This is a genomic window from Ruegeria arenilitoris (genome assembly GCF_013035315.1).
GTDB lineage: Bacteria > Pseudomonadota > Alphaproteobacteria > Rhodobacterales > Rhodobacteraceae > Ruegeria > Ruegeria arenilitoris_D.
Window position 1 is genome coordinate 1 of record NZ_WQHP01000015.1, and the last position, 43,260, is coordinate 43,260.

A 43,260-nucleotide genomic window follows, 5' to 3' on the forward strand; every position below is an offset into this window, starting at 1 on the left:
CAGCGCCGGTGAAGGGGGTTCTAAGTATTACAACAAACCTCCGCAACCGAAAAATTCGCTAAATTTGAAAAAAACGAAAAAAACATGAATTTACAAATTAAAACAATGATTTACATTATTCTCACATTAGCCGAAGCACGCTGAACTCAAGTAAGCAGGACCGAATCTAACGTTTTGCACAAGGTTACCCACAGACTCGCTTCCGAGTCAGGCGGAATCGGCGGAACGGAACCGAGTCAGCAGGCCGGAAACCGGAACCCGCAGTAACAGCAGGCCAATGATCAGTGACAGATAGACGAGCGGTTCAATCTGAAACCCCTTGGCAAGCATGACATAGTGTAGGCCACCCAGAACGGCGGCCGGGAAGACCAGTCGCTGCAAGCTGCGCCAGCGAGAACCCAATTTGCGTACGGACAGATTGTTTGATGTGATCGCCAAAGGGATCATCAGCAGAAATGCCGCCATCCCGACTGTAATATAGGGCCGCTTGACGATGTCAGCCCAAATCTGGCTGGGCACCTGAACATCCAGAACCAGCCACACCAGAAGATGCAAGGCGACATAGGTGAAGGTCAGCACGCCCAGCGCGCGGCGAAACTTTATCAGGTTCAATCCCGTAAAGTTCCGCAATGGTGAGATCGCCAGCACGACGATCAAAAGCTGCAGTGCCAGTTCGCCATATCGGTGCTCAAGCGCCTCAATCGGATCAATACCCAGACCACCGGTCAAACCCTGGTAGAACAGCCAGGGGGCGGGAAGCGCTCCCAGCAAGTACACTAGCCAGACAGGAATGCGGCGAAGGATCTGGTTCAGCTTTTGCATGACGTCAGTAGAACTTCGACAGGTCCATACCTTCGTAAAGCCCCGCAACCTCTTCTTCGTACCCGTTGAACATCAGCGTAGGGATGCGCTTGGCGAACAAGCCGCCCCCGATCTGCCGTTCCGAGGCCTGAGACCAACGCGGGTGATCCACGTTAGGGTTCACATTACTGTAAAAGCCATATTCGCGCGGGGCCGACATGTTCCAGCTGGTCGGCGGCTCGACATCGGTCAGCGTGATACGGACAATCGACTTGATCGATTTGAAACCGTACTTCCACGGCACCACCAAACGCAACGGTGCCCCGTTCTGGTTTGGGATCGGACGGTCATAGATACCCGTCGCCATAATGGTCAACGGGTGCATCGCCTCATCCAGACGCAGACCCTCACGGTACGGCCAATCCAGGATCGGGTACTGAACGCCCGGCATCTCATCAGGGCGATAGGCGGTTTGGAAGGCCACGTACTTCGCGCCCTCTTGTACTCCGGCCATATTCAGCAGATCGGCCAGTTCGAACCCGTTCCAGGGAATAACCATCGACCAGGCTTCGACGCAGCGAAAACGGTAAATGCGTTCTTCTACCGTCATTTCGGACATGATGTCCTTGAAGTCATACTCGCCAGGCTTGTCGACCATGCCGTCGATGGTCACACTCCAAGGTTCTGTAACCAGTGTATGCGCGTATTTCGCGGGATCATCCTTACGCGTGCCAAACTCGTAGAAATTATTGTACGAGGTGATCTCTTCCCAGGTGTTGGGTTCAAGAGCTTCTTGCGCCGCTGCTGGTCTGGCCAGTCCCGCCAATCCGACACCTGCCAGGCCAGCCATCACCTGCCGCCGGTTCAGAAACGCCGCACGTGGCGTGACGTCGGCATGTGTCAGTGTATTGGTCCAGCGATGCGCCATGAAAGTCTCCTTGGTAAGATCCGCCTAGGTTTCAGTTAATCCGCTGATAGCACAGCGCCAAGGCAACATGCGTCACGTTTGGGAGAAGAGACTGTAACGATTCCCAAAGCCCGCCGCTGCAGGGCCATCTTTGCGCAGACATGCGGACGCGGAGATGCGGGCAGGCGCGCACCGGAGGCGGCGAAGCAAACGCCTGACCCAACGTCACCTAAATCATTGATTTTGATCAAAGAAGCCACGATGCCCACAAGGCATTCTACGCGCAAAGGGCTAAAGAAACTGGGCCACTCGGGTCGCGCCCTGCATTTCGGAAACTTTGATCGGAAAGGACGACACATGAAACTGAAACTTGTCGCTGGGATCTCTCTGATCCTCATTGTTGCAGCATGCGGCCAGAAACAGACCTACCCTATTTCAGGTTGCGACGCGAACGCGACCTACCCGGTGACCTGCAAAGAGCTTGGTGAAGAAAACAAGCTGACCAAGTCGACCGCGCAAGACTTGAACGCTCTGCCCAGCGGCGCGTGATCTGACTGATTCAGATCTGTACAGAGCCCGCCCTTCGGTGGGCTCGTATCCTTTGGGGATGTCCGGACCGCCCTACAGAATGTCACGCCTTGTTGATTGCCGATGACCTGCTGAGGGTCGCTCATCCAGTCCACCAGCCGTTACAAGTGCTTCCCCCCACTTGCAGTCTGGCCCACAGGACCCAACGGCTGGCCCTTGGGTCCATCGCAAACCCGATTGCCGGGCCAGACTGAAGGGAGAAGACGAATGTGTGACATCTGTGTGATGAACGCGGTCAAAGACCGGATGCTGTCGAGACGAGGGTTCTTCAAAGCTGCTGCAGCCTCGGGCGTTGCTGTTGCGGCAACCGGGGCCAGCGCGCCGGTCGCTCTGGCCGCCGGACACGGCAAGGTCGAAGATATGACCCATACAATCAGCCCAGATTTCCCAACCTATTTCGGCGAGCCGGGATACGCATCGGAGCAGGTGTTCAACTTTGGCGAACACGGCTTCAACCTGCAGCGCATGACCGTGAATGAACACACGGGCACCCATATCGACGCGCCTTTGCACTTTTCTGCGGATGGCGCATCGGTTGACGAAATCCCGGTCTCAGACCTGGTCGCCCCGCTATGCGTGGTCGACATTGCCGCCCGCGCCGGTGAAGACGCCGATACATTGCTGACACCGGATGACCTCAAGACCTGGATGTCCACCCATGGCGACATCCCGGACGGCGCATGCGTCGCCTTGTACTCCGGCTGGGCCGCCAAGGCTGACAGCGATGCATTTCGCGGGTTTGATGGCGAAGCCCAGCATTACCCTGGATTCCACCCCGAGGCGGCGATGATGTTGATCGAAGAGACCGGCGCACGCTCGATTGCGTCTGATACGCTCTCGTTGGACCACGGCATCTCGACCGACTTCGCAACCCACTACGCGTGGCTGCCGACCGGCCGGTTCGGGATCGAAAACATCGCAGGGCTGGACCGCGTACCTGCAGCAGGGGCTACTCTTGTGATCGGCGCGCCAAAACATGCGGGCGGAACCGGCGGGCCTTCACGCATCTTTGCGATGGTTTGAGCCATGAAAAACCCGCCAAGCTGGCGGGTTTTTTACTTGGTTTGCCTTAGTGCACCACGGCGTCATCCGGGCGCGGCCGTTCTGACGTGCCCAACCGGTCGCCGATGATCAGGCCATCGGAACCAGCGGTCACTGGGACGGTCTCACCATCCTTGATCTCACCGGCCAGCAAGGCTTCGGCCAGAGGGTTCTGCAAGGCACGCTGGATCACGCGTTTTAGCGGACGGGCCCCGAAGACCGGGTCATAGCCTTCGTTCGCCAACCATTCCTTGGCTCCATCGTCCAAAGCCAGCTCGATCTTGCGGGCTGCCAGACGTTTCTGCAGGCGTGCCATCTGGATATCGACGATGCCATCCATATCGGCTCGCTTGAGGCGGTCAAAGATGATCGTTTCGTCCAGACGGTTCAGGAACTCGGGTCGGAAATGCGCCCGTACTGCATCCATCACGTCACGCTTGGCCTGTGCACTGTCCGCGCCTTCGGGCAGTTGGCTGAGCGCTTGCGACCCGAGGTTCGACGTCAGGATGATCAGCGTCTGCTTGAAGTCCACGGTTCGGCCCTGACCATCGGTCAGCACGCCGTCGTCCAGAACCTGCAACAGCACGTTGAACACATCTGGGTGTGCCTTTTCGACCTCGTCAAACAACACGACCTGATAGGGCCTGCGCCGAACGGCTTCGGTCAGCACACCACCTTCGTCATAGCCGACATAGCCCGGAGGAGCACCGATCAGACGGGCGACCGCGTGTTTTTCCATGAACTCGGACATGTCGATACGCACCATCGCGTTGTCGTCGTCGAACAGGAAGTTCGCTACGGCCTTGGTCAGCTCGGTCTTACCCACGCCGGTCGGACCGAGGAACAGGAACGAACCCAGCGGGCGACCTTCGTCATTCAGGCCCGCACGCGCACGGCGCACGGCATTGGCGACAGCGGTCACCGCCGCATCCTGACCGATCACGCGGGAATGCAGATCGTCTTCCATCCGCAGCAGCTTCTCGCGTTCACCTTCCAGCATCTTCGAGGTCGGGATGCCCGTCCAGCGTTCAACCACTGAAGCAATCTGTTCCGGACGCACCGTTTCCTCGGCCATCATGGCGTTGCTTTCGGCGTTTTCGGCCTCAGTCAGCTTTTTCTCAAGCTCGGGGATGACGCCGTAAGACAGCTCACCGGCTTTCGCCAGATTACCCTCACGCTTGGCGATCTCCAGATCAGCCCGCGCTTTGTCGAGCTGTTCTTTCAGATCACGGGCACCCGCGAGCTTATCGCGTTCAGCCTGCCACTGCGCCGTCATCTCAGCGGATTTCTCCTGCAGGTCGGCCAGATCCTTTTGCAAGGTTTCCAGACGATCCTTGGAGGCCGCGTCGTCTTCCAGCTTCAGCGCCTCTTCTTCGATCTGCATCTGCAGGATTTGGCGGTCCAGCTGGTCGAGTTCTTCCGGTTTGGAATCCACCTCCATCCGCAACCGCGACGCCGCCTCATCGACCAAATCGATGGCTTTGTCGGGCAGGAAACGGTCGGTGATGTAGCGATGCGACAGGGTCGCCGCCGAGACCAACGCCGAGTCCGAGATGCGCACACCGTGGTGCAGCTCGTACTTTTCCTTGATGCCGCGCAGGATGCTGATTGTGTCTTCGACGGTGGGTTCCGTGACCATCACAGGCTGGAACCGGCGCGCAAGGGCCGCGTCTTTTTCGACGTATTTGCGGTACTCATCCAGCGTGGTCGCGCCAATACAATGCAGTTCACCCCGGGCAAGCGCAGGCTTGATCAGGTTGGCGGCATCCATCGCGCCGTCGGACTTACCGGCACCGACCAGCGTGTGCATCTCGTCGATGAACAGGATGATCTCACCAGCGGCCTCGGTCACCTCGGTCAGAACGGCCTTGAGACGTTCTTCGAACTCACCTCGGTACTTAGCACCGGCAATCAGCGCACCCATGTCGAGCGCAAGCAGCTTCTTGTCCTTCAGCGATTCCGGCACGTCGCCGTTGACGATGCGCAGGGCCATACCTTCGGCAATCGCTGTTTTACCGACGCCCGGTTCCCCGATCAGAACCGGGTTGTTCTTGGTGCGGCGCGACAGAACCTGCATCGAGCGGCGAATTTCCTCATCCCGCCCGATGATCGGGTCAATCTTGCCCTCGGCGGCTGCCTCGGTCAGGTCGCGTGCGTATTTCTTGAGCGCGTCATAGCCCTCTTCCGCAGACGCACTGTCAGCTGTGCGGCCTTTGCGGATATCGTTGATCGCTTCGTTCAGCTTCTGGGCGGATACGGCACCGGCTTCCAAGGCCTCTTTGGCTTTGGATTTTACCATGCACAAAGCCATCAGAACCCGCTCGACCGGCACAAAGCTGTCACCCGCTTTGGTGGCAATCTTTGCGGCCTCGTCCAGAACCTTGGCGGTCTGGCCGTCCATGTAGATCTGGCTTGCGTCACCGCTGACTTTTGGGATCTTTCCCATCGAAGCGTCCAATGCCTCGACCACGCGACCGGGCGCACCGCCCGCGCGTGTAATCAGGTTGCTTGCCAGCCCCTGATCATCATCCATCAATGCTTTCAGAATATGTTCGGGCAACAACCGCTGGTGCCCCTCGCGCAGCGCAATCGTCTGCGCCGCCTGCACGAAACCCCGTGCCCGCTCGGTGAACTTGTTCAAGTCCATGTTATTCTCCTTTTCTCAAGCGCCCTGAATGTGATGCGCCCGCTGGCGGCACGCTTCGGTCTGGGCCTCACATTCAATTTGGGAAATAACTTCGCCCGTTCAAGGGGCTGGCCCTGTGTTTTCGGCCTATCGTCGAGGCACGGTATAGACAGTGTAACCACCAGTCCGGGCGACCTCGCGCGCGGCATACATCGCCACCAGAGACTGCGCCGCATCACTGCCGGTCGGACAGGAGACGAGGTCCGCCGCGTCATCCAGAAAATTAACCGTAAATGCGGTTTCTCCTGTCAGCTGACAGTCGTCGTCGGTGGACCGATATCCGCGAACAAGCCGAAGGTCATCATTCGTCGGCGAAACCACCGTCACATCTGCGGCCTCACTTTCAAGCGGCATGTCCTGACACGCGGACAGAACCAGAATGCCCAAACCAACCCAGTGTTTCATTGTCCCGCCTTTCGCAAATGCTTTGATGAATGGTCGGCACCATATCACAGCCTGTCCCAAGATGTTTGATCTTGATCACCCACCTGTCCCGCATGGACATGTGGCCCTTAACCCGCTAGGACGCGGACGTTTGCCAAAAAGCGGAGCGCGCACCATGTCCGATGATCGCCTGATCGTAGCCCTTGATGTCCCCAACGCCCTGCAGGGGCTGGCCATGGCCGAGCGGCTGGGCGACAGCGTTTCCTTTTACAAGATCGGGTTGGGCATGCTGACCGGTGGCGGCCTGGCGCTGGCCAATGAGCTAAAGCAGGACCACGGCAAACGCATCTTTCTGGACATGAAGCTGTTCGACATTGGCAACACGGTCGAAAACGCGGTACGCGGCCTGGCCCAGTTCGATCTGGATTTTCTGACCGTGCACGGAGACCCGCATGTGGTGCACGCCGCAAAAGAAGGTGCCGCGGGCAAAGACCTCAAGATTTTGGCGGTGACCATCCTGACCTCGCTGAACCGCGACGATCTAGACGCCAGCCTTCTAAAAGAAGGCAATGTGCAGGATCTGGTTGTCGAACGTGCAGCCCGCGCGCTTGAGGCCGGTGCGGACGGCGTCATCGCAAGCCCGCAAGAAGCCGCCCTGATCCGCGCTCTGCCACAAGCCGAGGGCCGCTTGATCGTCACCCCCGGCGTTCGCCCGGCAGGTGCAGAATTGGGCGACCAGAAACGCGTCGCGACGCCTGCCAATGCGGTTGCGGACGGTGTGGACCATATCGTTGTGGGCCGGCCAATCTATCAAGCCGAGAACCCAAAGGCCGCCGCCGAAGCAATCCTTGCCGAACTGGCATCGCCACAAGCAAAAACGCCCAACAGGGGTTAAACCCCTGCTTTGGGCAGATTTGATTTTTTGAGAAAAGAGCTGGGCAAGCGTGCCCGCGCGGGCAGATTTTAGGGTTGCCCGCGATCCAAGCGGTTGACCTTACGTCACTTTTCATCCGATCCGCGCCAAATCGTCCCTGTGCCCGAAAACACACATGAAACATGCGAGTTTTCGTTGTGTGACCTCGATCCTATCTAATTCGTGGAATTTGAGCGATTCTGGGACCGTGATACTCCCCGCGGACCATCTCTTCCTGAGGTCCGTCACCTCCCCCCGCCAATCGCGGGGGGTCTTCTTCAGAAAAGTCTAAACGTCGAATAGTGGTCTGGCTTCTGCCAGGTAATGACGAAGGCGGATCGCAAAGTTGGGCACAGCCAGCGGATTGTCTAGATAGGCTATCGGCGACATCAAACTCCACCCCTGCCCCTCGTCGCCAAAACGTTTCCGACTGGTGTCACTGTGCGGTCTGTGGGCCACGAAAAACCAGTTTTGCTCATATTGACGGGACCAAACGAAATCAGCATCGCCCAGACGTAATCCGACCTCTTCAAAGGTTTCTCGGGTGACACATTGCAAAAGCGTCTCGGCCCCTGCGCGACCGCCGCCGGGAAAATCGAAATGGTTCGGAAACGGAATATCCTTCTTGTCGTCTCTCTGGATCACCAGCAAATCCGACCCGAGAAACAACGCGACCTTTGCCCCGGTGAATTGCATGAACCGCTTTCTCTTTGTGTCTCGACAAGATAGTTTTAGCCAACACGCCAAAGCGCATAAACTGAGAAATACAACTGATGCCCGCTTTATGCCGCGACTGCTATTCAACATTTGAACATGAGGCGCGCTGCCCCTCTTGCGGCAGTCCGCGGATCAAGACACACGCGGAACTGTTCGACCTGTCCATTGCGCATATGGATTGCGACGCGTTCTACGCCTCGGTCGAAAAGCGGGACAATCCAGAGCTGGCAGACAAGCCGGTGATCATCGGGGGCGGCAAGCGAGGTGTGGTCTCGACCGCATGCTATGTAGCGCGCATTCGCGGGGTGCGCTCGGCCATGCCAATGTTCAAGGCGCTGCAACTGTGCCCGGACGCAGTGGTCATCAAGCCACGCATGTCGGTCTATGCCGAGGTCTCACGCGAGATCCGCAAGATGATGGACGAATTGACCCCCGTGATCGAACCCCTGTCACTGGACGAGGCCTTTATGGACTTGTCCGGCACGCAACGCCTGCATGGTGCCCCACCTGCGGTCATGTTGGCGCGGCTGGTGAGGCGGATGAAGGATGAGCTGGGCGTGACCGGCTCCATCGGCCTGTCGCACAACAAGTTTCTGGCCAAGGTCGCCTCGGACCTGGATAAGCCGCGCGGCTTTTCGGTGATCGGAAAGGCGGAAACGGCTGCGTTTCTGCACGACAAGCCGGTGCGTTTGATCTGGGGGATCGGTCCGGCTGCACAGGAGTCATTAGATCGCGCGGGCATTCGAACCTTTTCGGATCTGCTGCGCTGGGATCAGGAGGCGCTCAGCGCACGCTTTGGCTCGATGGGGTATCGGCTGTGGCATCTTGCGCGCGGACAGGACAAGCGGCGCGTGTCGTCGCATGAGCCGATGAAATCCATCAGCAACGAAACCACGTTTTTCGAAGACACGGCCAGTCTGGATATTCTGGACGGCCATCTGTGGCGCATGTCCGAAAAGGTCGCAGACCGGGCCAAGGCCAAAGGGTTGGCGGGCCGGGTTGTGACGCTGAAACTGAAGCAGGCAAACCACAAGATCATCACACGGCGTGTATCGCTGAGGGATGCCACACAGATCGCAGATCGCATCTATCGTACCGCGCGCGGGTTGTTCGATCAGGTCGGCGATAAGGGGCCCTATCGTCTGTTGGGTTGCGGAATTTCCGATCTGTGTCCCGAGGATCAGGCGGACATCTCAGGCGACCTTCTGGACCCCGGCGCGGCGCGACGGTCACAGGCCGAACGTGCCACGGACGAAATCCGACGCCGGTTTGGAACAGATGCAATTGTGAAGGGCCGTGCGCTGCGCTGATCCTACTCGGCCGCCAGACGCAACGGGTCACTGCCAATGCGCGAGATGTCCCGGATGACCGTCCGCAACAAGTCCTGAAACGCCGTGAAATTGTCGTTAGGCGCGATCTTGACCTCATCCATATAGAGAGAGCGATCGATCTCAATCTGGATGGCGTGCTGGTTTCGGCCAGGCCGACCATAGGTCTGCGTTACGTAGGCCCCTGCAAACGGTGCGTTGCGCGCAACTACCAGACCGGCCGAGGCAAAGGCCTCTTCAATCCGGTCCACGATCCCAGCCGAAGCGGATGCCCCGAATCTGTCGCCCAAAACGATCTGCGGCCGCTGAGACTTGGCCGTACTGACCATCGAAACCGCCTCGTGCGGCATCGAGTGGCAATCAATCAGAATCGCCTGACCAAAGGTTTCGTGGGATTCGGAGAGAAGGGATTTCAACCGCGCATGATACGGCCGCCAGCAGGTATCAATCCGCAGCCGGGCCTCATCCATCGTGAGTTTCCCCCGGTAGATCGCGCGCCCATTGGCGACGACCCTGGGAATCACTCCCAGCCCGGACGCGACACGCGGGTTATGTCCGTGACGGCGTGCGCCCTGAATCAACGCCGGGTCCAGTTCTTCGGCGCTGCGGTTCAGATCAAGATACGCCCGCGGCTTGGTCGCAGCGATCAATGGCGCACCATAATCAATGGCCGATGCAAACAACTGATCCACAAAAGCGTCTTCTGATGAACGAATCACCTTTTGGTTCAGAACCGTACGGTTCAGCATCGCAGCGGGGTAGTTCCGGCCACTATGCGGAGAGGAAAACACCACGCAAGACGTGCGCTTGGCGGGCATATCCAATACGTAAGCAGCGTTCTTCATGGCGACTCCTTGTTCGCATTGAACATAGACCGGAAAATAGTTCTACCAAACCCCTTGAACCCCTCTGCGACTCCTTTTATAGACCCCGCTACCGGCGCGGGGTTCCGCGCCCCATTTCGTTATGGGGCTGGGCACGCAAAGGTAAAGTGGGCGGTTAGCTCAGCGGTAGAGCACTTCGTTGACATCGAAGGGGTCACAAGTTCGATCCTTGTACCGCCCACCATCGTTTCACTGTTCCGGAACTCCGGGGCACCCGCTAACCCAGGCGCTGGCCACGTCTTTGATGAAGGCGCCGCAGATTGGAGACAGACCCATGAAGGTCAAGAACTCGCTCCGCTCGCTCAAGAACCGGCACCGCGACTGCCGGATTGTGCGTCGCAAAGGCCGCGTCTACGTGATCAACAAGACGCAGCGCAAGTTCAAAGCTCGCCAGGGCTAAGAACTGCACAAACCGAATAGAAAAAACCGCGCTTTTCAGCGCGGTTTTTTTTGGTCCAAAGCCTCTAGTGCGCGAACATGTGATCCGGCTCGTGTTCCGGGTCCGCCACGGGATCAAGGACCAGCAACAGACGCGTTTCACCGGTTCCTTCGATCGGCGGAGAACGGTGCAAAAGCCCCGATTTCGGATTTTCCGGCCACAGTGTTCCACGCAAAACAACTGGAGAACCCGTGGGCACGGTGAACACGCGGCTAGGATCCGTGCCGTCGGTCGAGATCCCGTACCGAGTCCCCGTCCCGCGGTAAGTGCAGACCAGGCGCGACGTCACCGCATCAATGTGGAACCTGCGGCAGGCATTTGTCGCCACAACGTCCAAACGCAGCCGCAACCATTTTGATCGCATCAAATCCGTAAAAAATCGCGGCCAACGCGGCCACGTCATCCACCAGCCGGTCACGCTCCAGTCCTGCCGGAATACCGGAAGCCTCGCACAGCTCGACAACGGCGTCGCGTACAGCCTCGGGCCGCAGGATGACCCGCGCCTTGGGCAGTTGTTCGGGACGCAAACCGTCAATCCAAGACTGAAAGCTGGCCAAGGGGTCGCGACGCCAGATTGCCGCGGCGCAACCTGGGTTGTGAATGACCGACAAGCCTTCGGGCGTTTCGGCGACACCGACGCCAATGGCCGCGTCTTTGACGATCTCACGGACCAGGGTCATGCGGCGGCCTCCGTCCGGCGCCAGACGGGGAAGGGATCAGGAAGATCGGGCAAGTCTTCGGGACGGCCTGCGACGACCGCGGGCAGCAGCGCCGCATCAAGACGAGCTTTGAGCGCCGGCCAATCAATGCCGCTGCCGATAAACACGATCTCTTGCCGCCGGTCGCCCCAGGGTTCTTGCCAATGGGCTTGGATATACGCCTGCGCGCTTTCGTGATCCGGCCGGCGCTCTTCCGGGACCGTGGCCCACCATATGCCCAGCGGTTTGACCGAGGACAGCGCCCCGGCAAGCGAAAACTCGGCCACCCAGTCGGGGCGCGTCGCGATCCAGAAATGCCCTTTTGCGCGAATGACCCCCGGCAAATCGCCGTTCAGTATCGTCAGGATCCTTTCGGGCACAAAGGGCTGCCGCGCCCGGTAGACATAGCTGGTGACACCGTATTCTTCTGTTTCCGGGACGTGATCGGCAAACCCGTAAAGCTCTTTGGCCCACATCGGATGTTCATGCGCCTTTTCGAAATCGAAAAGGCCGGTATCAAGAATCTCTTCCGCCGCAACGTCCAAATGGTTCGTCTCGATAATCCGTGCGTCTGCGTTCAGGCTGCGAATGATCTTGCGCGCGGCATCGACACGCTCGGGTCCGGCGTCCGCGACCTTGTTGAGGATCACCACATCCGCGAACTCGATCTGATCGGTCAGCAGATGGACAAGCGTGCGCTCATCCTCTTCACCAAGCGTTTCTCCACGGTCTGCCAGGAAGTCGTGGCTAGAGAAATCTGCCAACAGATTCACCGCGTCGACCACGGTTACCATCGTATCCAGACGCGAGATGTCCGACAGGCTGTCGCCCAACTCGTCACGGAAATCAAAGGTGGCCGCAACGGGCAGAGGCTCTGAGATCCCGGTCGATTCGATCAGCAGGTAGTCGAACCGCCCCTCGCCTGCCAGTCGCCGCACTTCGTCCAATAGGTCATCGCGCAGCGTGCAGCAGATGCAGCCGTTGGACATCTCGACCAGCGTTTCGTCGGTTCGCGACAGTTCGGTATCGGCGCGCACCAGATCGGCGTCGATGTTGACCTCGGACATATCATTGACGATCACGGCAACCCGGCGTCCGTCACGATTGTTGAGAGCGCGGTTCAGCAGGGTCGTCTTGCCCGCCCCAAGAAAGCCGGACAGGACAGTGACGGGAAGGCGGGTATCAGTCATTGAGCATTACCTATTTGATGTATGGGACACTGGATTTCAGTTATCGTAATGTTATTACATACCGTCAAGCGACTAATCCGGCGACCTGCGCTCTAACTTGGTTTGGAAATTGGCCGGAAATTCGGATCAAGGTCAGCCTTGGATTGGTCGAATTGCAGCGGGGGCGAAATCCGAAGTGTTTTTCGCCCTCTTTGGCGCTTGCAACCGCAGCGACGTTTTGACCGACAAATTTTGTCGGAATTTCTTGCTTCTCCCTGAGAATCGTTTAATTGACAATTTCAGTCGGATTATGAACCGCCACATCTTTCATTACTGGGAACCACGATGCTGAAATCCTCGACCTGCGTTGCCGCTGCTCTGACAGCCTTGATCGCTACTTCTGCCGCTGCCGAGGGGGAATTGAACCTCTATTCCTCGCGCCATTACGACACCGACGAAAACCTCTATACCGATTTCGAAAAGGCCACCGGCATCACCATCAACCGCATCGAAGGCAAAGCCGACGAACTGATCGCGCGAATGGAAGCCGAAGGTGCGAACTCGCCCGCCGACATTCTGCTGACCGTCGACACCTCGCGCCTGGAACGCGCCAAGGATGCAGGCATCCTGCAATCCGTTGACAGCGCCGTTCTGGAAGAGCGTATTCCCGCGAACCTGCAAGACAGCGACGATCAGTGGTTCGGCTTCTCGCAGCGTGGCCGCATCATCTTCTTCGACAAGGAAAACGTCGCCAACCCACCGACCACATACGCCGATCTGGCCAAGCCGGAATACAAGGGTCAGATCTGTATCCGCTCGTCCAGCAACACCTATAACCAGACCCTGTTGGCATCGATCATCACCCATGAAGGCCCCGAGGCCGCAAAAGCATGGGCCCAAGGCATCGTTGACAATATGGCCCGCGAACCGCAAGGCGGCGACACTGACCAGCTGCGTGGCATCGTCTCGGGCGAGTGCGACATTGCCGTGTCGAACACCTATTACTTTGCGCGCGCGATCCGCAAAGACGTCAAAGGCGTTTCGGCTGATATCGAGTCGATCGGATGGGTCTTCCCGAACCAGGACGGCTATGGCGCACATATGAACCTGTCGGGTGCAGGTGTTGCAGCCAACGCTCCGAACAAAGAGAACGCCGTACTGTTCCTGGAGTATCTAGCAAGCGACAGCGCGCAACAGTACTTCTCGGCCGGTAACGACGAATTCCCGGCTGTTGCAGGTGTAGAACTGGCCGAGTCGGTCCAAGCTCTGGGCGACTTCAAAGCAGACGAAATCAGCCTGTCCGATGTCGCCAAGAACCTGCCTGAGGCCCAAAAGATCTTCAACGAAGTCGGTTGGAAGTAATTCCCAAAACAATCAGAGCAGTGTTAAGGGCGCGGAGTTTCTGCGCCCTTTTCCTATCGGGCTTAGAACCGGATACCAAACCCGACGGAAAAGCCTGAAAATGAATCCGCCACGATGCCGTTCAGCATAATGCGCCCCGCCTGAACCGCAGGAAGACCAATCCTTGTCGTATCAACCTCGATCCCGACCCCGGCTGTAGCAAGCCAATCAGTATCCAGAACCATCGCGCTGTCACCATGGTACAGCACTACTCCGCCATCCAGAACCAGTTTGGACGGCCGACCCAGCAGCTTCACGTTATCAAGTGGATAGCGATGGCGCGAAAATAGCGTGGTTTGGTTGGAATTGGCGCGGGCGTCATCCGCCTGCGGTTCGTTGATCGGATAAAACTCCAGAAACGATTGCCGCAACCGGAACTCGGATTCCCAGCGGCCAAACCGGGCCTCGCGAAAGATACTCAGCGATCCGCCGGCACCGAAAGCATACAGGTTTCCGTCTACAACGCTGGTATCCCCGGCACGCCCGGGAAACAGCGGAAAATTGGAAAACACCGCGTCGGTGGTAACATGCCCAAGCGACAAGTGCACCGCCGGGCGAATATACCAGTCATTGCCAATCAACTGCTCCCACCCGACGCCCACGGTTGCAGCAAGGCTGGACCACGTCACATCCACTTCTGAATCCGACGCGATCTCGGGGAAAATCAAAACCGGGTTATAGTTCTGATACGCAACAAGACCTTCCAGATAGAGACCGTTGTCCAAGGGTTTGAACCCACCGCGCAACTGTGTGTAGCGCAGGTTCGTTGCGTTGCCCGATGCGCTTAGAAAAGACAGCGATGACAAGGTTTCGTTTGGGGTGGCCGCAACGCTGAGGACGGCCAGGGCTGCTCGAGCGGCAGCTTCTGACGCATCCGGGTCAAGGTCCTGTGCCTGGGACACCGAAGCGAAACCACAAACCAACACCGATGTGTATGCAATAAGTCTTTTCACTTCGTGGATTCGCCTGTCGAAGATGCCCGGCCTCAACACGCACAGTTTTGATGTACGCATTCGCTTTTGAAAAAATGCTAGCGCAGTCTAGGTTTTCAAAAAACTAAAACCACAGCGCCGGGGCCACGAATCCCAAAGCGGGGTATTTTTGGAACACTCTGGTCTTTGAAGGTTTTCTGCAATGATACCGGAATGTGATTTGGCAAGCGCCGTCAAAGACGGTTCAATCGCATCAGGAGGTCCGTCATGAAATCTCAGGAAAGGTTCGAGAAATTCTATTTTGCCAAGGTCGGAATGGGCGAAGCCTGCGGCTGCGCCGAGCGGGTCATTGACGTGTTCGAGTTCAACCGAAAAGGCGGCGTGCCTGAGAAGCATGCGGTGAAAGCGCAAAAGCCTCGGCGGCGGTCGTTTCGGTCCTGGGCCATGAAATACGGATTGCTCAGCCGCAAACAGCGGCCTTGAAGCAACAGCTGCTAAGGCGCGGTCAGGTGCTCTCGGAACAGTTTCAGAGGCATCATTGTTCTGTATTCGCGCGGGAAGTACAGGAAGATCCCCGGTGTCTTCCCCAGATGCTTTTCCAATAGCGGGCTGAGTGCGCCTGTGGCGATGTCATCGACGAGATAATCCCGGAAGGTGTACATCAAACCCAAACCATTTTTGGCCAGATCGACGGAGGCCGGAAGAGTGTTGGTAATCAGATTGCCCTGAACGTCGACCGAATAGGCGCCGTCTTTGCCCTGAAATTCCCACGGCGCGATGCGACCTGCGGATTGGAATCGGTAGCGGATGCAACTGTGATCCAACAGATCACGCGGCTGGTCTGGAGATCCATGGGTCGCCAGATAGTCCGGGCTGGCCACAACAGCCAGTTGTAAGGGCGGCGTTACGCGAACGGCGACCATATCATGTGCGATGCGGTCCCCCAGCCGGAAACCGGCATGTAATTCCTCGCCCAGAATGTCGGACAGTGCATCCGTCAGCGACAGCTCCAGCTCGATCTCGGGATAGGCCGCACAAAAACTCTGTAACCTTGGGGCCACGAACAGGTGATAAGCGAATTCGGGCATGGCCAGCTTCAAGGTCCCACGTGCGGCGTGCCCGGTGCTGCGCGCACTCTCGACGGCCTCGGTCAGTTGCTCAAAGGCAGGGCCTGCCCCGCGGATCAGCGCACGCCCGGCTTCGGTTAGGCTGATTGATCGGGTGGTGCGGATGAACAGAGCTGTGCCCAGCTGATCTTCCAGCGTTTTAAGCTGATGGCTGACAGTTGACGGCTTGATGCCCAGCGCCTCGGCCGCGGCGCGCAACGATCCGTGCCGGGCAATGGCAGCAAAGATTTCAAGCGTGGCAAGGGGCAGGCGCACGGCAACTCCTTCTGTACCTATTGTTCGATACCATACATGAAAGAAGTGAAAAACCGGGGAATTATCGCAAAACCGTTCAGCGCCTAGATTTGTTCCATCGCAGCACAGACTGACCAAGAGGATGAACGCGCTATGACCCAATCGACCCGCATCTCTCTGCAAAATACACCTACACGCAAAGGCGTTGCCGAACGCGCCGTGTCCTTCGATAGCAACGGCAATACCCTGAAAGGTACGTTGTATACGCCCGAAAACGCCTCGGCGGCTTTGCCCGCCGTTATCGTGACCGGGGCCTGGACCACCGTAAAAGAACAGATGCCCGGCACCTATGCCCGTGAACTGGCAGCCCGCGGCTTTGCCGCTCTGGCCTTTGATTTCACGGGCTGGGGTGAAAGCGATGGAACTCCACGTTTTGTGGAGGACCCGTCCGTCAAGACGGCGGAAATTCGCACAGCCGCAGCCTTTCTGATCTCACTGGACGAGGTCGACAGTAGCCGTATCTCAGGTTTGGGGGTGTGTGCATCCTCCGGTTACATGGCCGCCGCTGTGGCCGATGACGCGAACCAGCAAAAAGTCGCACTGGTGGCCCCATGGATGCATGATCCCGCGATGGCCGAGGGTATTTATGGCGGTCCCGAGATGGCCGCCAGCCTGATCGCCGCCTCTGAGGCTGACGGCGCCGCAGACACCGTTCTGCTTGGGGCCAGCACCACTGACGAAAACGCCGTTATGTATCAGGCCCCGTATTATACCGAAGAAGATCGCGGCCTGATCCCGGCCTATGACAACAAGTTCTCGGTCGCGTCGTGGAAGCCCTGGCTGACCTATGACGCCCAAGCCAGCGCGGACCGGTTGACCAAGCCGATGCTGATGGTTGGTTCACCCTCGATCGCCCTGCCTGCAGGTGCCACCGCCTATGAAGCCCGTACCAAAGCGCCTTTGGAAAAGCTGTGGTTGGGCGAGGACGTAACCCAGTTCGATTTCTACGACCGCAAAGACGCCGTGACCGCAGCCTCGGACGCTGTGGCCGACTTCCTGAACGCCTGAAAGGACCCAAGATGAAAACCCTGACCAAAGCCGCGGCCCTTACCGCCGCAATCATGTCCGGAGATATCGCCATGGCCGCATCCCCCGAAGACAACATCAAAGTCGTGCAGGACTTCTTTGCCGCTTATGGCGCGAACGATCTGGATGGCATCGCCGCAGTGATGGACGAAAACGTCAAATGGCACATTCCCGGTCGTCACCCCCTGTCCGGCACCAAGACTGGTCGTGACGAAGTGCTGGCATTTTTCGCCCAGCTGGGGGCCGCCAATTTCAAAGCCGATCCGATCTATTTCGGTGCGGATGAGACCCACGTGGTCGATATCCACCGCGGCTGGTCCAAAGCCGAAGGCAAGCCAAATGTCGATACGACCTGGGCGCTGGTCTACCGGATCGAGGACGGCAAAATCGTTGAGGCCACGAACCTGTCAGCCGATCAGGACGCGGCAAACACGTTCTTCTGGTCGCAATACGATCTGGCCCCGGTGCCCGAGCGCCTGGCCAAGTAACCCACACAACTCACTCTGACCTGACGGAGACTGACCGATGAAATCTCTTCTGACAGCTGTACTTGCGCTCGCGGGGGCCTCCACCGCCGCACTGGCTGAAATCTCTGATGAACAACAGGTTCTGAACGCGATCAACAATGTTGGGTACTACGCGGATCAGGGCGACTGGGACAAGGTAGCCGCGCAATTCCACCCCGACGGCGCGGTGCTGGACTACACCTCATACGCGAATGCCTCGGCTGGTACGTCGGCTGACCTTCCAACCCTGCTGCCCGTCGAGATCGTCGCAGCCTGGCAAACGGTTCTGCCCGGTTATGACCGCACCCACCACCTGATGGGAACGGAAAGCGTCAGCGTCAACGGCGACACGGCCACCACCACCTCGAACATCTACGCCACGCATATCCTTGAGAATGAAGGCGAGAATACATGGGTGTTCATTGGCGACTACCAGCATGAACTGGCAAAAACTGATGATGGCTGGAAGATCACCTTCATGCGCGCAAATCTGCGGGCGCAGCTGGGTAATGAAAACCTGCCCGCGCTTGCAGCCGAACGCGTGAAAGCCGCGAGCCAGTAAGCCAGAGGTTTCATTCCAATGAGCAACGAATCCCAAATCCGCGCCTTTATCGCGGACTGGTTTGCCCGGTTCGACCGCCTGGATTCGATCGAGGCGTTCCTGCCAGACCTGCACCCGGATTTGGACTGGGACATGCCCGATACCGACCACTCCCTGTTGGGGCATGACCGGGTGCGCGCATGGTACGCTGGTGTGTTGAGCACCTTGCAAAGACCGACCGAACACCATGTCAGCAATATTCAAGTCACGCCCGGCGCGGCACAGTTCGAAGTTCTGTTCCGCGCCAGAACGACCACCGGCGAAACCATCGAAGCGCGCGTGCAGGAAAACTGGCGCTTTGACACTCGGCCCGATGGTCGCCCGCTAATCACCGCATACTCCGCGAAACTTCTGCAAGAGACAGACACATGAAGACCCTTGTTCTTACAGCGCATCCCAACCTGAACACATCGCGCATCAACCGAGCGTGGTTCGACGCGCTCTCTGACGCGGCCGATGTCACCACCCGCGATCTGACCGCAATCGGCGGCCCCGAGATGCGTTTTGATATCGAGGCTGAACAGGCCCTATTGCTGGCCCATGACCGCATCGTGTTCCAGTTTCCGTTCTACTGGTATTCGGCTCCGCCTGTCATGAAATCCTGGATGGATCAGGTGCTGAGCTATGGCTTTGCCTACGGCCCCGGCGGCGACCAGTTGAAAGGGCGGGAATTCCTGATCCTTGTGTCGACCGGTGGCCCGGAACACAGCTATCACGCAGGAGGCTACAACAACTACTCGATGGCCGAGTTTCTGAAACCGTTCCAGCAAACCGCCAATCTGGCGGGCATGACCTATCTGCGCCCGTTCGTTTCCCACGGGATGGCGCTGGCCACTGCGGACCAGATCGAGGCCACCGTACCGGATATGCTGGCCCATTTGACCGACCCCGACCTGGACCCCAAGGTCAAACAGGTACGGCTGCTGAAACAGCTTGAGGAAGACCCGACCAAGGCAGCGGCCGTCAGCTAAAACCACCCGAACCCGCGTTCAGCGCGGGTTCTTTCGGAGCGAATGATATGTAGAATGAAGCTCCGTCCACCAAAGCGAGAACGCCCGTGTCCGAGATAGATGACCTGAACCGCTGGTTGATTTCCGAAGGGCGTTTGCTGGGCGACGAAACCGCGATCGTCAAAGGATACTGCGAGGGTCTGGTGCAGCTGGGCGTTCCACTTGCACGGGCGCGGATCGCCCAGAATTACTCGAACCCGCTGCTCAGCGCCTGGGGGATCATCTGGACCCCGGACGAAACCCGCCGCTATACGGTGGCAACGACAGTCCTGTCGACAAGCGCCTGGCATGGCAGCCCGTTTGAATACATCGTCACCAATCGCCGTCCGCTGCGCAACCGGTTGATCGGGTTGGACTTTACGACCGAGCATTCCGTCTATGCGGAACTGGCCGAAGCAGGAGCTACCGATTTTCTGGCTATCCCGCTGGAGCATGGTAACGGCTCGGTTCAGGGCACCAGCTATACCTCGAACGCAGAAGCAGGGTTTTCCGACAGGGATATTCGCTATCTGGAAGACTCGCGCTTTGCACTGGCGGCGGCGCTGGAACCCATCGCGATGCGCCATTCGCAAAAAAGCCTGTTGCAGACCTATCTGGGTCATGGCCCCGCAGAAGAGATCGGCCAGGGGCATATCAAACGTGGCGAGCATAAATCCGTATCCGCCGCCATCCTGTTTGCCGACCTTCGCGGCTTTACCGCCAAGTCCGAGGCCTGGCCCGAGACGCAGTTGCTGGACATGATGGGCGACTATTTTGAGATGGTCGTGACCCCCATTCAACAGGCCGGCGGCGATGTCCTGAAATTCATGGGCGATGGAATTCTGGCAATTTTTGAAAACGAAGGAAGTGCTGAAATCTCGTGCCGGGCCGCTGTAGCCGCTGCACAACAATCCCTCGCCAACCTTGATGACTACAACCAAGCGGGCGCCGAAACCGGGCGTGAACCGATTGAGTTTGTGATCGGCATAGATTTTGGTCACGTCACCTTCGGCAATATCGGCAGTCCCGACCGGTTGGATTTCACTGTGGTCGGCCAAGCCGTGAACGTCGCAAGCCGTGTGCAAGGCCTGTGCAAAGAACTGGGCGAAACCACCCTGATCACCGCGAATGTCGCAGAACATCTGGGGGCAGCGGTCCAATCCGTCGGCCATCATTCCCTGCGCGGTCTGCCACAAGAGATCGAGGTGTTCAGCCCGACAAGGACACCCGCCTAGAACATCATGCAGTCCGCGCCCGGCGGCGGCGGAGGAGTCCCCTCGGGCAAGGTAGGCGTGTAGTCAAAGGTCACGATCTTTGCGCCCCCATCGAATGCCACGAAAAGTTGGTTCGACCCGGGCCGAATGGCAATTCCTTCAGGGTCTGTGCCGAACTCCAGCAGGCTTTGCTGGGCAAGCAACTGGCCATCCGCCGTGAACTCATACAAGCTGTTGGTTCCTTCCCAGTCATCGACGATCAGCATGTGACCTGTACGCGGGTCAATCGCGATACCCTGCGCCTCACTCAGGGGTGGGGACAACTGCATCGTATTAAGGCGGGTGGTCAGGTTGCCGTCGGCATCGAACCACGACAACCGTTCAGGGTCATCCTCGACTGTAACGATCTCACCCCTAGCGTTGATGGCGATGCCTTCGGTATCTGCAAACCCGCCTTCCAACGTGAACGGCACCCCCAACGGTGTCCCGTCCTTGGTGACCCGCTGCAGGCTGCCCAACCCGTCGCCCACCAGCAGGTGATCCCCTTCGATAGCGATCGCCTTGATCCGGTACAGGTCGCTGGAGATCCGGCGCAACTCGTCCCCCTGCAATGTGACAAGCACGGCCTCTGGCCCTTCGTTCGCGATCCATAAGCCGCAGAACGTTGGATCGTAGTCCAGACTGGCTGGCCGGTTTAACTCATAGCGACCGGTTTCCCGCAGCTCTAGGGCGGCGGCCGGACTGCACAGCACACACATCGCGACCAGACTGGCTTTTAAAGGCATTTCTGATACCCCCATGGCCCGATAAAATGGGTCGGGTTCACTTGTGGTCAACTCAGGACCCGCACAACGGCCGATCCAAGGGGTAAGCGTTGGTAGCGAATTTCCCCAGTTGTCTGCAGATATGGAACGACGGCTTTCGCGGATTCTATTCGGCATAGCCAGAGTTCGATGCTAGCGTATGCATAATTTCATTCATCTACTTGCAATTGACTACTCGCTGATTTGGAGGATTTGTCATGCCAGACGTAACTCGCCGCACCTTGCTTCGCCTTTTTTCCGGTGCCTCATCATCGGCTCTGCTTATTCCTTCCAAAGCTGTTTGGGCAGGAACTACAAATCTTCAAGACATAACCGGGGGGTCCTTTGCGCTGCCGGAGATCACCGTTTTCCCCGCCCGTGCGATCATTACGATGGACCCCGATACCCCACGCGCCGAGGCCGTTGCGGTTGTAGGGGACCGGATTGCAGCAGTGGGCAGCCGGGCTGAAATTGATGCGCTTGTCGGTGACCAGCCATTTCGCGTCGTTGAGGCCTTTGCCGACAAGGTGATCCTGCCCGGGTTTGTCGAGCAACACGTTCATCCCGTTCTGGCGGCGCTGACCATGACAACCCACGTCATATCCATCGAACCCTGGGACGCCGAAGAAGGTTTCTCTGCACAAGTCCGAGACCCCGACGGGTATCGCGAACGTCTGCTAGCGGCCCTTGCAGCACACGACGATGCCAACGAGACGTTCGTGACCTGGGGCTATCACCACTACATGCATGGCGACATGAGCCGCGCGATCCTGGACGAGCTTGCACCCGATTTTCCGGCAATTGTCTGGCATCGCTCGTGCCACGAGTTCTTTTTGAACACTAAAGTCATGGAACTCTACGGAGTTGATGAGGCGTGGTTTTCCACTCTCTCACCCAGCGCTGCGGCGCAAGGAAATCTGGAGAACGGGCATTTCTATGAACAAGGCGGAATGGCGCTGCTCGACCTGATCGCGCCAGCGATTGCGACGCCCGAGCGGATGAAGGCCGGGCTGGAATATTCGATCGACTATTACCACAAAAGTGGCGTGACGACGGCCTGCGAACCAGGCGGGTTCTTTTCGAAGGCCCTGCAAGATGCGGTGAATGCGGTGTATTCATCAGACGCAACCCCGTTCAATCACTACTTCATCGGCGATGGCAAATCCTTTGTTTTGCCCAATATGGACGATCCCGCGGCGGTGATTAAAATGGCCGAGTCGGTCTATGATTGGGGCACCGGCCGAACCCGATACCTGCAGAAGCAGATCAAACTGTTTACTGATGGTGCCATCTATAGCCAGCTTATGCAGATGCGAGATGGATATACTGACGGGCATGAAGGCGCGTGGATCATCGACCCGGATGTATTCACCTATGCGTTTCAGACCTTCTGGGATGCCGGATGGCAAATCCATATTCACAACAATGGTGACGCCGGTATGGACGTGCTGCTCGACAACCTCGAGACGGCATTGCGTCGTAACCCGCGTTATGACCATCGCACGGTTCTTGTTCACTTTGGATTCGCGGCCCCGGATCAGATCGAGCGCGCGGCCCGGTTGGGTGCAATGGTCAGCGCCAATCCATACTATGTAACCGCACTTGCGGGACGTTATGGAGACATCGGTATCGGACCCGAACGCAATGCGCGGATGGTACCGCTGGGCGAAGTCGAAGCTCTTGGCGTCCCGATGTCCTTCCATTCCGACATGCCGATGGCCCCCGCCAAACCTCTGCAGCTGGCGTCCTCGGCGCTGAACAGAAGAACGCTGGAGGGTGACGTTGTCGGGCCGGATCAAAGAGTAAGCGTCGATACGGCGCTTAAGGCGATCACCATCGACTCGGCCTATACAATTCAGTTGGAGGATGAGATCGGATCGATAACACCGGGCAAACTGGCCAACTTTACGATCCTTGAGGAAGACCCATACGAAGTGGCCGTGGAACAGTTCGACAAGATTCCAATCTGGGGAACGGTCCTTGAGGGCAGGCTGCAACCCGTCGAAACGGCCGACGGCACAACAATCGCGAACCCGGCTGCCGAATTTTGTATCGAGCAAGGCGGGCGTTATGAAATTCGTAAAGATGCAAGCGGTGCTACGCAGGGCATCTGCATCTTGAAGGGCGGCACTGAAATCGACGCGTGGGAATACCTGCGTCGAGAACGCGCCAAACTGGCACCAACCTCTGCTCCGGGCCGTATCGCGCAGTCCTTACAAGAGGGTTTGGACCAACGCGCTCGGATGCGTCTCATGATGTCTCGTGCGTATTCCGATCTGGGACTGTGCACCACGGACGCTGCAATGCGGGACAAGCTTTGCCAGGCGGTTTCGAATGCGCTCGGCTGACATAGCTTCGGAGCCGTATCGCAAGTTCGGTCGGTCCACCAAGGGAATTCTTTAGGGCGAGGGCGCATAGCGCCAGTAGGCCTACATTGGCTTGCACTCTTGAAAATCTGCGTGGCGTTGGGTCAAGCTAGGTGCAAAGGCCAGTTTGATGAACCGAACACAGGACCCTGAATGCGGCTGATCCGAAGTTTCCTTATTGTGGCGGCAGTTATTGCACTTGCCGTGGTCGGGTTAAGGTGGACGTTTCCACTCCCCCAGCAAAATTTCTCTGCAGAAGTAACAAAACAAGAGGCCGATTGGTCCGGCCCCTTGGGGGCGACAATCAAAAACGCGCTTGAGCGAAACCCCGGACTGGACGGCGTACGACCATTGGGCAATGGCCGCGCAGCTTTTGCGGCGCGTGCCATCCTTGCGAAAGAAGCGACATCATCAATCGACGCTCAGTACTACATCTGGCAGGACGATGTGACGGGGCTGATGCTTCTTGACGAGTTGAGGGCCGCCGCAGAACGCGGCGTGCGGGTCAGGCTGCTGGTCGACGACAACGGTATCTCGGGAATGGATCAGTTGCTTGCCGAGCTCGATGCCCTGCCGAACGCGCATGTGCGTATTTTCAACCCGTTTACACTTAGGAACCCCAAACTCCTGTCCTATGCTTTCGATTTCAGCCGTCTGAACAGGCGCATGCATAACAAGTCGATGACAGTGGATGGAGTGGCGACGGTTGTCGGCGGTCGTAACATCGGTGACATCTACTTCGACTACGGGGCCGGGACGCACTACCTCGACGTGGACGCGATCGCCATCGGCCCGATTGTGGATGAGGTTTCGCAGTCCTTCGACGCATATTGGAACAGCGCTTCATCCTATGACGCTGATCTCTTTTTGGACCCGCCAATCGAACAAAGCCTGAAAGCCAAAGCCGAGGCCGCGCGCCAAACCGCCGTTGGCGCAGGCTATCAGCAAGCGATCCGTGACAATGAACTGGCCGACCGAATAGCTGCGCGCGAGCTGAAATTCGATTGGAGCGAGGTCACCCTTTTTGTCGACGACCCGGCAAAGGGTTTGGGTGAAGTTCAACGTGAAGACCTGATCGTCGAACAACTGATCGAGTTCGCCCAAGGTTCAAAAACTTCACTGGACCTGGTCTCGGCTTACTTCATACCCGGCGAGCGTGGCGCAGAAGTTCTTGAAGGGCTCGCCAAGTCCGGAGTGAAGGTTCGTGTCCTGACCAACTCGCTGGATGCCACGGATGTTATGCCGGTTCACGCAGCGTATATGCGGTATCGGGACGGCCTGCTGAACAGCGGCGTAGAACTGTTGGAGCTTCGCGCCTTGCGACAGGAACACAGCGAAAGAAGCCTGCCCGAGATGCTGGCGGGGTCGGCGTCGGGTCTTCACGCAAAGGTCTTTGGGTCCGACGGTGAGCGGATATTCATAGGGTCTTACAACCTTGACCCACGATCCGCACGGCTCAATACCGAGATGGGCCTTTTGATCGAAAGCCCAGCGATTGCGGCATCCCTTGCCTCTCAACTGAGTAAACCGGAATTTTCCTATCGCGTAGAACTCGACGATGATGGTCAGATGATCTGGCTGCAGGAAGAAGCAGACGGAACCGTCACCGTGCATTCGGCGGATCCTGAAACCAGCGGCTTCCAGCGCGCCCTCACGGCGGTCGTCAGGTGGCTGCCGGTTGAGTGGATGCTTTGACCGGTTTGGCATTGGTCATAAAGGGCAACTACTGAATGCGATGGCCCAAGTCCGGGATTTGACGCCGCGCACCCAAATCTTGGATGCGCGGCTGGGGCGTTTACTCGCTGCGCACGATTTCCGTGTAAGCGCCATTCAGGTTGAGTGTGACGGTAACCGCCTCATCATCCCTGTTGCGCCAGAACCAACCGTGCTCTCCCGCGAAGGGCGCGACCATTTCGCCGGCACCCTCAGTGGCACCGCGGCCTTTTTCATAGGTATGCGACTGCCCGCCGCCATGCGCGTGTAGATCAAAGTTGATGCGTCCGCCGTCCGCGATCCACTCAAACTGCGTTTGCGCACCTTCATCCATCACCAGCTTCACCTCGGTGAATTCATCCGGCTCAAGCGTGAAAGTGATCGTATCTTGCCAAGCCTGCTGAGCATATGCGGTACCGACGAACAGGCCCAACAGGTCGTTCAACAGGCCCGAAGACTGATCAGACCCATGAAGCTGTTGGTCCTGCTCTACTTCGTCTGCCAGTTCCTGCTTGATCTCACCCATTTCGGTTAGTCCGAGAACACCGCCAGCTCCGGTCGGGTCGATCCCGTATTCCGCAGGCAAAACGACGGCGACAAGAATTGCCACTGCGCTAACAGCGGCAATGATCGTGGACCGAAGAAGCTGGGCCGAGCTTGGCAATTCTTCGAGGCTTGGTTTTTTTGCATTAAACATCTGTGGTTATCCTTATGCGGCCACGAAATAGCCGGTGATTTGGTATCCCATCAGCACGAAACCGATGGTCATCATGACGACGTTGACGGTGTAGGCCTGCTGGAAGAACTTGGCACTTTTCCTCCAGTACCCCATGACGATGAGGATGGCGGCGAGGGCCAGAAGCTGCCCAATCTCGACGCCGACGTTGAACGCCAGGAGGTTGGGCAAAAGCCCGTCTGGCGCGATCTGGTAGTCCAGGATCTTTGTGGCCAAGCCGGTGCCGTGGAACAGCCCAAAGATGAACGTCGCCGCCTTGGTGTTTGGCTGAATGCCGAACCACCGCTGATAGGCACCAAGATTATCGAGCGCCTTGTAGACGACGGACAGGCCAATAATGGCGTCGACGATGTATGAGCTGATACCCCAGCCAAACCAGACGCCCGCGAGCATCGTTATTGAATGGCCCACGGCAAAAAGACTTACGTAGACCGCAACGTCTTTCGACCGATAGAGGAAAAAGACAACGCCCAGCAGGAACAGGATGTGGTCATAGCCCGTGACCATGTGCTTGGCCCCGAGATACATGAAGGGGATTATGTGCACCCCCCATATTTCCTGGATGTAGCCAGCGTCGCCGGGCGTCACGTCATGCGCCAGGGCTGTGCTGGTGGACATCAGCAGCATGGATAGAATGAAGAACGCAAGACGCTTAGAACAGCGCCTAACGCCCTCGATGAGGGTTTTCATAGGGAAACTCCGCTTTGAATTTGGATTGATCAGTGATGCGCACGAAATGCGCGGTGCCGATCAAGCGCGAGGAGGTCTCTCTATTCTGAACTGACGGGTGGGGCCGCGGACTGAGCTTGGCATCAACCGAGCCTCGCCCATGTGTACGTCGGGCGCAGAACCGGGGCCATTTGAAAGAAACGCCTGGTTGTGGTCGTGATCCGCCACATCGTGGCTGTGGCCATGCATCGCCCAATACAGGTCTTCTTCAAACCCATGCGAATGACCGTGATCCTCAACCATTTCAAGATGGTCCTGAATCGTCTCAAAAACGGCTGGCGCATGAGAAAACGACGGCGTCACGGACCACACAACCATAGACAGGCAGAGCACAGCCAAACCAGCTCTCAACATGTACGCGTACGCCTGTTTCATCACATATGTCTGCCCGTTGGTCGCGGCATCTACACCGCCGTAGCGGTTCTAATTTCTACTACAGCCGTCTGTTGGCGCGTTTAGAACGCTACGTTCCTGCTATCGATTTTGCTCCTAAATTTCAAGTGTGCTTGCCCCCCAAACTCGGTGTCGGATTACATCCTTCCGAAATCTTCTTTGAGTTCTGCGACTTGTTCTGCATCCAACATCCGGGCTGGCAGACCCCGCAGCGCCGCGAGAAGCTTGGCTGTTTCTTCCAACTCTTCAGCTGCACAGACCGCTGAGAAGAGGTCCTTTCCCGAGACGACGGGACCGTGATTGGCCAACAGAACCGCACGATACTTGCCGCCCAGTTCGCGGATCAAATCACCAGACTTCGGGTCGCCCGGCTTGACATATGGAACCAGTTTGACGGTGCCTACGCGCATGACCACGTATGGTGTAAGCGGTGGAATACAGTCATTGGGATCGGTGTCTTCCAGACACGACAGAGCGGTGGCCCAGGTCGAATGCAAATGCACCACAGCGCCAGCTTCTGGCCGCGTCTCATAGAAGGCTTGGTGCAGAAAGACTTCCTTGGTCGGCTTGTCGCCGGAGACGTGGTTGCCATCCAAATCAATCTTGGCAATTCGCTCAGGGTCAACATTGCCCAAAGTCGAGTTGGTGGGCGTCATAAGGATGCCATCATGCAGACGGGCAGAAACATTGCCAGCAGTGCCTACGGAGAAGCCACGCGCAAAAAGCGAGGCGCACAGATCCGACATCTGCCGTCGCAGCGCCAGTTCTTCAGAACTCATCTGCCTGACTCCATCATTCTCAGCGCTTTTGCGAAAAAGTCAGGAGCGCCAAAGTTTCCAGATTTTAGGGCCAGCGCAACGGGTTCAGGTTTTCCCACGCTCAGGACAGGCACGCCCGGGTCGATCTCTGGCCCAATTGACATGGCCGGTGACCCCAGTGCCTCAGATACGGCCTGGGCAACAGCTCCCGATGTCTCTCCTCCTGCCACCACAAGACGCCTGTACCCTGTCTTGGCAAGTTGTCGTGCTATATCTGCAAAGAGATTGTCCAACCTGTCCGCAACTGCTTCCTGACCAAATTGATTTTGGATCGCTCGTACATCCTCCGGGCTTCCCGATGAGTATGCGAGCGGTGCCTGATCGGGATGCGCTTCGAAGAAATCCAGAAGCGTTTGCGTGGTCACATCCCCGGACATGACACTTGGCACATCAATGGCGAAGGACGGATGGGATTGCGAATGAACATCAATCTGCCCACGTGTTGCACCCGAGCACGACCCGGCAAGGATAGCGGCGGGCCCAGTGACACCTGTAAACACACTGCCACCTCTTTTGGACGAAGCTTTTCTGACGAAGTTTCTGGGTAAACCCAATGCTATCCCCGACCCGCCAGTAACGAGCTTGGCGTCCTTCAGAGCCTCACCCCAGGCCAGCAAATCCTCGTCCGAAATCGCATCGCCGATCACAAAGCGTTCGTCGGCGTTCTGCAAAGCAGCAAAAATCGCCTCCGGTCCTTGCTTTACGGTGTCAACTGACACCAACCCGACCGTTTCTTCGGTCTGATGCTGCAACCATCGCCGGATGTTGGCATCCGTCATCGGAGTGAGAGGGTGGTTTTCCATCCCGGATTCATGCAACAGCTTACCGAGTACAAAGAGATGACCGTAATAGACAGTGCGCCCCGTTGTCGGAAAGGCCGGACAGAAAACCACCTTTTGCGCACCCAGGTCGTTGGCCAGTGCTTCCGCAACGGGGCCGATATTTCCTTCCGTCGTGGAGTCAAAGGTCGAGCAATATTTGAAGATGAACTGCTGGCAACCTTGGTCCGCGAGCCACCGCAAGGCACTCAGACTGTCTGCGACAGCTTCCTCGACAGGTGCAGTGCGGCTCTTGAGCGAGACTACGCCTGCTTCGATCTCCTCGTCGGCTGGGGTTGTTGGAATACCCGGGAACTGTGCCGTTCGTAACCCACCTTCTGGCTGTACACCCTTCGCCAAGGTGTTCGCGATATCACTCGCACCGGTAAAGTCGTCCGCTATGACGCCGATTTTCATAATTTGATGTCCCTGATTGGCCCGGGATCCAGCCTATGGATATGCGGTGCCGCTCCGACGGGAAAAACCTCACGCACAAGTGGATCATGGCCTGGCACGATAAGTCGAGGGTGCGAGGCCAACTTTTCGAGCGTCTCAAAACCATCCATCATGTCTTGCAGGTCGACGACGATGGGAAAGGCTTTGCGAGCCATGAAATTCTCGTAATAATGCGAGGCATCAGAGGCGAGTACCATCCACCCGGCCGCCGTTCTTACGCGCGCGCATTGCAACCCGCGCGAATGCCCACCGATGCAGTGCACCGTGATCCCATCTGCAATCTCGGCTTCTCCGTCGTAGAACACGACTTTGCCCGAATAGAGACGCTTTACGACCTCGCAGACATGTCCAGCCGTGAAAGGCGCACGCAGGTGATCATGGCACATGCAGGGACCTGTAGCGAAGGCCATTTCCGCGGATTGCATATGCAACTTTGCGTTGGGGAACATATGCAGCCCCCCCGCGTGGTCATAATGAAGATGGGTCACTATAACCTCGGTCACCGCTTCCGGCGAAATGCCTAAGGGCCGCAGAGCCTCGCGAGGATCCATCGCAATGGGACGACCACGGGCAGCTGCCTCATCGGAGTCGTAGCCAGTATCGACCAGAATGACTTTGTTGCCGCGTTTGAGCACCCAAACGAAATAATCCATCGCATGAGGCGCGTCGTGATTATCATCGATGATGAAACTATCAGCGCGCGTCCGGGCATTTCGATCCGCGTATTTCACCGCGTGGATTTCCCAATCGTTCATCGGATGACCTCGGAATACTGGTGAACCACCTTGGTGGCGATCATATCAGCCACTGCCGTCTCGAAGGACTGAAAATGCGCGCTTTCGAGGTGGGCAGAGAACGCCGCGCTGTCATCATAAACCTCATAGAGAAAAACTGTCTCGGGATCGTCGCCGAGACAAACGTCAAACTGGCGGCATCCGATTTCTTCACGCAAGGAGGTTGAAGCGTTTTCGACCATAAGCGGCAAGAAGATATCTCTGTTACCGTGCTTAAGAGTGAAGGTGACAGTAACCACAAACATCAGACAGAAAGTCCTTTCAGACGTGAGAAAGCGCGCTTCGCAACGGGCAGTTGGCTGAGGATTAGACCAATGTTGAGCACCAGCAGAGTGGCCGCACCGGGTCGGGAAAAGAAGACCGAAAGATCCCCGTCCGACAAGAACAGCGACCGCCGAAAGGTTTCGTCAAACAGGCTGCCCAGAATAACCCCGATCACCAACGGCGCGATTGGGTACTTCATTAGGTTCATGAAATAGGCAACAGCACCGACGCCAAGCATCAGGTAGAGATCATTGATGCCACCACCGACGCTGAAAGACCCAATTGTTGTCAGAACCATAACGACGGGCAAGAAGATGGTCTGCGGGATGGCAAGGATTTTGATAAATACCCGAGCGGTGAAAAGCCCCATAAGAAACATTGTCAGGGATGCTAGAACCAAGATCGCAACCACGCGCAGAATGATCTCGGGATCAATCGTCGGCCCCGGGATCACATTGTTGATCTTGAAAGCCCCCATCAAAGCGGCGGCTGGTGGTGAGCCAGGAATGCCCAACACCAAAAGTGGGATTAGCGCGCCGCCAATACAGGCGTTATTTGCTGTTTCGGAGCACAGCAGACCTTCCAATGACCCTTTTCCAAACTTGTCGCCCTCGGCAGAAACGGTCTTGCCAACACCGTAGCTGACCCAACCGGCGACATCTTCGCCGACGCCAGGAAGCGCTCCTACCCCAGTTCCAATCACTCCTGACCGGCCAATGGTGGGCAGGTAGCGTCGGATGGAACGTAGGTTCGGAAGAATGCGGCCTTTCAGGGCCAGAACTTTCCCGGCCTCAACGTGCCTCAAACCGTCAATGATTTGGGGAATGGCAAAGGCCCCCATCAAAACTGGCACAACCTGAAACCCGCTCATCAGGTAAGACCAACCGAAAGTATAGCGCGGCTCAGACAACAGAGGGTCGAGGCCCACCATGGACATCGCAAGCCCAATCAGACCGGCGATCCATCCCTTAATCACCAGGTCTTCGCTCATCAAAGTGCCAGAAAGCAAAATGCCGAACAGGGCCAGCAATGCTTTCTCCGGGCTTGCGATGTTCTTTGAAACCAAAAGCAGAGCCCACACGAAAATCAAAAGAGTGATGGTCCCGATAACTGTGCCAATGAAGCTGGCCGTCGTGGTCAGCCCTAGTGCTTCGCCCCCTCGACCCGCTTTGGCCAGAGGGAAGCCATCCATGGCCGTCGCCGCGCTGGCTGCCGTGCCCGGAATGTTCAGCAAAATAGACGGGTAAGAGCCGCCGTAGATCGCGCCGACATAGGCCCCGAGCAAAGCGACGAGCGAATAGTCGAGCGGGATTTTGTTGCCGAAGAAGCCCGTCAGGATCGTCACGGCCAGGGTTGCCGTAAGGCCGGGCAATGCGCCGAACGTGATGCCCAGGAACACGGATGCAATCAAATACAGATAGGTCAGCGGGTCCACTGCCAGACCCGCGAGCGCAGAGCCAAATCCAGCCAGTTGCGAAAGGATAAATTCCATCCGGTCAGTCTTTCCATAACGGACGAAGCGTCACGTAGTAGTGGTATTCGATTTGCTTGAAGATCAGCCCGCCGCGCGCGGGCACGTTCTGCCGGAAAACAAACGCCATCGCGCAAACAAGGATCAGCGGGGCCAATATCGCGATTAGTGGCACGAACCGCAGAACGGGTTCAGAGGCCGCTTTGGTCAGCAGAAAAAGCGTCAACGCGACCCAAACGGCCAATGTGAACCAATCATCACTGTGTGCATTCCAGTCCGCCTGCGTAGGAAACACGACGAACGCGTACAATCCGGCGGCGGCGACGGCGATGCAGGCCACCAACGCACGCCGAGCATGGCCGCCGTAGTACCCGTAGGTCAAAGCTGTAATCAGCAAACCAGAGCACAGAATGAAGTCCACTCTGGGAACGAGCCCCACGACATATGCAAAAAGGATCAGGCCTATTGTTGAAGCTCGATAGGCTTCCGACTGGTCCCATCCAATCCCCAAAGCCGTAAGTGCGTTTTGTGCTCCACCTGAACGGATCGAAATAGCCAGCAAGACGAGGGACAAAACAAGTAATCCACCGAAGATGAACAGCGGTACAATTGCAGCCGAGTTGTACCAATCAGATCCACTTACACCTGCGCGGTTTTCACCCCAAAGCGGGATGTCCGACGTCTTCCAAAGGAAAAAGGTGGAAATTGCTATCAGACCAATCGATGCCCAGAAATCGCGCGCCCGCATGATCAGTGTATCGTCAGGTTTGTCCATTGCTTGCCTCTTGTCGGAAAGGGCGCGATCAGGCGCGCCCTTTCAAAAGTGATCGGATTATGGCTTCTCGATACCCAGCGACGCCGGATCGACGGTCGCTGCGCCCAGATCTTGCAAGGTATAGGCAAAGGTAGCTTCGAGGTTCGCAAACAGCTCTTGAGCTTCTTCGCCGTGTTGACCACCGACATCATAATTGTTTGCAGAGGCCCATTCAGCCACGGTGTCGGAGGCAATCGCTTGCTCGAAGGCATCACCAAGCGCGGCCTTTACGTCGTCCCCGGCTGAACTGTGAACTGCAAACCCGATGGCCTGCTTGAGCGGCAAATACTGATCGAGACCGTCATAAATACCAAAGGCAGAAGGCACTGTTGCCCCTGCAATCTGCGCATCTTCGGGCGTCAACATCGCAAGCGGTTTAAGTTGACCGCCTTCGATCAACGGGGCCTGTTCAGCTAGAGAAGTCACAACCAATGCAACTTCACCCGCTATCGCTGCTTCCTGCCCTGGCGCTGAGCCTTTGTATGGAACAAACTTGAATTCTACACCGGACCCTTTTTCGATGGCCAGAAGGTTCAAGTGGTGGATCGAACCTGCGCCGGAAGCCGCAGCCGGAATAGTCCCAGGAGCAGCTTTCGCAGCGTCGACCAGTTCTTCCAGAGTATTGTAAGGGCTGTCTGCCGGAACCGAGATCAGATCAGGTGATCCGCCAACGATGAACGGATACCAAAAATCAAATTTCTTATCCCAACCACCCTGCACGGCAGCGGTGACGTTAGACTCTGACAGACCAACCAATGTGTAGCCATCGTCTGGTTGGTTCATGACGTAGACCATGCCGTTGGAGCCCGCGACCCCACCTGTTTGATTGATCACATTGATCGAAACCGGAAGATGTTTTTCCATCTCGGCCATGATCATTCGGTTGATCGTATCCGTCCCGCCACCGGCCCCCCAGACCACAGCTGTGGTGATATCACGATAGGGATAATCCTGCGCAACAGATGCCCCTGCAATCCCGGTCGACATCACGGCTGCGGCCGCCAACCGCCCTAGCTTTAGTTTCATCTCCAAGTCCTCCCAAACATCTTTGCGTTTATTATTGCATTAATTTGCGTATACATTAAAGAATGCGTTGTCAACGGACTGTAGTGAAGGCTGCTATCGCGCTATGAATGCGAAACGGGAAGGAAGCGGGCTAAGATGAAGAAAAGTTATGATGTGGCAGTGTTCCACGGGGACGGAATCGGCCCTGAAATTATGGCCCCTACGCTTGAAATCCTGCGTCAGCTCTCGCGCGGCAGCCCTTCCTACGAACTGGTGTTTACAGATGCTCCGGCAGGCGCAGGCCACTACGCCAAAACTGGAGAATCCTTTCCGGCTGGATCACTCGAAACCGCACGTAGCGCTGACGCGATTCTGCTGTCGGCAATGGGCTTGCCGGATGTTCGATACCCTGACGGAACCGAGATTTCACCGCAGATTGATCTGCGAAAGCAACTGGGACTTTTCGCTGGTGTACGGCCAGTAAAGGTAAGCAGTGGACAAATGACCCCCTTGGCGCTGCCTCCCGGAAAAGAGATCGACTTTGTCTTGATACGCGAAAGCACAGAAGGGCTGTTCTTCACCCAAGGCGCTGGTGAAGTTACCGAACACGATGCGCGTGAGACCCTGCTGATCACTCGTGAGGTGTCCGAAAAACTGTTTCGTTTCGCGTTTGAACTCGCCCAGAACCGAAAGGATTCTAGGCGTGGCCGGGGACGGGTTACATGTGTCGACAAAGCCAATGTATTCCGCGCCTTTGCATTCTTCAGATCGATGTTTGATGCAGAAGCCGCCCACCATCCCGATTTGCAGGCAGACCATGCTTATGTTGATGCCACCGCACTGTGGATGGTCCAAAAACCTTGGGAGTTTGATGTCTTGGTGACCGAGAACATGTTCGGAGACATCCTCTCCGACCTTGGTGCAGGTCTGATGGGCGGTCTTGGACTGGCTCCGTCAGCGGATATCGGGTTGAATCACGCTGTATTCCAACCCTGCCATGGTTCCGCTCCAGACATTGCAGGACAGGGTATTGCCAACCCCTTTGCGATGATCCTGTCCGCAGCAATGATGCTTGAATGGTTGGGTTTGACCCATGATCACCCAGGCCTGTCCAACGACGGCGAACGATTGCGTGAAGCCGTAGAAAAAGTGATTGCGAATGGACAGAACCTGACGCGTGACCTAGGTGGCACCGCCGGAACGCAGGACGCAGCCTCATCGGTATTGGAAGCATTGCGGGCATGAATACTCAAGAAGCTATCAGAGTCGCGTGTGTGGGTGCGGGGTATTTCAGCAAGTTCCACTACGAAAGCTGGTCCCGAATGCCCGGAGCGGTTCCGGTTGCATCCTGCAACCGTGATATCAGCAAGGCGAAAGAAACAGGACTGGCCGCTTACGATGATCTGTCAAAAATGCTGGAGGCGGAAAAACCAGATCTCGTGGACATCATTCTTCCACCTGTGGCGCAAGCCGACGCTATTCGAACTGCGCTGCATTCGGGCATAAAATGGCTGATCTGCCAAAAACCTTTCTGCATGTCTCTGAATGAAGCGGAGAAGATCGTTTCAGAGGCTGAAGCGGTAGGTGCAATTATTGTCGTGCATGAGAATTTTCGCTTTCAGCCTTGGTATCGTGCAATCAAGGTGGCGATGACCGAGGGTCGAATTGGAACACCTCTACAAGCGACTTTCCGGCTTCGGCCCGGCGACGGACAGGGACCGCGAGCCTACCTTGACCGGCAGCCGTACTTTCAGGAAATGCCACGTTTCCTAGTTCATGAGACAGCGGTTCACTGGGTAGACACATTCCGATTTTTCTTTGATGCGCCCAGCGCAGTTTATGCGGACTTGCGCCAAGTTAACCCCGTTATCGCGGGCGAGGACGCAGGTTACATCCTGTTTGACCACCCCAACGGTTTGAAAGCTCTGTTCGATGGCAACAGATGCCTTGACCACAGCGCCAAAAACCCGCGTCAGACCATGGGCGAAGCTCTCATCGAAGGAACGGAAGGATCACTGGTTCTTTACGGCGACGGTTCCGTTGACCTCCGCGCGTTTGGAAAACAGGAGAGACAGCAGATTCTACCCCCGAGCGATCATGATGGATTTGGAGGAGACTGCGTCCACGCCTTGCAAAGTCACGTCATTTCGGGCCTTCTACTGGGCACGCCGTTGGAAAACACGGCTCGAGACTATTTGGATGTGATCCGCATTGAAGAGAATATCTATCTCTCAGCTGCGGAAGGACGAAAAATCAACCTGGAGACACCGTGAAGGATCAGGACGCAAAAACTCTTTCCAATACACAACGCGCTGTTAGGGATTTGCGGCGGATGATCCTGTCTGGCGAACTTGCGGCCGGAACTGACCATCTGGAGTCGGAACTCGCCGAGACCCTTGGCATGTCCCGCACCCCGATACGGGAAGCTGCGCTGATGTTGGAAAGTAAGGGGTTGCTGGAAATGCGGCCCCGAAAGGGCGTTCGGATACTGCCTGTTTCATCAGATGATATGCGTGAGATTTACGACATACTGACGGAACTTGAGAGTCTCGCGGCACAGCGCGCTGCCGAGGCGGGCTATTCAGAAGATGAACTGGCGGTACTCGCTGGATCAATTGCGAAGATGGACCAAGCCATCGAAGCCGAAGACCTTGAAGCCTGGGCAGAGGCAGACGAGTTGTTTCATCAGGAGCTCGTTCGGTTGGGCGGCAACAAACGGGTCGAAGCGATTGTTGCCATGATGAGCGACCAAGTGCGCCGCGCACGCGCAACGACGTTGTTCATCAGGCCCCTACCCGTTAAATCCAATGAAGATCACCGGGTTGTTTTTCAAGCGATTAGTGAAGGTCGACCGGGTGTTGCCCGTGAACGTCATCGAGAACACAGGCTGCAAGCGCAGGCTATGCTTTGCGGGATACTAGAGAAGCACCGACTCAACAGCCTCTGATCTTCTCGCATCCAGTCGTTAATCAACTAAAACAACTGCTTCTTTTTGGCACCAAAGGCGCTCCGAGTACTTGTACACCGCGATAATCGGCGGTTGCGTCCAGCGGCTCAAATATTCTTTTTTCAAATCATTCAACCAATCACTGCACCGAATGGGCTTGAAATAGTTCGATTTCGCATTAATTTAGTTCGATATCGTACTATCGGAGACTCAAGATGCCAAATCGAAGACGTTTTCTCAAGATTCTAGGCGGCGGCACAATTCTGGCGGCAACGGGCGCGGGCGCGTTCCTCGCTACGCGCACGCCGCATGACGCACTGGCTCCGTGGACGCCAAAACCGTATGACGACCCACGCAAGACTGCTTTGTCCTACGCAATTCTCGCCCCCAATCCACACAACTTGCAACCTTGGCTGGTCGAGTTCGTTGGGCAAGACAAGGTGCGCATCCACCGTGATCCTGATCGCGAGCTTCCGGAAACCGATCCTTACCACCGCCAGCTCTATATTGGTCTCGGTGCATTTGTTGAGACGATGCTACTGGCAGCAGGTGCACAGGGATTTGATACCGAGGTCACGTTACTGCCCGATGGAGATGACGGACCTATCGCAGAAGCAGTGTTTGTTCCCGGCGGAGCGCCCGATCCACTCTCAGATCAAATCCTCAAACGACATTCAAACAAGGAACCGTACACTGAAAAGCGCCTCTCTGCCGATCAAGTGTCTACGCTTGGCAACTATGCAACTTTGATTACCGATGAAGATTTGGTGGCCCGTATTCAAGACCTTACGAAACGCGGCTTCGAAATCGAAATGCGAACGCCGCAGACCCTGAAGGAATCCGTCGACCTGATGCGGATCGGGAAAGCAGAAATCAACGCCAACCCGGACGGGATTGAACTGCGTGATCCCATGCTGGAAACGCTGCGACTTGCCGGCCTGTTGGACAACGAGACCCTGATGAACGTTGACCACCCAGGCACTCAGTCACACATGCGAGGCTACTTCGCCATGCTAGACGCGACGCCGCAATACGCAGTCCTCACGACGGCTACAAACACGCGAAGCGATCAACTCGATGCCGGGCGTCAATTGATGCGTTTTTACTTGAAGACAACTGAAATGGGGCTAGGCGTGCATCCCGTTAGTCAAGCCCTTCAGGAATATCCCGAGATGGCCGATGAATACGCTCTGGCGCATGAGCTTCTTGCGTCACCGGGCCACACGGTGCAAATGTTGCTGCGTTTGGGGTATGGACCCGAGCCAATTGCCACACCCCGCTGGCCGCTGGAGACACGAATTCTGAATGAAGCCTGAAGATGAGACCAACGAAGTCTACCGGTTCTTCACCGAGGTCGGGATCATCAATCAGTTGATCTCGACCAAGCTGGAAACGTTTTTACCCGGCCGAATGACTGCCACTCAATTTGGGATACTAGGGCATCTAGTTCGTCGTCCTGACGGGGAAACTCCGCTGCAACTTTCGAACGCGTTTCAAGTGCCCAAGACTTCGATGACCCACATGCTCGCCAGCCTTGAAAACCATGCTCTGATCACTCTTGAAACCAACCCCAATGACAAGCGTTCCAAAATTGCCCGTTCGACGCCGCAAGGCACGGAGTTTTTGAGAGTTTGTACGGAACAAATGTCGGAAGCCCTTTATCCACTTTTGTCGGAACTCGGGTCCGATCCGTTTCATAGTTCGCTGCCGAATCTGATGCTCATACGCGAAGCGCTGGACCAAGAACGGGACTAAGTCGAACCGGCGTCATCCAAAGCACGAACTCAAACAATCAAAACACCATGCAATCTGCTCCCACTGGCAGCGGCGACGACCCTCGAAGCAATTTGGGCGTTCCGTCTAAGTCGCCAACCGATGACATAGGATTTGCGAAATCAACACGAGCAAACGAAACAACCTAAGGCTTCATAGAACAGGCTTGCAATCGCGTGCCCTGGCGTAGTCACCTAGGACACAGGGTTGGAGGAAGCTTATGGCGCGATGGAAGTTCGTGGTTTGTGTTTGTTGCGCGCTGTCTCTTGCCGCTTGCGCTCCAAAAACCCGCACATATGAAAAGACGGTGTCGGCTTCGCTGCCAGCGACTTCAGGGAAAGCTCTGAGCAAGGCGGCCAATCGCCTTGGGAATCCCAAAGACGGTCGGTCAGGCGTCAAGCTAATCAGTGATGGCGAAGAAGCGCTCGTCTCAAGGCTGTTGTTGGCGGCTGCGGCCGAGCGAACGATAGACGCGCAATACTACCTTCTGCACAACGATCCAACGGGTCACCTTTTTGCAGCCAGTCTATTGCAGGCCGCAGATCGGGGTGTTCGTGTCCGATTGTTGCTGGATGACATGGATACGTCCAGCTATGACGCGATGACAGCCGCATTGGACAATCACGAGAATATTGAAATCAGGCTGTTCAATCCGTTTTGGCGCGATCAGAGCCTTTTGTTCGCGGGTCTGACAGACTTCAAACGCATCAACCGCAGAATGCACAACAAGTCCATGACGGCGGACAACGTGTTCACGATAGTGGGTGGCAGAAACATCGGTGCCGAGTATTTTTTGGCGCGGAAAGAAATGAATTACGCCGATCTGGATGTGCTGGCCGCAGGCCCAGTTGTACGCGAGGTGTCGCAAAGCTTTGACGCATACTGGAACAGCGAATTCGCCGTTCCGGCTCGTGTGGTCGTTGGAGAACCGCAGGAATTTGACCTAGCTGATGCACGAGTCCGGTTGACCGAACTGGTCGAGGAAGCGAAGCAAACGCAGTACGGCGCTGCCCTCAGAAAATCAGCGCAAGAGAACTTCGCGGATGGAGCCTTGTCACTGGATTGGCTGCCTGCGAAGCTTTATGCTGATCCGCCATCAAAGGCCGCGGGTCTTGAGAATTCAGACCCCATTCTTGCGTCTCAGTTGCTTCCGTATTTTGAAAATGCCAGCAGTGAGGTGAACATCGTCTCTGCCTATTTCGTGCCGCGCAACAACGGTGTCAAATGGTTGACCGAATTGGAAAGCCGTGGCGTCGACGTAAAGGTTGTAACCAATTCACTTGCATCTAACGACGTCGCACCCGTTTACGCACACTACGCTAAAAAACGCCGAGCACTTTTACGCGGTGGAGTAGAACTCTACGAACTGCGCCCCGACGCCTATCAGGTCCAACGCCGGGGCATTAACTGGGCTCAATCTCGATCAGGCCTACACTCCAAGGCATTTGCAGTTGATGACCGATACTTGTTCGTAGGGTCGTTCAACTGGGACCCGCGGTCTGTCAACATCAACACCGAAATGGGAATTCTGATTGACTCGCCAGCATTGACCGCACGGACTATGGGTGCCTTGGACGACGCGCTACCCGCATACACATATAACGTGACGCTTGAGCAAGCTGGTCAGCTTAAGTGGACAACCAGAGGCGATGATGGCAACGTCCTTGAGTATCAATCTGAACCGACAGGATCAGCTTGGGATCACATAGTTTCCGGTTTCCTAAGTATTTTACCAATTGGGTCACAGCTATAGGTTTGTTGACAAATAATCTGATGGCGTGTCGCCCTTCTCGCACACGCGGCTACACCGAATGGGAAACACCCTGACGTATTTCGGGCCATCGCCTAGGCACCTTCAGTAAAAACCAATCTCGCTGACATCTACACGGGCGTCGTGATCGCGCCCGTAGGCGACAATCCCGACTGAGGTGATTTCGTTAGCGACGGGAGTAGCGCGCAATATGGCACCTGAAGCCTTAAAGTTTGACAAAGGTAAAGAAACCTCCGTCCATGCGTCAGAAGTTACGAACTCGGCCTGATAGTATTGCCAAGGTAGCACCGTGCCACGTGTCCTGAGGTGAACGAAGTATTGCTCGCCGTTGCCCCGCACCACGAACCTGACGCCTAATACACCCTCATCTGGTCTAACTGGCAATTTGCGTCGGAACTGGATGAAGCCGCCGTTGTTTTCTGTGCTCACGGTTCCGACCAACCGCGCGAATGCTACATCACCTTCCGAACGAAACTGCACCTGCCCCGAAGAGACCCCTCCCATGACGGTGTCAGCAACATAGTCCCATCGCGCCTCCGGAGATTTGGAGAAGTCTTCAGTTAGTTTTCCATCAGCCTGAACCATTGTGCATCCAATGATAACAAGACCTGAAACAAGCCCAACGAATTTGGCGCGCATATTGTTCCTTCTCAGTTCAGTATCGCAATGGAAAGGTTCAGCGCCGAAGCAAAAGCCACCCACGCCAAGTAAGGCAAGAAGGCTAGGGCGGAAACCCGATCCGAGTTCTTGACCCGAGCAATGAAGATGCCGATCACGATCAGCAACGCGACAATGACCACAAGGGCCAACCACGGCATTTGCAGTACGAAAAAGGTTGGGGACCACAAAAAGTTCAGACCCATCTGCGCCCACCAGAGCTTCATGGCAGACGAGCTTCGGTCTGCTTCGAACTGGCGCCAACCCGTAATGGCGATCAGGACGTAAAGCACAGTCCAAACCGGCCCAAAAATCCAATTTGGTGGGTTGAAAACGGGTTTGGAAAGCTGCGCATACCAATCGCCAGGTGCGGTCAGTATCCCAATCAGGATGCCGCCTCCCATAACGAAGGCAAGAAATACTATGCGGATCAACCAATTCGACATTGTGGGGAAGCTTTCAGCAGTCCTTGGTCGTGACGTTGACAAGCGCTTCGGAAGTGAAGGTTGCAGTATTGGTCTCGTCCGCATCGGCAAATGACACTGTGGCGCCTTCGATCTCGGACCCGGTTACGGTGATTTCGCGTTGCCCGATTGTATCATCTACATCGATGGTGAAGGCGAGTTTGTCACCGATCGCGAGGGAGGTGATCTCAAGTTCAATTGTATTTTGCCCGTCCACGACCAAAGGAAGTTGCCGCAGTGCATCAACACCCTCAACAAATTCGAGCGGTTGGTAAACCTCTACGCCCGCGCCATTTTCGGCGACATCGAAAATCAAACGTCCGGTTGATTGCGACAAGTCAATTTTGAGGGTCGAAGCTTCGACTTCGCAAGTTCCAACATTTGTCAGTACAAAGCGATCCTTGGGTGCGCCTTCTATGAAACGAATTTGAACACCGGCTTGAAGCGAAGTGGCAGCGAATAACCCAAAGGTCGCCGCAAGAATGATGGTCGGGAGCATATCTATCTCTTTGCTAAAAGGTTGCTGATAGATACGCGCCGGCGCGTTTCTTGGATCAGACTTAACGTTGCACGATTTGGCCATGGGCATTCATAACAGAGAGAACCCATCGATCAAATAGTGTTCCGTGGCACATCTGCTACGCAAACGCAGTTTACTCCCATACGCTAGTAGACGAGCGCCAAGTCTTAGTTTTCCCATCCCAGACACTGGCCGTGACACAAGGCGTTGGGTTTATTCCGTCGCAATTGGATCCATGAATATCCGCAATGACAATGCGTTGACGCCCGAAGCCAACGACCGTCCAGCCCTGGTTGAGCAAGGAGTGCACCTCTTCGCTAATCCAAAAGTGCGACATGCATCCGCCAGTTCCGCAATAAAGAGATGCGGCGCTTGAACACGCGAAACCAGACTCATTCAGAACCCAGTCGCGTTGCAAATCTCCGTCGAGATCGACCCTTTCAACCGCCCCCCAATCTAAGTCAAACTGACCGTCGTTGAAGTCCGCGCAGGCTCGCGCCGCCAGATCAACCTTCGCCTGCAAACCGGGCGGAAGTTGCGATACATCGGCCGCGACAGTTGGTGAGGTCCAAACAAAGCCCGAAGCAAGCACAATCCCGGCGACCAAACATTTCATCTGAAGCGCTATTTTGAAAGCTCGTTGGCAGGAGGTATCAATTGCACTGATCATACCTGTAGTCCCCATATTCAAGCCAGTTTGCCGAGCCTTCGCTAAAAATCAGAAATTCGGACCTGTCTTCACCAAGAAGGGCGATGACAAATCCGGCCGGTGGCTTAGAGTTTCCGAAGTAGCTGTAGGCTGTCATGGCTCTGATCAACTCGCCGTTAACCGTTACTCGCGCGTCCCACTCTCCGTCCGGGTTGTCCAAAATTACGGGTTCGATCACGCGCTCTATCGCTCCGCCACCACAATAGGCGATGCCTTCGGGGGGTTCGTAGGAGGCCTCTTGGCTAGGATCTGAGTCGCATGCGGAACTAAGGGACCGAATTGCCGCGCTGGAACCCTTCAAGTCAAAGATTCCGTAGCTGACATCTTGATCAATCATCGACAGATTAACCGATGCATTGGCCGCAAGCTGGTCCAGTACAAAACCATAGTCCTCCTGACTATTGAAACTGATCTCGACGGGATAGTTGTCGACGGTCTGCACGGCAGCGTTTTCTGCGCCAACCTGAAATGCCCCAACTTCGGTGGTGCCGTTCTTCAAAAAACGAATGGAAAGCCCTTGCTTCTGCACAATGTCCTGGCTGTCCTCGTATCCAGCCGGAGCAAAGCGGATACGGTCACACTGAAGTTCCAGTG

Annotated in this window: 48 protein-coding genes and 1 tRNA gene; 22 read left to right on the forward strand and 27 right to left on the reverse strand. The window is 56.5% G+C overall.

Annotated features, from left to right (window positions below; translation table 11 throughout):
• Positions 1-207: 207 nt before the first annotated feature.
• Positions 208-822 (reverse strand): protein-methionine-sulfoxide reductase heme-binding subunit MsrQ, encoded by a 615-nt coding sequence (gene msrQ / locus GOV53_RS20470; protein ID WP_170470174.1) that lies wholly within the window; start codon positions 820-822, stop codon positions 208-210.
• A gap of 4 nt (positions 823-826) precedes the next feature.
• Positions 827-1,729, reverse strand: a complete 903-nt coding sequence (gene msrP, locus GOV53_RS20475; RefSeq protein ID WP_170470177.1) for a protein-methionine-sulfoxide reductase catalytic subunit MsrP — start codon at positions 1,727-1,729, stop codon at positions 827-829.
• A 336-nt stretch (positions 1,730-2,065) separates the two neighbouring features.
• On the opposite strand from msrP, the gene GOV53_RS20480 reads away from it, so the two are divergent.
• Entirely contained in the window at positions 2,066-2,257 is a 192-nt protein-coding gene (locus GOV53_RS20480; RefSeq protein WP_170470179.1) for a hypothetical protein, read from the forward strand.
• A gap of 246 nt (positions 2,258-2,503) precedes the next feature.
• The gene (locus GOV53_RS20485; protein ID WP_170470182.1) at positions 2,504-3,319 is read left to right on the forward strand and encodes a cyclase family protein; all 816 of its coding nucleotides are present in this window, start codon (positions 2,504-2,506) and stop codon (positions 3,317-3,319) included.
• Positions 3,320-3,365: 46 nt separating this feature from the next.
• On the opposite strand, the gene clpB is transcribed toward GOV53_RS20485, so the two are convergent.
• Positions 3,366-5,984: an ATP-dependent chaperone ClpB gene (clpB, locus tag GOV53_RS20490; protein WP_170470185.1), complete on the reverse strand. Its 2,619-nt coding sequence runs from the start codon at positions 5,982-5,984 to the stop codon at positions 3,366-3,368.
• Positions 5,985-6,110: 126 nt separating this feature from the next.
• A complete protein-coding gene (locus GOV53_RS20495; RefSeq protein ID WP_170470187.1) occupies positions 6,111-6,428 on the reverse strand; it encodes a hypothetical protein in 318 nt (105 codons plus the stop codon).
• 154 nt (positions 6,429-6,582) lie between these two features.
• Here GOV53_RS20495 and pyrF point away from each other — a divergent pair, with 154 nt between their 5' ends.
• The gene (gene pyrF, locus GOV53_RS20500) at positions 6,583-7,302 is read left to right on the forward strand and encodes an orotidine-5'-phosphate decarboxylase (protein ID WP_170470189.1); all 720 of its coding nucleotides are present in this window, start codon (positions 6,583-6,585) and stop codon (positions 7,300-7,302) included.
• 306 nt (positions 7,303-7,608) lie between these two features.
• Here pyrF and GOV53_RS20505 read toward each other — a convergent pair whose 3' ends face one another.
• Entirely contained in the window at positions 7,609-8,016 is a 408-nt protein-coding gene (locus tag GOV53_RS20505; RefSeq protein ID WP_170470192.1) for an NUDIX domain-containing protein, read from the reverse strand.
• Positions 8,017-8,093: 77 nt separating this feature from the next.
• Here GOV53_RS20505 and GOV53_RS20510 point away from each other — a divergent pair, with 77 nt between their 5' ends.
• Positions 8,094-9,347: a DNA polymerase IV gene (locus GOV53_RS20510; protein WP_170470195.1), complete on the forward strand. Its 1,254-nt coding sequence runs from the start codon at positions 8,094-8,096 to the stop codon at positions 9,345-9,347.
• A gap of 2 nt (positions 9,348-9,349) precedes the next feature.
• On the opposite strand, the gene GOV53_RS20515 is transcribed toward GOV53_RS20510, so the two are convergent.
• Positions 9,350-10,210: an N-formylglutamate amidohydrolase gene (locus GOV53_RS20515; protein WP_170470197.1), complete on the reverse strand. Its 861-nt coding sequence runs from the start codon at positions 10,208-10,210 to the stop codon at positions 9,350-9,352.
• A 148-nt stretch (positions 10,211-10,358) separates the two neighbouring features.
• Here GOV53_RS20515 and GOV53_RS20520 point away from each other — a divergent pair.
• Both GOV53_RS20520 and ykgO read left to right on the forward strand, forming a co-directional pair.
• Positions 10,359-10,433: transfer RNA gene (locus GOV53_RS20520), tRNA-Val, on the forward strand.
• Positions 10,434-10,523: 90 nt separating this feature from the next.
• Positions 10,524-10,649 (forward strand): type B 50S ribosomal protein L36, encoded by a 126-nt coding sequence (gene ykgO / locus GOV53_RS20525; protein WP_008755722.1) that lies wholly within the window; start codon positions 10,524-10,526, stop codon positions 10,647-10,649.
• Positions 10,650-10,713: 64 nt separating this feature from the next.
• Here ykgO and GOV53_RS21560 read toward each other — a convergent pair whose 3' ends face one another.
• Genes GOV53_RS21560 through GOV53_RS20540 form a run of 3 tightly spaced genes read right to left on the reverse strand, consistent with a single transcriptional unit; the run spans position 10,714 to position 12,576 of the window.
• Positions 10,714-11,091, reverse strand: a complete 378-nt coding sequence (locus tag GOV53_RS21560; protein WP_367648814.1) for a DUF1826 domain-containing protein — start codon at positions 11,089-11,091, stop codon at positions 10,714-10,716.
• Positions 10,982-11,368: a DUF1826 domain-containing protein gene (locus GOV53_RS21565; protein ID WP_170470203.1), complete on the reverse strand. Its 387-nt coding sequence runs from the start codon at positions 11,366-11,368 to the stop codon at positions 10,982-10,984. Before GOV53_RS21565 ends, GOV53_RS21560 begins: the two co-directional genes overlap by 110 nt.
• Complete coding sequence (locus GOV53_RS20540) at positions 11,365-12,576, reverse strand: GTP-binding protein (protein WP_170470206.1); 1,212 nt, start codon at positions 12,574-12,576, stop codon at positions 11,365-11,367. Before GOV53_RS20540 ends, GOV53_RS21565 begins: the two co-directional genes overlap by 4 nt.
• A gap of 324 nt (positions 12,577-12,900) precedes the next feature.
• Here GOV53_RS20540 and GOV53_RS20545 point away from each other — a divergent pair, with 324 nt between their 5' ends.
• On the forward strand, positions 12,901-13,917 hold the full coding sequence (locus tag GOV53_RS20545) for a Fe(3+) ABC transporter substrate-binding protein (protein ID WP_170470209.1): 1,017 nt from the start codon (positions 12,901-12,903) through the stop codon (positions 13,915-13,917).
• Between the two features lie 62 nt (positions 13,918-13,979).
• Here the strand turns inward: GOV53_RS20545 and GOV53_RS20550 are convergent, their stop codons facing one another.
• Entirely contained in the window at positions 13,980-14,909 is a 930-nt protein-coding gene (locus GOV53_RS20550; protein WP_170470212.1) for a hypothetical protein, read from the reverse strand.
• A 246-nt stretch (positions 14,910-15,155) separates the two neighbouring features.
• On the opposite strand from GOV53_RS20550, the gene GOV53_RS20555 reads away from it, so the two are divergent.
• On the forward strand, positions 15,156-15,371 hold the full coding sequence (locus tag GOV53_RS20555) for a hypothetical protein (RefSeq protein ID WP_170470215.1): 216 nt from the start codon (positions 15,156-15,158) through the stop codon (positions 15,369-15,371).
• A gap of 11 nt (positions 15,372-15,382) precedes the next feature.
• Here the strand turns inward: GOV53_RS20555 and GOV53_RS20560 are convergent, their stop codons facing one another.
• Positions 15,383-16,270: a LysR family transcriptional regulator gene (locus GOV53_RS20560; RefSeq protein WP_170470218.1), complete on the reverse strand. Its 888-nt coding sequence runs from the start codon at positions 16,268-16,270 to the stop codon at positions 15,383-15,385.
• Positions 16,271-16,402: 132 nt separating this feature from the next.
• Here GOV53_RS20560 and GOV53_RS20565 point away from each other — a divergent pair, with 132 nt between their 5' ends.
• The 6 genes from GOV53_RS20565 to GOV53_RS21570 all read left to right on the forward strand — a co-directional run bounded on the left by GOV53_RS20565 (position 16,403) and on the right by GOV53_RS21570 (position 20,666).
• On the forward strand, positions 16,403-17,317 hold the full coding sequence (locus GOV53_RS20565; RefSeq protein WP_217361270.1) for an alpha/beta hydrolase: 915 nt from the start codon (positions 16,403-16,405) through the stop codon (positions 17,315-17,317).
• Positions 17,318-17,328: 11 nt separating this feature from the next.
• The gene (locus tag GOV53_RS20570) at positions 17,329-17,823 is read left to right on the forward strand and encodes a nuclear transport factor 2 family protein (RefSeq protein ID WP_254439361.1); all 495 of its coding nucleotides are present in this window, start codon (positions 17,329-17,331) and stop codon (positions 17,821-17,823) included.
• Between the two features lie 37 nt (positions 17,824-17,860).
• Positions 17,861-18,403, forward strand: coding sequence for a nuclear transport factor 2 family protein (locus GOV53_RS20575; RefSeq protein ID WP_170470221.1), 543 nt, complete (start codon positions 17,861-17,863; stop codon positions 18,401-18,403).
• Positions 18,404-18,421: 18 nt separating this feature from the next.
• On the forward strand, positions 18,422-18,814 hold the full coding sequence (locus GOV53_RS20580) for a nuclear transport factor 2 family protein (RefSeq protein WP_170470224.1): 393 nt from the start codon (positions 18,422-18,424) through the stop codon (positions 18,812-18,814).
• On the forward strand, positions 18,811-19,413 hold the full coding sequence (locus GOV53_RS20585; protein ID WP_170470227.1) for an NAD(P)H-dependent oxidoreductase: 603 nt from the start codon (positions 18,811-18,813) through the stop codon (positions 19,411-19,413). The genes GOV53_RS20580 and GOV53_RS20585 overlap by 4 nt, the downstream gene beginning before the upstream one ends.
• Positions 19,414-19,499: 86 nt before the next feature.
• A complete protein-coding gene (locus tag GOV53_RS21570) occupies positions 19,500-20,666 on the forward strand; it encodes an adenylate/guanylate cyclase domain-containing protein (protein ID WP_170470230.1) in 1,167 nt (388 codons plus the stop codon).
• Here the strand turns inward: GOV53_RS21570 and GOV53_RS20595 are convergent.
• Positions 20,663-21,430: a hypothetical protein gene (locus GOV53_RS20595; protein WP_254439362.1), complete on the reverse strand. Its 768-nt coding sequence runs from the start codon at positions 21,428-21,430 to the stop codon at positions 20,663-20,665. The genes GOV53_RS21570 and GOV53_RS20595 overlap by 4 nt on opposite strands.
• A 236-nt stretch (positions 21,431-21,666) precedes the next feature.
• Here GOV53_RS20595 and GOV53_RS20600 point away from each other — a divergent pair, with 236 nt between their 5' ends.
• Both GOV53_RS20600 and GOV53_RS20605 read left to right on the forward strand, forming a co-directional pair.
• Entirely contained in the window at positions 21,667-23,796 is a 2,130-nt protein-coding gene (locus tag GOV53_RS20600) for an amidohydrolase family protein (RefSeq protein WP_170470233.1), read from the forward strand.
• Between the two features lie 171 nt (positions 23,797-23,967).
• Positions 23,968-25,509 carry a phospholipase D family protein gene (locus GOV53_RS20605; protein WP_170470236.1) on the forward strand — a complete coding sequence of 514 codons (1,542 nt, stop codon included), beginning with the start codon at positions 23,968-23,970 and terminating at the stop codon, positions 25,507-25,509.
• A 100-nt stretch (positions 25,510-25,609) separates the two neighbouring features.
• Here GOV53_RS20605 and GOV53_RS20610 read toward each other — a convergent pair whose 3' ends face one another.
• The 10 genes from GOV53_RS20610 to GOV53_RS20655 all read right to left on the reverse strand — a co-directional run bounded on the left by GOV53_RS20610 (position 25,610) and on the right by GOV53_RS20655 (position 33,846).
• A complete protein-coding gene (locus GOV53_RS20610; protein WP_170470239.1) occupies positions 25,610-26,224 on the reverse strand; it encodes a transmembrane anchor protein in 615 nt (204 codons plus the stop codon).
• A gap of 12 nt (positions 26,225-26,236) precedes the next feature.
• Positions 26,237-26,890, reverse strand: a complete 654-nt coding sequence (locus GOV53_RS20615) for a HupE/UreJ family protein (protein WP_367648815.1) — start codon at positions 26,888-26,890, stop codon at positions 26,237-26,239.
• A gap of 123 nt (positions 26,891-27,013) precedes the next feature.
• Positions 27,014-27,367 carry a hypothetical protein gene (locus GOV53_RS20620; RefSeq protein WP_170470245.1) on the reverse strand — a complete coding sequence of 118 codons (354 nt, stop codon included), beginning with the start codon at positions 27,365-27,367 and terminating at the stop codon, positions 27,014-27,016.
• A gap of 155 nt (positions 27,368-27,522) precedes the next feature.
• Positions 27,523-28,164 (reverse strand): 3-oxo-tetronate 4-phosphate decarboxylase, encoded by a 642-nt coding sequence (gene otnC / locus GOV53_RS20625; RefSeq protein WP_170470248.1) that lies wholly within the window; start codon positions 28,162-28,164, stop codon positions 27,523-27,525.
• The gene (gene otnK, locus GOV53_RS20630) at positions 28,161-29,438 is read right to left on the reverse strand and encodes a 3-oxo-tetronate kinase (RefSeq protein WP_170470251.1); all 1,278 of its coding nucleotides are present in this window, start codon (positions 29,436-29,438) and stop codon (positions 28,161-28,163) included. Before otnK ends, otnC begins: the two co-directional genes overlap by 4 nt.
• Complete coding sequence (locus GOV53_RS20635; RefSeq protein WP_170470254.1) at positions 29,435-30,232, reverse strand: N-acyl homoserine lactonase family protein; 798 nt, start codon at positions 30,230-30,232, stop codon at positions 29,435-29,437. Before GOV53_RS20635 ends, otnK begins: the two co-directional genes overlap by 4 nt.
• Positions 30,229-30,516: a putative quinol monooxygenase gene (locus tag GOV53_RS20640; RefSeq protein WP_170470256.1), complete on the reverse strand. Its 288-nt coding sequence runs from the start codon at positions 30,514-30,516 to the stop codon at positions 30,229-30,231. Before GOV53_RS20640 ends, GOV53_RS20635 begins: the two co-directional genes overlap by 4 nt.
• The gene (locus GOV53_RS20645) at positions 30,516-32,027 is read right to left on the reverse strand and encodes a tripartite tricarboxylate transporter permease (RefSeq protein WP_170470259.1); all 1,512 of its coding nucleotides are present in this window, start codon (positions 32,025-32,027) and stop codon (positions 30,516-30,518) included. The genes GOV53_RS20640 and GOV53_RS20645 overlap by 1 nt, the downstream gene beginning before the upstream one ends.
• 4 nt (positions 32,028-32,031) lie before the next feature.
• Entirely contained in the window at positions 32,032-32,781 is a 750-nt protein-coding gene (locus GOV53_RS20650) for a hypothetical protein (RefSeq protein ID WP_170470262.1), read from the reverse strand.
• Between the two features lie 57 nt (positions 32,782-32,838).
• Positions 32,839-33,846: a Bug family tripartite tricarboxylate transporter substrate binding protein gene (locus GOV53_RS20655; protein ID WP_170470265.1), complete on the reverse strand. Its 1,008-nt coding sequence runs from the start codon at positions 33,844-33,846 to the stop codon at positions 32,839-32,841.
• A 135-nt stretch (positions 33,847-33,981) separates the two neighbouring features.
• Between GOV53_RS20655 and GOV53_RS20660 the strand changes: the two genes are divergently transcribed.
• From GOV53_RS20660 to GOV53_RS20685, 6 genes are all read left to right on the forward strand, one after another.
• A complete protein-coding gene (locus GOV53_RS20660) occupies positions 33,982-35,070 on the forward strand; it encodes an isocitrate/isopropylmalate dehydrogenase family protein (RefSeq protein ID WP_170470268.1) in 1,089 nt (362 codons plus the stop codon).
• The gene (locus tag GOV53_RS20665; RefSeq protein WP_170470271.1) at positions 35,067-36,098 is read left to right on the forward strand and encodes a Gfo/Idh/MocA family protein; all 1,032 of its coding nucleotides are present in this window, start codon (positions 35,067-35,069) and stop codon (positions 36,096-36,098) included. The genes GOV53_RS20660 and GOV53_RS20665 overlap by 4 nt, the downstream gene beginning before the upstream one ends.
• On the forward strand, positions 36,095-36,772 hold the full coding sequence (locus GOV53_RS21575; protein ID WP_170470274.1) for a GntR family transcriptional regulator: 678 nt from the start codon (positions 36,095-36,097) through the stop codon (positions 36,770-36,772). Before GOV53_RS20665 ends, GOV53_RS21575 begins: the two co-directional genes overlap by 4 nt.
• 215 nt (positions 36,773-36,987) lie before the next feature.
• The gene (locus GOV53_RS20675; protein WP_170470277.1) at positions 36,988-38,088 is read left to right on the forward strand and encodes an Acg family FMN-binding oxidoreductase; all 1,101 of its coding nucleotides are present in this window, start codon (positions 36,988-36,990) and stop codon (positions 38,086-38,088) included.
• A complete protein-coding gene (locus GOV53_RS20680; RefSeq protein WP_217361271.1) occupies positions 38,078-38,527 on the forward strand; it encodes a MarR family winged helix-turn-helix transcriptional regulator in 450 nt (149 codons plus the stop codon). The genes GOV53_RS20675 and GOV53_RS20680 overlap by 11 nt, the downstream gene beginning before the upstream one ends.
• 325 nt (positions 38,528-38,852) lie before the next feature.
• On the forward strand, positions 38,853-40,298 hold the full coding sequence (locus tag GOV53_RS20685) for a phospholipase D family protein (protein WP_367648813.1): 1,446 nt from the start codon (positions 38,853-38,855) through the stop codon (positions 40,296-40,298).
• 102 nt (positions 40,299-40,400) lie between these two features.
• Here the strand turns inward: GOV53_RS20685 and GOV53_RS20690 are convergent, their stop codons facing one another.
• From GOV53_RS20690 to GOV53_RS20710, 5 genes are all read right to left on the reverse strand, one after another.
• Complete coding sequence (locus GOV53_RS20690; RefSeq protein ID WP_170470283.1) at positions 40,401-40,955, reverse strand: CIA30 family protein; 555 nt, start codon at positions 40,953-40,955, stop codon at positions 40,401-40,403.
• 11 nt (positions 40,956-40,966) lie between these two features.
• Positions 40,967-41,419, reverse strand: a complete 453-nt coding sequence (locus tag GOV53_RS20695) for a TspO/MBR family protein (protein WP_170470286.1) — start codon at positions 41,417-41,419, stop codon at positions 40,967-40,969.
• A gap of 13 nt (positions 41,420-41,432) precedes the next feature.
• On the reverse strand, positions 41,433-42,026 hold the full coding sequence (locus GOV53_RS20700) for an aggregation factor core (RefSeq protein WP_170470289.1): 594 nt from the start codon (positions 42,024-42,026) through the stop codon (positions 41,433-41,435).
• 64 nt (positions 42,027-42,090) lie between these two features.
• On the reverse strand, positions 42,091-42,627 hold the full coding sequence (locus GOV53_RS20705) for a hypothetical protein (protein ID WP_170470291.1): 537 nt from the start codon (positions 42,625-42,627) through the stop codon (positions 42,091-42,093).
• Positions 42,611-43,260: hypothetical protein (locus GOV53_RS20710; RefSeq protein ID WP_170470294.1), on the reverse strand; the 650-nt coding region annotated here is incomplete at its 5' end. The genes GOV53_RS20705 and GOV53_RS20710, both read right to left, overlap by 17 nt.

What these genes read in the sequence shown, in the direction of transcription:
- msrQ (WP_170470174.1), bottom strand. Translation starts at nt 822, where the DNA reads ATGCAAAAGCTGAACCAGATCCTTCGCCGCATTCCTGTCTGGCTAGTG.
- msrP (WP_170470177.1), bottom strand. Translation starts at nt 1,729, where the DNA reads ATGGCGCATCGCTGGACCAATACACTGACACATGCCGACGTCACGCCA.
- GOV53_RS20480 (WP_170470179.1), top strand. Translation starts at nt 2,066, where the DNA reads ATGAAACTGAAACTTGTCGCTGGGATCTCTCTGATCCTCATTGTTGCA.
- GOV53_RS20485 (WP_170470182.1), top strand. Translation starts at nt 2,504, where the DNA reads ATGTGTGACATCTGTGTGATGAACGCGGTCAAAGACCGGATGCTGTCG.
- clpB (WP_170470185.1), bottom strand. Translation starts at nt 5,984, where the DNA reads ATGGACTTGAACAAGTTCACCGAGCGGGCACGGGGTTTCGTGCAGGCG.
- GOV53_RS20495 (WP_170470187.1), bottom strand. Translation starts at nt 6,428, where the DNA reads ATGAAACACTGGGTTGGTTTGGGCATTCTGGTTCTGTCCGCGTGTCAG.
- pyrF (WP_170470189.1), top strand. Translation starts at nt 6,583, where the DNA reads ATGTCCGATGATCGCCTGATCGTAGCCCTTGATGTCCCCAACGCCCTG.
- GOV53_RS20505 (WP_170470192.1), bottom strand. Translation starts at nt 8,016, where the DNA reads ATGCAATTCACCGGGGCAAAGGTCGCGTTGTTTCTCGGGTCGGATTTG.
- GOV53_RS20510 (WP_170470195.1), top strand. Translation starts at nt 8,094, where the DNA reads ATGCCCGCTTTATGCCGCGACTGCTATTCAACATTTGAACATGAGGCG.
- GOV53_RS20515 (WP_170470197.1), bottom strand. Translation starts at nt 10,210, where the DNA reads ATGAAGAACGCTGCTTACGTATTGGATATGCCCGCCAAGCGCACGTCT.
- ykgO (WP_008755722.1), top strand. Translation starts at nt 10,524, where the DNA reads ATGAAGGTCAAGAACTCGCTCCGCTCGCTCAAGAACCGGCACCGCGAC.
- GOV53_RS21560 (WP_367648814.1), bottom strand. Translation starts at nt 11,091, where the DNA reads ATGACGTGGCCGCGTTGGCCGCGATTTTTTACGGATTTGATGCGATCA.
- GOV53_RS21565 (WP_170470203.1), bottom strand. Translation starts at nt 11,368, where the DNA reads ATGACCCTGGTCCGTGAGATCGTCAAAGACGCGGCCATTGGCGTCGGT.
- GOV53_RS20540 (WP_170470206.1), bottom strand. Translation starts at nt 12,576, where the DNA reads ATGACTGATACCCGCCTTCCCGTCACTGTCCTGTCCGGCTTTCTTGGG.
- GOV53_RS20545 (WP_170470209.1), top strand. Translation starts at nt 12,901, where the DNA reads ATGCTGAAATCCTCGACCTGCGTTGCCGCTGCTCTGACAGCCTTGATC.
- GOV53_RS20555 (WP_170470215.1), top strand. Translation starts at nt 15,156, where the DNA reads ATGAAATCTCAGGAAAGGTTCGAGAAATTCTATTTTGCCAAGGTCGGA.
- GOV53_RS20565 (WP_217361270.1), top strand. Translation starts at nt 16,403, where the DNA reads ATGACCCAATCGACCCGCATCTCTCTGCAAAATACACCTACACGCAAA.
- GOV53_RS20570 (WP_254439361.1), top strand. Translation starts at nt 17,329, where the DNA reads ATGAAAACCCTGACCAAAGCCGCGGCCCTTACCGCCGCAATCATGTCC.
- GOV53_RS20575 (WP_170470221.1), top strand. Translation starts at nt 17,861, where the DNA reads ATGAAATCTCTTCTGACAGCTGTACTTGCGCTCGCGGGGGCCTCCACC.
- GOV53_RS20580 (WP_170470224.1), top strand. Translation starts at nt 18,422, where the DNA reads ATGAGCAACGAATCCCAAATCCGCGCCTTTATCGCGGACTGGTTTGCC.
- GOV53_RS20585 (WP_170470227.1), top strand. Translation starts at nt 18,811, where the DNA reads ATGAAGACCCTTGTTCTTACAGCGCATCCCAACCTGAACACATCGCGC.
- GOV53_RS20595 (WP_254439362.1), bottom strand. Translation starts at nt 21,430, where the DNA reads ATGCCTTTAAAAGCCAGTCTGGTCGCGATGTGTGTGCTGTGCAGTCCG.
- GOV53_RS20600 (WP_170470233.1), top strand. Translation starts at nt 21,667, where the DNA reads ATGCCAGACGTAACTCGCCGCACCTTGCTTCGCCTTTTTTCCGGTGCC.
- GOV53_RS20605 (WP_170470236.1), top strand. Translation starts at nt 23,968, where the DNA reads ATGCGGCTGATCCGAAGTTTCCTTATTGTGGCGGCAGTTATTGCACTT.
- GOV53_RS20610 (WP_170470239.1), bottom strand. Translation starts at nt 26,224, where the DNA reads ATGTTTAATGCAAAAAAACCAAGCCTCGAAGAATTGCCAAGCTCGGCC.
- GOV53_RS20615 (WP_367648815.1), bottom strand. Translation starts at nt 26,890, where the DNA reads ATGCTGCTGATGTCCACCAGCACAGCCCTGGCGCATGACGTGACGCCC.
- GOV53_RS20620 (WP_170470245.1), bottom strand. Translation starts at nt 27,367, where the DNA reads ATGAAACAGGCGTACGCGTACATGTTGAGAGCTGGTTTGGCTGTGCTC.
- otnC (WP_170470248.1), bottom strand. Translation starts at nt 28,164, where the DNA reads ATGAGTTCTGAAGAACTGGCGCTGCGACGGCAGATGTCGGATCTGTGC.
- otnK (WP_170470251.1), bottom strand. Translation starts at nt 29,438, where the DNA reads ATGAAAATCGGCGTCATAGCGGACGACTTTACCGGTGCGAGTGATATC.
- GOV53_RS20635 (WP_170470254.1), bottom strand. Translation starts at nt 30,232, where the DNA reads ATGAACGATTGGGAAATCCACGCGGTGAAATACGCGGATCGAAATGCC.
- GOV53_RS20640 (WP_170470256.1), bottom strand. Translation starts at nt 30,516, where the DNA reads ATGTTTGTGGTTACTGTCACCTTCACTCTTAAGCACGGTAACAGAGAT.
- GOV53_RS20645 (WP_170470259.1), bottom strand. Translation starts at nt 32,027, where the DNA reads ATGGAATTTATCCTTTCGCAACTGGCTGGATTTGGCTCTGCGCTCGCG.
- GOV53_RS20650 (WP_170470262.1), bottom strand. Translation starts at nt 32,781, where the DNA reads ATGGACAAACCTGACGATACACTGATCATGCGGGCGCGCGATTTCTGG.
- GOV53_RS20655 (WP_170470265.1), bottom strand. Translation starts at nt 33,846, where the DNA reads ATGAAACTAAAGCTAGGGCGGTTGGCGGCCGCAGCCGTGATGTCGACC.
- GOV53_RS20660 (WP_170470268.1), top strand. Translation starts at nt 33,982, where the DNA reads ATGAAGAAAAGTTATGATGTGGCAGTGTTCCACGGGGACGGAATCGGC.
- GOV53_RS20665 (WP_170470271.1), top strand. Translation starts at nt 35,067, where the DNA reads ATGAATACTCAAGAAGCTATCAGAGTCGCGTGTGTGGGTGCGGGGTAT.
- GOV53_RS20675 (WP_170470277.1), top strand. Translation starts at nt 36,988, where the DNA reads ATGCCAAATCGAAGACGTTTTCTCAAGATTCTAGGCGGCGGCACAATT.
- GOV53_RS20680 (WP_217361271.1), top strand. Translation starts at nt 38,078, where the DNA reads ATGAAGCCTGAAGATGAGACCAACGAAGTCTACCGGTTCTTCACCGAG.
- GOV53_RS20690 (WP_170470283.1), bottom strand. Translation starts at nt 40,955, where the DNA reads ATGCGCGCCAAATTCGTTGGGCTTGTTTCAGGTCTTGTTATCATTGGA.
- GOV53_RS20695 (WP_170470286.1), bottom strand. Translation starts at nt 41,419, where the DNA reads ATGTCGAATTGGTTGATCCGCATAGTATTTCTTGCCTTCGTTATGGGA.
- GOV53_RS20700 (WP_170470289.1), bottom strand. Translation starts at nt 42,026, where the DNA reads ATGCCCATGGCCAAATCGTGCAACGTTAAGTCTGATCCAAGAAACGCG.
- GOV53_RS20705 (WP_170470291.1), bottom strand. Translation starts at nt 42,627, where the DNA reads ATGATCAGTGCAATTGATACCTCCTGCCAACGAGCTTTCAAAATAGCG.